The 57,671-nt window shown below is 38.0% G+C and carries 58 protein-coding genes, 2 pseudogenes and 1 riboswitch (2 of these 61 cut by a window edge); of the genes and pseudogenes, 28 read left to right on the top strand and 32 right to left on the bottom strand.

Features of this window, described 5'->3' with window-relative positions; all coding sequences use genetic code 11:
• Together AC6CHS_RS09545 and AC6CHS_RS09540 are read left to right on the top strand one after the other, a co-directional pair.
• Window positions 1–506, top strand: the 3' portion of a protein-coding gene (locus AC6CHS_RS09545) for a TetR/AcrR family transcriptional regulator (protein ID WP_498235794.1). Its footprint begins 34 nt before the window's first position; 506 of the gene's 540 nt are visible here — the last part of the coding sequence; its start codon lies beyond the left edge, outside the window; its stop codon occupies window positions 504–506.
• 327 nt (window positions 507–833) lie between these two features.
• Entirely contained in the window at window positions 834–1,415 is a 582-nt protein-coding gene (locus tag AC6CHS_RS09540; protein ID WP_498235793.1) for a TetR/AcrR family transcriptional regulator, read from the top strand.
• A gap of 94 nt (window positions 1,416–1,509) precedes the next feature.
• Here the strand turns inward: AC6CHS_RS09540 and AC6CHS_RS09535 are convergent, their stop codons facing one another.
• Entirely contained in the window at window positions 1,510–1,638 is a 129-nt protein-coding gene (locus tag AC6CHS_RS09535) for a hypothetical protein (protein ID WP_498235792.1), read from the bottom strand.
• A gap of 479 nt (window positions 1,639–2,117) precedes the next feature.
• Between AC6CHS_RS09535 and AC6CHS_RS09530 the strand changes: the two genes are divergently transcribed.
• The 4 genes and pseudogenes from AC6CHS_RS09530 to AC6CHS_RS09515 all read left to right on the top strand — a co-directional run bounded on the left by AC6CHS_RS09530 (window position 2,118) and on the right by AC6CHS_RS09515 (window position 4,873).
• The gene (locus AC6CHS_RS09530) at window positions 2,118–2,537 is read left to right on the top strand and encodes a hypothetical protein (RefSeq protein WP_498235791.1); all 420 of its coding nucleotides are present in this window, start codon (window positions 2,118–2,120) and stop codon (window positions 2,535–2,537) included.
• A gap of 93 nt (window positions 2,538–2,630) precedes the next feature.
• Window positions 2,631–3,280, top strand: a pseudogene (locus AC6CHS_RS09525) (peroxiredoxin-like family protein).
• A 131-nt stretch (window positions 3,281–3,411) separates the two neighbouring features.
• Window positions 3,412–3,642: a hypothetical protein gene (locus AC6CHS_RS09520; RefSeq protein WP_498235790.1), complete on the top strand. Its 231-nt coding sequence runs from the start codon at window positions 3,412–3,414 to the stop codon at window positions 3,640–3,642.
• 22 nt (window positions 3,643–3,664) lie between these two features.
• The gene (locus AC6CHS_RS09515; protein ID WP_498235789.1) at window positions 3,665–4,873 is read left to right on the top strand and encodes an MFS transporter; all 1,209 of its coding nucleotides are present in this window, start codon (window positions 3,665–3,667) and stop codon (window positions 4,871–4,873) included.
• A 320-nt stretch (window positions 4,874–5,193) separates the two neighbouring features.
• Here AC6CHS_RS09515 and AC6CHS_RS09510 read toward each other — a convergent pair whose 3' ends face one another.
• Entirely contained in the window at window positions 5,194–5,892 is a 699-nt protein-coding gene (locus AC6CHS_RS09510) for a lysozyme inhibitor LprI family protein (protein WP_498235788.1), read from the bottom strand.
• A gap of 220 nt (window positions 5,893–6,112) precedes the next feature.
• Here AC6CHS_RS09510 and AC6CHS_RS09505 point away from each other — a divergent pair, with 220 nt between their 5' ends.
• The 3 genes from AC6CHS_RS09505 to solA (AC6CHS_RS09495) all read left to right on the top strand — a co-directional run bounded on the left by AC6CHS_RS09505 (window position 6,113) and on the right by solA (AC6CHS_RS09495) (window position 9,088).
• Window positions 6,113–6,907: a sulfite exporter TauE/SafE family protein gene (locus AC6CHS_RS09505; protein ID WP_498235787.1), complete on the top strand. Its 795-nt coding sequence runs from the start codon at window positions 6,113–6,115 to the stop codon at window positions 6,905–6,907.
• Between the two features lie 158 nt (window positions 6,908–7,065).
• Entirely contained in the window at window positions 7,066–7,800 is a 735-nt protein-coding gene (locus AC6CHS_RS09500; protein ID WP_498236461.1) for a class I SAM-dependent methyltransferase, read from the top strand.
• Window positions 7,801–7,957: 157 nt separating this feature from the next.
• Window positions 7,958–9,088, top strand: a complete 1,131-nt coding sequence (solA, locus tag AC6CHS_RS09495; RefSeq protein ID WP_498235786.1) for an N-methyl-L-tryptophan oxidase — start codon at window positions 7,958–7,960, stop codon at window positions 9,086–9,088.
• Between the two features lie 311 nt (window positions 9,089–9,399).
• Here solA (AC6CHS_RS09495) and AC6CHS_RS09490 read toward each other — a convergent pair whose 3' ends face one another.
• Together AC6CHS_RS09490 and AC6CHS_RS09485 are read right to left on the bottom strand one after the other, a co-directional pair.
• Window positions 9,400–10,113 carry a GntR family transcriptional regulator gene (locus tag AC6CHS_RS09490; RefSeq protein ID WP_036576612.1) on the bottom strand — a complete coding sequence of 238 codons (714 nt, stop codon included), beginning with the start codon at window positions 10,111–10,113 and terminating at the stop codon, window positions 9,400–9,402.
• 295 nt (window positions 10,114–10,408) lie between these two features.
• Window positions 10,409–12,259 (bottom strand): glucose PTS transporter subunit IIA, encoded by a 1,851-nt coding sequence (locus AC6CHS_RS09485; protein WP_498235785.1) that lies wholly within the window; start codon window positions 12,257–12,259, stop codon window positions 10,409–10,411.
• A gap of 253 nt (window positions 12,260–12,512) precedes the next feature.
• On the opposite strand from AC6CHS_RS09485, the gene AC6CHS_RS09480 reads away from it, so the two are divergent.
• Window positions 12,513–13,712 (top strand): enolase C-terminal domain-like protein, encoded by a 1,200-nt coding sequence (locus AC6CHS_RS09480; RefSeq protein WP_498235784.1) that lies wholly within the window; start codon window positions 12,513–12,515, stop codon window positions 13,710–13,712.
• 162 nt (window positions 13,713–13,874) lie between these two features.
• On the opposite strand, the gene AC6CHS_RS09475 is transcribed toward AC6CHS_RS09480, so the two are convergent.
• Window positions 13,875–14,588 (bottom strand): toxin regulator, encoded by a 714-nt coding sequence (locus tag AC6CHS_RS09475; RefSeq protein ID WP_106897718.1) that lies wholly within the window; start codon window positions 14,586–14,588, stop codon window positions 13,875–13,877.
• 318 nt (window positions 14,589–14,906) lie between these two features.
• Between AC6CHS_RS09475 and solA (AC6CHS_RS09470) the strand changes: the two genes are divergently transcribed.
• On the top strand, window positions 14,907–16,037 hold the full coding sequence (gene solA / locus AC6CHS_RS09470; protein WP_498235783.1) for an N-methyl-L-tryptophan oxidase: 1,131 nt from the start codon (window positions 14,907–14,909) through the stop codon (window positions 16,035–16,037).
• A gap of 482 nt (window positions 16,038–16,519) precedes the next feature.
• Here the strand turns inward: solA (AC6CHS_RS09470) and argH are convergent, their stop codons facing one another.
• Window positions 16,520–17,953 carry an argininosuccinate lyase gene (gene argH, locus AC6CHS_RS09465; protein ID WP_498235782.1) on the bottom strand — a complete coding sequence of 478 codons (1,434 nt, stop codon included), beginning with the start codon at window positions 17,951–17,953 and terminating at the stop codon, window positions 16,520–16,522.
• Between the two features lie 244 nt (window positions 17,954–18,197).
• Between argH and AC6CHS_RS09460 the strand changes: the two genes are divergently transcribed.
• The 4 genes from AC6CHS_RS09460 (at window position 18,198) to AC6CHS_RS09445 (ending at window position 22,841) form a co-directional block, all read left to right on the top strand.
• Entirely contained in the window at window positions 18,198–19,391 is a 1,194-nt protein-coding gene (locus AC6CHS_RS09460; RefSeq protein WP_498236459.1) for an ROK family transcriptional regulator, read from the top strand.
• Window positions 19,392–19,665: 274 nt separating this feature from the next.
• Entirely contained in the window at window positions 19,666–20,967 is a 1,302-nt protein-coding gene (locus AC6CHS_RS09455) for a sugar ABC transporter substrate-binding protein (protein WP_498235781.1), read from the top strand.
• Window positions 20,968–21,027: 60 nt separating this feature from the next.
• On the top strand, window positions 21,028–22,014 hold the full coding sequence (locus AC6CHS_RS09450; RefSeq protein ID WP_106897723.1) for a carbohydrate ABC transporter permease: 987 nt from the start codon (window positions 21,028–21,030) through the stop codon (window positions 22,012–22,014).
• Window positions 22,015–22,031: 17 nt separating this feature from the next.
• On the top strand, window positions 22,032–22,841 hold the full coding sequence (locus AC6CHS_RS09445; protein WP_238590998.1) for a carbohydrate ABC transporter permease: 810 nt from the start codon (window positions 22,032–22,034) through the stop codon (window positions 22,839–22,841).
• Window positions 22,842–22,907: 66 nt separating this feature from the next.
• Here AC6CHS_RS09445 and AC6CHS_RS09440 read toward each other — a convergent pair whose 3' ends face one another.
• The 10 genes from AC6CHS_RS09440 to AC6CHS_RS09395 form a co-directional block, all read right to left on the bottom strand.
• Window positions 22,908–25,412, bottom strand: coding sequence for a PIG-L family deacetylase (locus AC6CHS_RS09440; protein ID WP_498235780.1), 2,505 nt, complete (start codon window positions 25,410–25,412; stop codon window positions 22,908–22,910).
• Between the two features lie 396 nt (window positions 25,413–25,808).
• Window positions 25,809–26,642 (bottom strand): SDR family oxidoreductase, encoded by an 834-nt coding sequence (locus AC6CHS_RS09435; protein WP_498235779.1) that lies wholly within the window; start codon window positions 26,640–26,642, stop codon window positions 25,809–25,811.
• Window positions 26,626–27,717 (bottom strand): mannonate dehydratase, encoded by a 1,092-nt coding sequence (gene uxuA / locus AC6CHS_RS09430; RefSeq protein ID WP_498235778.1) that lies wholly within the window; start codon window positions 27,715–27,717, stop codon window positions 26,626–26,628. Before uxuA ends, AC6CHS_RS09435 begins: the two co-directional genes overlap by 17 nt.
• Window positions 27,714–28,343, bottom strand: coding sequence for a bifunctional 2-keto-4-hydroxyglutarate aldolase/2-keto-3-deoxy-6-phosphogluconate aldolase (locus tag AC6CHS_RS09425; protein ID WP_498235777.1), 630 nt, complete (start codon window positions 28,341–28,343; stop codon window positions 27,714–27,716). Before AC6CHS_RS09425 ends, uxuA begins: the two co-directional genes overlap by 4 nt.
• A 15-nt stretch (window positions 28,344–28,358) precedes the next feature.
• Window positions 28,359–29,378 (bottom strand): zinc-binding alcohol dehydrogenase family protein, encoded by a 1,020-nt coding sequence (locus tag AC6CHS_RS09420; RefSeq protein WP_498235776.1) that lies wholly within the window; start codon window positions 29,376–29,378, stop codon window positions 28,359–28,361.
• Between the two features lie 12 nt (window positions 29,379–29,390).
• Window positions 29,391–30,665 carry a TRAP transporter large permease gene (locus tag AC6CHS_RS09415; protein ID WP_498236457.1) on the bottom strand — a complete coding sequence of 425 codons (1,275 nt, stop codon included), beginning with the start codon at window positions 30,663–30,665 and terminating at the stop codon, window positions 29,391–29,393.
• Window positions 30,665–31,162: a TRAP transporter small permease gene (locus AC6CHS_RS09410; protein ID WP_498235775.1), complete on the bottom strand. Its 498-nt coding sequence runs from the start codon at window positions 31,160–31,162 to the stop codon at window positions 30,665–30,667. The genes AC6CHS_RS09415 and AC6CHS_RS09410 overlap by 1 nt, the downstream gene beginning before the upstream one ends.
• A gap of 129 nt (window positions 31,163–31,291) precedes the next feature.
• A complete protein-coding gene (locus tag AC6CHS_RS09405; RefSeq protein WP_498235774.1) occupies window positions 31,292–32,284 on the bottom strand; it encodes a TRAP transporter substrate-binding protein in 993 nt (330 codons plus the stop codon).
• Between the two features lie 19 nt (window positions 32,285–32,303).
• Window positions 32,304–33,314: an ureidoglycolate dehydrogenase gene (allD, locus tag AC6CHS_RS09400; protein WP_498235773.1), complete on the bottom strand. Its 1,011-nt coding sequence runs from the start codon at window positions 33,312–33,314 to the stop codon at window positions 32,304–32,306.
• A gap of 117 nt (window positions 33,315–33,431) precedes the next feature.
• On the bottom strand, window positions 33,432–34,445 hold the full coding sequence (locus AC6CHS_RS09395; protein ID WP_058949868.1) for a substrate-binding domain-containing protein: 1,014 nt from the start codon (window positions 34,443–34,445) through the stop codon (window positions 33,432–33,434).
• A gap of 268 nt (window positions 34,446–34,713) precedes the next feature.
• Here AC6CHS_RS09395 and AC6CHS_RS09390 point away from each other — a divergent pair, with 268 nt between their 5' ends.
• The gene (locus tag AC6CHS_RS09390) at window positions 34,714–35,676 is read left to right on the top strand and encodes a TRM11 family SAM-dependent methyltransferase (RefSeq protein ID WP_498236456.1); all 963 of its coding nucleotides are present in this window, start codon (window positions 34,714–34,716) and stop codon (window positions 35,674–35,676) included.
• A 494-nt stretch (window positions 35,677–36,170) separates the two neighbouring features.
• Here the strand turns inward: AC6CHS_RS09390 and AC6CHS_RS09385 are convergent, their stop codons facing one another.
• The 11 genes and pseudogenes from AC6CHS_RS09385 to AC6CHS_RS09335 form a co-directional block, all read right to left on the bottom strand.
• Window positions 36,171–36,899 carry an SIS domain-containing protein gene (locus tag AC6CHS_RS09385; RefSeq protein ID WP_498235772.1) on the bottom strand — a complete coding sequence of 243 codons (729 nt, stop codon included), beginning with the start codon at window positions 36,897–36,899 and terminating at the stop codon, window positions 36,171–36,173.
• A complete protein-coding gene (locus tag AC6CHS_RS09380; protein WP_498235771.1) occupies window positions 36,899–37,615 on the bottom strand; it encodes a KDGP aldolase in 717 nt (238 codons plus the stop codon). Before AC6CHS_RS09380 ends, AC6CHS_RS09385 begins: the two co-directional genes overlap by 1 nt.
• 50 nt (window positions 37,616–37,665) lie before the next feature.
• On the bottom strand, window positions 37,666–38,385 hold the full coding sequence (locus AC6CHS_RS09375; protein ID WP_498235770.1) for a creatininase family protein: 720 nt from the start codon (window positions 38,383–38,385) through the stop codon (window positions 37,666–37,668).
• A 69-nt stretch (window positions 38,386–38,454) separates the two neighbouring features.
• Window positions 38,455–39,447 (bottom strand): phosphotriesterase family protein, encoded by a 993-nt coding sequence (locus AC6CHS_RS09370; protein WP_498235769.1) that lies wholly within the window; start codon window positions 39,445–39,447, stop codon window positions 38,455–38,457.
• Window positions 39,448–39,672: 225 nt separating this feature from the next.
• On the bottom strand, window positions 39,673–40,968 hold the full coding sequence (gene ulaA / locus AC6CHS_RS09365) for a PTS ascorbate transporter subunit IIC (protein WP_036575836.1): 1,296 nt from the start codon (window positions 40,966–40,968) through the stop codon (window positions 39,673–39,675).
• A 21-nt stretch (window positions 40,969–40,989) separates the two neighbouring features.
• Entirely contained in the window at window positions 40,990–41,259 is a 270-nt protein-coding gene (locus tag AC6CHS_RS09360) for a PTS sugar transporter subunit IIB (RefSeq protein ID WP_498236454.1), read from the bottom strand.
• Window positions 41,260–41,265: 6 nt separating this feature from the next.
• Window positions 41,266–41,706 (bottom strand): PTS sugar transporter subunit IIA, encoded by a 441-nt coding sequence (locus AC6CHS_RS09355; RefSeq protein ID WP_498235768.1) that lies wholly within the window; start codon window positions 41,704–41,706, stop codon window positions 41,266–41,268.
• Between the two features lie 27 nt (window positions 41,707–41,733).
• Window positions 41,734–43,854 (bottom strand): BglG family transcription antiterminator, encoded by a 2,121-nt coding sequence (locus tag AC6CHS_RS09350; protein ID WP_498235767.1) that lies wholly within the window; start codon window positions 43,852–43,854, stop codon window positions 41,734–41,736.
• Between the two features lie 675 nt (window positions 43,855–44,529).
• Entirely contained in the window at window positions 44,530–45,357 is an 828-nt protein-coding gene (locus tag AC6CHS_RS09345) for an alpha/beta fold hydrolase (RefSeq protein WP_498235766.1), read from the bottom strand.
• Window positions 45,358–45,518: 161 nt separating this feature from the next.
• Window positions 45,519–45,716, bottom strand: a complete 198-nt coding sequence (locus tag AC6CHS_RS09340) for a hypothetical protein (protein ID WP_498235765.1) — start codon at window positions 45,714–45,716, stop codon at window positions 45,519–45,521.
• 118 nt (window positions 45,717–45,834) lie between these two features.
• Window positions 45,835–46,029: pseudogene (locus AC6CHS_RS09335) on the bottom strand (hypothetical protein); the annotation flags it as partial.
• A gap of 49 nt (window positions 46,030–46,078) precedes the next feature.
• Here AC6CHS_RS09335 and AC6CHS_RS09330 point away from each other — a divergent pair.
• The gene (locus tag AC6CHS_RS09330) at window positions 46,079–46,297 is read left to right on the top strand and encodes a hypothetical protein (RefSeq protein WP_498235764.1); all 219 of its coding nucleotides are present in this window, start codon (window positions 46,079–46,081) and stop codon (window positions 46,295–46,297) included.
• Here AC6CHS_RS09330 and AC6CHS_RS09325 read toward each other — a convergent pair.
• The 5 genes from AC6CHS_RS09325 to AC6CHS_RS09305 form a co-directional block, all read right to left on the bottom strand.
• Window positions 46,276–46,746, bottom strand: a complete 471-nt coding sequence (locus AC6CHS_RS09325) for an SRPBCC family protein (RefSeq protein ID WP_498235763.1) — start codon at window positions 46,744–46,746, stop codon at window positions 46,276–46,278. The genes AC6CHS_RS09330 and AC6CHS_RS09325 overlap by 22 nt on opposite strands.
• A gap of 259 nt (window positions 46,747–47,005) precedes the next feature.
• Window positions 47,006–47,698, bottom strand: a complete 693-nt coding sequence (locus tag AC6CHS_RS09320; protein WP_498235762.1) for a response regulator transcription factor — start codon at window positions 47,696–47,698, stop codon at window positions 47,006–47,008.
• The gene (locus tag AC6CHS_RS09315) at window positions 47,695–48,783 is read right to left on the bottom strand and encodes a sensor histidine kinase (protein ID WP_498235761.1); all 1,089 of its coding nucleotides are present in this window, start codon (window positions 48,781–48,783) and stop codon (window positions 47,695–47,697) included. Before AC6CHS_RS09315 ends, AC6CHS_RS09320 begins: the two co-directional genes overlap by 4 nt.
• 150 nt (window positions 48,784–48,933) lie before the next feature.
• Window positions 48,934–49,128 (bottom strand): DUF5957 family protein, encoded by a 195-nt coding sequence (locus AC6CHS_RS09310; RefSeq protein ID WP_498235760.1) that lies wholly within the window; start codon window positions 49,126–49,128, stop codon window positions 48,934–48,936.
• Between the two features lie 7 nt (window positions 49,129–49,135).
• Window positions 49,136–49,537 carry a DUF6220 domain-containing protein gene (locus tag AC6CHS_RS09305; protein ID WP_498236452.1) on the bottom strand — a complete coding sequence of 134 codons (402 nt, stop codon included), beginning with the start codon at window positions 49,535–49,537 and terminating at the stop codon, window positions 49,136–49,138.
• Between the two features lie 229 nt (window positions 49,538–49,766).
• On the opposite strand from AC6CHS_RS09305, the gene AC6CHS_RS09300 reads away from it, so the two are divergent.
• The 11 genes from AC6CHS_RS09300 to AC6CHS_RS09250 form a co-directional block, all read left to right on the top strand.
• Window positions 49,767–50,630 (top strand): AraC family transcriptional regulator, encoded by an 864-nt coding sequence (locus tag AC6CHS_RS09300; protein ID WP_498235759.1) that lies wholly within the window; start codon window positions 49,767–49,769, stop codon window positions 50,628–50,630.
• A gap of 188 nt (window positions 50,631–50,818) precedes the next feature.
• Window positions 50,819–50,920: riboswitch (SAM riboswitch) on the top strand.
• Window positions 50,921–51,027: 107 nt separating this feature from the next.
• Complete coding sequence (locus AC6CHS_RS09295; protein ID WP_498235758.1) at window positions 51,028–51,792, top strand: SDR family NAD(P)-dependent oxidoreductase; 765 nt, start codon at window positions 51,028–51,030, stop codon at window positions 51,790–51,792.
• 52 nt (window positions 51,793–51,844) lie between these two features.
• Complete coding sequence (locus AC6CHS_RS09290; RefSeq protein WP_498235757.1) at window positions 51,845–53,167, top strand: Na+/H+ antiporter NhaC family protein; 1,323 nt, start codon at window positions 51,845–51,847, stop codon at window positions 53,165–53,167.
• A 67-nt stretch (window positions 53,168–53,234) separates the two neighbouring features.
• Complete coding sequence (locus AC6CHS_RS09285; RefSeq protein WP_498235756.1) at window positions 53,235–53,705, top strand: S-ribosylhomocysteine lyase; 471 nt, start codon at window positions 53,235–53,237, stop codon at window positions 53,703–53,705.
• A gap of 1,049 nt (window positions 53,706–54,754) precedes the next feature.
• Complete coding sequence (locus AC6CHS_RS09280) at window positions 54,755–55,261, top strand: Na+/H+ antiporter subunit E (RefSeq protein WP_498235755.1); 507 nt, start codon at window positions 54,755–54,757, stop codon at window positions 55,259–55,261.
• A gap of 69 nt (window positions 55,262–55,330) precedes the next feature.
• Complete coding sequence (locus AC6CHS_RS09275) at window positions 55,331–55,594, top strand: monovalent cation/H+ antiporter complex subunit F (protein ID WP_498235754.1); 264 nt, start codon at window positions 55,331–55,333, stop codon at window positions 55,592–55,594.
• Window positions 55,578–55,922, top strand: a complete 345-nt coding sequence (gene mnhG / locus AC6CHS_RS09270) for a monovalent cation/H(+) antiporter subunit G (protein WP_498235753.1) — start codon at window positions 55,578–55,580, stop codon at window positions 55,920–55,922. Before AC6CHS_RS09275 ends, mnhG begins: the two co-directional genes overlap by 17 nt.
• A 14-nt stretch (window positions 55,923–55,936) precedes the next feature.
• Window positions 55,937–56,182, top strand: a complete 246-nt coding sequence (locus AC6CHS_RS09265; RefSeq protein ID WP_498235752.1) for a Na(+)/H(+) antiporter subunit B — start codon at window positions 55,937–55,939, stop codon at window positions 56,180–56,182.
• Window positions 56,175–56,897 (top strand): hydrogen gas-evolving membrane-bound hydrogenase subunit E, encoded by a 723-nt coding sequence (gene mbhE, locus AC6CHS_RS09260; RefSeq protein WP_498235751.1) that lies wholly within the window; start codon window positions 56,175–56,177, stop codon window positions 56,895–56,897. Before AC6CHS_RS09265 ends, mbhE begins: the two co-directional genes overlap by 8 nt.
• 2 nt (window positions 56,898–56,899) lie before the next feature.
• Window positions 56,900–57,235, top strand: coding sequence for a sodium:proton antiporter (locus AC6CHS_RS09255; RefSeq protein ID WP_498235750.1), 336 nt, complete (start codon window positions 56,900–56,902; stop codon window positions 57,233–57,235).
• Window positions 57,236–57,382: 147 nt separating this feature from the next.
• On the top strand, window positions 57,383–57,671 hold the beginning of the coding sequence (locus AC6CHS_RS09250; protein ID WP_498235749.1) for a complex I subunit 5 family protein. The gene runs 1,178 nt beyond the window's last position; 289 of the gene's 1,467 nt are visible here — the first part of the coding sequence; it begins with the start codon at window positions 57,383–57,385; its stop codon lies beyond the right edge, outside the window.

Here is a 57,671-nt window from a genome sequence, read left to right as displayed (position 1 = left end):
TTACAGAAGATATCATCATAAAGAAAGGTGTACAAAAAACCACTCTCTCAGATATTGCAAAAGAACTTGGCGTTACTCATGCTGCATTGTACAAACACTACAAAAATAAAGAGGACTTATTACAGCAACTTGCACTTAAGTGGTTAGAAACTACTTCCAAAGAATTATTAGAGTGGGAAGCGCCTAAAGGAGCAAGTTCTGCTATAGCACTCCATGATTGGCTATGGCTTCTGGCTACTACAAAGAAAAAACTCTATCATGATGATAAACGAATGTTTCGATTATATACGGATTATTTAGAGCGAACACAAACCCTTGTTAAAGTTCACTTGGAACAGTTAGCAGAAAAAGCGGAATCCATTAGTGGATTAAAAAATTCCGGTCCTCCTATTATTACGGCATTTGTATATTTTCATAATCCATACTTTGCAGACCGTTGGGATGATATGTTTTATCAGGAGAAGTTTGAAGAGGTATGGAAGCTCATTGCTAACAAACTTCCATAAGCGGTATAGGAAGGGAATAGGATGAAGTTCATTTTATAAAATGCCGAGAAATTAACATATAAAAACGAATCTCCTTCCTTCTTGCATGCTTCCCTTACGAAAGAGCTCATTTTTAGACAAAAAATCAATACATTGACAACCTACCTACCAAATGGTAGGATAAATGTGACACATCTAGTTAACACCTATGTTCCCATTCGGGCTTGGCGTATTTTTATCTAGCTGTACTGATGATTCGACGAGTTCGTTCCACTGCAGTACTTTCGCCCTGCAAGTAACAAGGTGATGGATTGTTGGCAAACTACTACAAGGAGGTAAAGCAGAGACATGACAAATTTATCTACCACTCAAGATGACATTTTGGCTTGTGCACGTTCTCTAATCATCACTGGTGGCTACAACAGTTTCAGCTATGCCGATATAGCTGATGTGGTGGGGATTCGTAAAGCGAGTATCCATTACCACTTCCCAAGTAAGATCGATCTTGTACAAAAGCTGGTTTCGCGGTATCGGCAAGAAGCTAAAGAGGGAATGGCGAACATCGAACTACAGGTATCCGAGCCGCTTGAACAGCTTCGGAGCTATACTGGTTATTGGGAAGCCTGCATCACGGATGCGAGCGCTCCCTTTTGTGTCTGCGCATTATTGGCAAGCCAGCTCCCCGTCCTCCCAGAGAAAGTTGGAGCAGAGGTCCAAGAACATTTCCGCTACCTGTCTGAATGGTTGACATCCGTGCTGGAGCGCGGTGCGCGCGAGGGGCAACTTTACCTTGTTAGTACCCCTCGTGAGGAGGCCGAAACGTTCATGGCAACGGTTCACGGCGCGATGCTTTCGGCACGGGCTTTTGGCGATCCGAAGATATTCGGTATTGTGACTGACCAACTCCTGGAACGTCTCACTGCGCGCTAGCCACGATGGCAATGGGTGCAGGCAATGAACGAAATGAAGGGAGTATAACCTGCCCCCTTCCTTGATTTATCGCCTAGCGTGCAGGCTACACTATCTAGGATAGCCCTCTGTATATACCGTTCATTTCGTTTACCAAATCGGCTGAGGACACCTCGCCGCGTTCTTGTTCACTTTGTTGATCTTCCAGCGTAGTCGCGGTTAGGACCACCCATCCCACGATCATTTATTAGAGATCATGAGGCAAACCGCGCTTGCTAAGCCATGAGGTGACAACAAGAGTGTGTAAGTTTTGTTCAGATTGACAAGTGCACCGACATTTATACTTAAGAAAGCTTGCTTTCAACCTCCCTTCTAGTAGATAGTTGTATTGTTCTCGCCGTACTGCCCATGGGAATCTATAGCTTATTCACGTAATGGTTCTCGCTTTTCGCTGGATGAGACATTCGAACTGACAGTTTCTTCACCGTGTAAGTGCGAAAACCGAATGGAGCTAACTTAGAGACCAAATAAACTATTACCGATTCAATTAGAAAGCTTTTAGCCATTAATATCTGGTCACTAGAAGTAAAAAAATACCTTGTCCTTAAGGACTGGAAGGAGACAATTATGTTTGGAATTTCATCATTTGGCTGGGTTCATACGCTCAGCAGTTTACCCGCTATTCCGCTTGCTATATATATGTTTGCTCGCTACGGAAGGATCGTGCCTCGCTCAAGACCAGGTATCATTTACTTTGTTTCAATGCTGATTGGTGCGATTACCGTTTTTCCTATTGCACATCAGTCGGTCAGCTATATCATTGGAACGACAACTATTCTATTGTTGCTAGTCGGTTACGGCATTGGGAGAAATACGCGCTTTGGGCGTGCGGGCAACTACCTTGAAACAATTTCCCTTAGTTTGACGGCGTTTCTGCTAATGCTACCGACTGTTACCGAGATCCTGACCCGTGTTCCAGACGGCAACCCAATAGCTGCCGATGTAAAATCGCCAATTCTATTGGCCGCTCAAGCCATCCTATTCGTTGCTCTCATTGTTGGTTTGACAGTACAAGTCATTCAATTGCGCAGGCAAGACAGGATGGCAGCAAACGTAACACCTACCGAGATGTCTGGCGAATAAAGCACCATTACCTGACATTCAGCATTAAAATTAGCCAGCAAGTCTTTTTAATTTATAACAAGTTCGACTGAGAAAGTTCCAATTAAAAAGGAGATGCAAAACATGTCATTAACTCAAGCTTTAGCGAAAGCCAAAAAGGAATTTATAGCCCATACACCTTTAGATATTCAAACGGAGATGTTTCGTCAAATCCGAGAGCAACAAGAATCTGATATTGCCTATGGACCGCAGGAAGGGCAAAAGGCAAAGGATTTTACACTAAAGAATGCTGTGGGCGAAGAGGTTAACCTATATGAGGAACTATCCAAAGGTCCTGTTGTCCTGACTTTCTACCGAGGTGGATGGTGCCCGTTTTGCAACAGTCAACTTAAAGCCTATGAGAAACTTCTACCGGAAATCGAAGCCCTTGGAGGACGATTGATCGCGATCAGCCCGCAAAGCCCGGATAACACGCTTCCCAGCAGGAGAAAGAGGAGCTGACCTTTCAAGTTCTAAGCGATACACATGGCCTCGTGGCTGCTTTCTATAACGTCCTTTACGACGTCCCGGAATACATTCAGGAAATTATGAAACAAGTTGGTATGGATTTAATGGAATACAATGCTACGAACCGTTGGGTACTACCTATTCCTTCCACCTTTATGATTGACGAATTCGGAATCGTACGTTCTGTTTACGTAAATCCGGACTTTATGCAGCGGTTGGATCCAGAAAATATTTTGCATGAATTAAGAAAGCTGTAATTTGATTGATGTCTTGGCGGAACAGCCATAATCGCTCCCTCCTAGATACAAAAAAGATGGAAAAAGTACTTCCTAAATTTAGTGCACTCCAAATATCAATATATAAAAATTGATGCTTGGGGTGTTTTCATATGGAAAATATAGTGATACATGTATTGGGTATATTGGAACGTCAACAAGCTTTAACAAAAGTAAATGGAGCAAGGAAAGAAATAATAAATTGTGAGGCTGAGATTAATGCTATTAGTAGATTAGTAGCCTCGATTGTTGCTATTATTAATCCACATATATTCATTTTTTGTGAGAGTGAACTGGAGGAAACCTATTTTTTTTCAGTCGTTACAGGACGCAACAAAAATTAACGTTAGGAGAAACGGAGTAAACATGACTTTATTACTTTTGCTTGTTATTTATTTGGCTTTTATTAGTTTAGGATTACCTGATCCCTTATTAGGCGCTGCGTGGCCCGTGATACAAGAAGACATAGGCGCTCCTCTTGAGGCAGCAGGATACCTGTTTATGATCATCTCTGCTGGTACAATCATTTCCAGTTTAGTAAGTGGAAAGGTCATTAAACAATTCGGAACTGCGAAGGTTACCTTTGTCAGCGTCTTATTGACGGCAGGTGCTTTACTTGGATTTTATTTCGCGCCATCGATCATTTGGTTGGTTCTATGCGCTATACCTCTTGGCTTAGGAGCTGGTGCTGTAGATACAGCACTAAACAATTATGTGGCACTACATTATAAGGCACACCATATGAGTTGGTTACATAGTTTTTGGGGTGTGGGCGCAACCTTGGGACCAATCATCATGGCCCAATTTATTACAGGACAACAGGCATGGAGAAATGGTTATCTAACCATTGCCGGCATCCAGTTCGCCTTAGCAGCAGTCCTGTTATTTTCCTTCCCATTATGGAAGAGAGTAGCGCAAAACAGGAACATGGCATTAAATGAGGAAACGGAAGCGATTCATGATGAAACTCAAGAAAATACAAAGCATAAAAAGCCTCTGCAAATAAAAGGAGTGAAACTCGCACTGTTGTCCTTCCTGTTTTATTGCGGGGTGGAAACAACAGTGGGACTTTGGGGAAGTAGTTTTCTTGTGGATGTCAAAGATCTGTCAGCATCCGCTGCTGCCCAATGGGTTTCCCTTTATTGGGGTGGATTAACGGTTGGTAGATTTCTAACCGGTTTTGTTACGTTTAAATTGAGCAACCGTATGCTGATTCGAGTGGGACAAATTATCGCATTAGTTGGTGCTGTCCTTCTTGTGTTGCCCTTTCCAACTACATTCTCACTTGCAGGTTTTATCATGATAGGATTTGGTTTAGCGCCTATTTTTCCATGTATGTTACATGAAACGCCAACACGCTTTGGGAAGACCCATTCCCAGACTATTATGGGATACCAAATGGCGTTAGCATACACAGGCAGCACCTTCCTACCGCCGATCCTTGGTTTAATTGCATCCCATTCAACAATTGCAATCTTCCCGTTTTTCATCGTGATCTATATTGCCGTGATGCTTCTATGCTCAGAGCAGTTGAATACACTACTGCGTAAAAAGGATCTTAGAGCGTCTAGTTGATGGTTGATAGGTGTTTGGGGGCGGCTGTGAGTACGCGCGTTGGAGCTACTGAAAGTCGCGTGTCGGCTGCAGCAATTCGCGTGACAGCTGCCGGAAATCGTGCAGAGCATCGGCTGTGAACTTAGAACATCAGCCGTGAATAAGTGAACATCGCCCGTGAGCCTGAGGTCATCAGTTGTAGGCGGGAGATCATCGGCCGTGAGCAGGAGAACTTCGGCCAAGAATGAAAGTACATCCTCCGAGAATAAGAAATTATCGCCCTTGAACGAGCTAACATCAGCCAAAATAAAGAGCACGCTCAACCGAGAGTGCTCTACTCATTACTTCATATACTCCTCAACCAATTCCGTGCATCGTTCTATCGTAAGGTCGTTAAGGACTGTTGTATATACTAGGTGTTCTGCTGTGCCCCCTTCATATTCTAGGGATGCCTCCTCTGCCTTGTTATCGCGGTGCTTAATCCATTCACGTTGTTCTACTCTCAGTTGCTCCATTTCTTCTGTAGAAAGTTGCTCCATTTCTTCTGTAGAAAGTTGCTCCTCTAGGACTCCATAAATTTCGTTTAATAATCCGTCCCACAGGTCGAATAAATTCCCTTCCACACCTTTTAACTCGATTGTTATGCCATCTGCTGATTCTTCCCGCTGCTCATGTGTTTCAATTTTTGCATCTTTTAATTTCTGGAGGTACTCTTCTTTCTTGCTTACTGTACTCTTAGTCGAGGTATCTTCTTCTGTGGCATCATCATTAGCTGTTTCTACTTTTTCAGTAGTTTCCGCTTCTTCCGTTGTACTTTCCTGCGAGTTGGCTTGATTCGATTCGTCTGCATTTGAACCCGGATCTTTCTCTGCTTCCTCCTCTACAGCCTCTCCATTTTCATTTGCCGTTTGGGTTTCATTCCTATCTTCTGACTCGTTGTCTGTCGTAGCGCTAGACTCGGCAGAAGAATTCTCACATGCAGCTAAAAAGATCAATCCGATTGTTAGCATTCCAATCAAAAAATGACGATTAAAATTCATTAAAATCTACCTTTCTATGTAATCTAGTTCTAAAATAGATTTTAAATTATTTTATACAATTCTGCCAGTTCATGGAATTTATCCAACGATTTTTAGAAGGTAGGAAGGCTTTGGCCAAATGCTAGGTTTTTTCAAAAAAGATTCTTTAAAATCCCCACTCAATTAGCCCCAACTAAGCCATATTGTTTCACCACTATGATAAAATAAAGGTAGATAATGAATGTTATATTTTAAGCTGCAATTTGAGCTACTGGAGTTGTTTTATATGTCTACCACACTCATCCTACTGGTCATTGCCGTTGTTTTCATCGGCTCTTTGATGAGAGCTACGTTTGGTTTTGGGGAAGCTGTAGTAGGAATGCCTCTACTTGCACTATTACCAATAGATTTACATACTTCCATATCGCTGATAGGATTAGCCGGACTTACAGTGGCTTTGCTCGCTGTGTCTACAGGATGGCGTCACATTGATCGACCAGCACTAATTCGATTAGCCATTACTACCCTGCTCGGCATTCCTGCTGGCCTGGTCTTAGTCCTTTATGCTCCTGCCATGGTGATCACGGTTGCACTTGGCATATTTCTTGTTGCATATGGAGCGTATTCACTGGCCAAACCAATGATTACGAAGTCAGCACAACGTCCTTTGTTGGATAGTCCAGCTTGGGCGTTACCGTTCGGTTTTGCTGCGGGAACACTTGGAAGTGCTTATAACTTCAATGGTGTACCCGTTGTTATTTACGGCACAATGCGTCGGTGGAGTCCAGATCGCTTTCGAGGAACATTGCAAGCTCATTTTCTTATTTCTGGGATAATGGTGGTACTAGGCCAAGCACTTGGAGGACTATGGACAATGGATTTATTTACGCTCTTCGGCCTTTCCTTGCCTTTTATCATTGCCGCAACATTTTTAGGTGCGTATTTACATCGGCGTATCCCTAGTCATAAATTCGAGCGTTACGTTTTCATTCTTATCGTTCTGCTTGGAGCTGTGCTGCTGATTAATCCTGCTTGAACATATTAAAAATAGGAGATGGATTCACGATGAAACAGGATAAAGTGAAACTTCAATCAGTGGGGGGTTTCGTTCTTTCCACTGGTTGTTAGTTGAACGAATCGGGGTGTTAGCGTCCGTTTACTCCCACTGTTTTGAAGTGGGAGTTTTACGGACGGTTGCACCGGGATAAATATGACGATCCGAATTTCTTTTCTGCATACGAACAAATGCCACGCTCCTTTCATGGGCTTGAAGGTGCTGGGGAATGGCATATTTTAAAGGAACTATTACCGGACCTTAAGGATAAAACAGTTCTTGATTTAGGCTGTGGTTTCGGCTGGCATTGTCGATATGCACGGGAGCAGAAGGCAAGCTCTGTCACAGGTGTAGATATTTCTGAAAAAATGATTCAACGAGCTCGTGAAATGACAAAAGATCCTTCCATTTCATATATTAAAACGCCTATCGAAGACATTGATTTTTCACGCTCTTCATTTGACGTGGTGATTAGTTCCCTTGCATTTCACTATATTAAGTCATTTAAAACAATTTGTGGAAAGGTTTATGATTCGCTAAAGCCTGGGGGAAGCTTTGTTTTTTCTGTTGAACATCCCATTTTCACTTCTCGAAAAGAACAAGACTGGTATTATGATGAACAAGGGAATCGCCTGCACTGGCCAGTTGATTACTATCAAATGGAAGGCGTGCGTGAAACGTCCTTTTTAAATGAACATGTGACAAAATACCATCGTACCATTTCCACCTATATCAACGACCTAATTGATTCTGGTTTTCTTATAAAGGAAGTGAAGGAATCATATCCTACTGAGGAAATGGCAAAAAAAGACCCTCTGATAGCAGATGAAAATCGGAGACCAATGTTTTTAATCATTTCAGCGAACAAAAAATAAAGAACATCCATAAAAACCACATACAACCCGCTATGGATTTATGTGGTTCTTTTGTTAAGGGATATGAATTTCTTATTAGCCAATAGCTAAATGGCGCTAGATAAAAATTAATTGTGTTCATTATACGTAAGGTAGTCATTATAGGAGGTTAGATGGTATGAACTATGACGTAATCGTAATTGGTGCAGGATCAATGGGCATGGCAGCAGGTTATTATTTATCCAAGAGTGGGAAAAAAACCTTATTATTAGACTCCTATATCCCACCACATAACAAAGGGAGTCATCATGGGGACACGAGAATTATTCGCTATGCCTATGGTGAGGGTGAAGAATATGTTCCATTTATTCTTAGAGCGCAAGAGTTATGGCATGATTTAGAAAAGGCTTCTGGAAAGCAGTTATTCACTCAAACTGGTGTACTTAATGTTGGAAATGCAGAATCCAATTTCATCCAAAATATTACTTCTAGTGCTAAAAAGTATGATTTGCCCCTTGATGTAATGGATGCTAATGGAGTGCAGAATCGTTGGGCTAGCATTACGTTACCTAACGACTTTATTGGTTGCTTTGAACCTACGTCTGGCGTTCTAAAAAGTGAGGAAATTATTAAAGCATACCAAGCACTTGCTGAACAGAATGGTGCTACAATTCTCCCAAATAGTAGAGTAAGAGACATTTCCATTCAAGAAGAAAAAGTAACAATCAAGACAGACAAACAGACTCTTTACTCGGATGCGCTAGTGGTTTCGGCAGGAGCATGGTCAGGTGAACTCCTTTCTATGTTGGATTTGGAGCTTCCACTTACACCTGTGAGGAAAACATTTGCTTGGTTTGACGCTAATGAGACTACCTATAATCATAGCCGTTTTCCAGCCTTTGCATTTGATACACCCCAAGGAATATATTATGGATTCCCGAGTATAGATGGATCCGGTTTAAAAGTAGGCCGTCATGATGGCGGAAATCCTATACACCCGGATGAATCTCCGATAGGATTTGGTGAACTAGCAGAAGATGAAGGAGATTTGGCACAATTTATGAATCAATACATCCCTGATATTTGGCAATTGAAGTATGGTAAAACATGTATGTATACACATACCCCTGATGATAAATTCATTATTGACCTACATCCTAAGCATTCGAATGTTGCGATTGCAGCAGGATTCTCAGGACATGGATTTAAATTCAGCAGTGTAGTTGGACAGGCGTTAAGTAATTTGATCAATTCTGGTAAAAATGATGTAGATATTTCGCAGTTTTCGATTGAGAGGTTTAGAGAATGACTTTTTTGCTAAGCAGGGATAGGAGTTCCTTAGTTTTTTTGTAGGATGCTCGGTTACAAAAACTGTGTTGAAACAGATTCCCAAGATTTCCATTAAGAATAGTTTCAACTCAAGTGTAACTAACAGCTTTAGCCTACACTGAGGATGCTGGATGCATCCTGTCTCTTTTAAAGAAAACCCACCAATTATCATAGGTGGGTTATTTCTCATACATTATCAATTAAAGTCTCTAGTTCAAAATCAGCAACATTTGGAGTAAATAAAGTACTTCTAGTTAAAGTATTATAAAACTCTTATGAAGCCTTTCATACTTATTTCTTCTGCTTTCGTTGTGAATGGTTCTGTTTATTAAATGGGGTAATATAGGTACAAGAATAATCTAGAGCAATGACCTCACTATACTCGTAGACAGTTCCTCCTCTAAGCATACACCTATTTTGAATATTCATGGCTGGAAGGCCTTTTTTACAAGACATCAATTGGGATTGTTCTTTATTAATCAATACTGGTGTATAGGACGTAATATAGTGGGAAATTTCATACCCTTTCCGTTGCACGTACTCCTGTATAGAATTAGAGATATCTTCCTCTTTTAAATTTGGGAACAATTTATAAGGTAATCTGGAATTTTCAATCTGGACAATTTGGTAATTGACATTTCTTATTCTTTGAAACTCCCAAATTTCATCTCCCTTTTCAATTTCGAACATGCGCTGATCTGCTTCTGTTGCTACTTCTTTTTTTAGATAAATTGGCTTAGATGAGATGCGTGAATACGGTGTTGCTGTTATCGAATTATAAATGAGAGGATTTTGGCTAACATTTTTCTGCACGTAAATACCAGAACCTTGAACCACATTAATCACACCAATATCCTGCAGTTTAACAATCGCATCCTGGATAGTATACCTAGATACCTCATAAAATTCCGCTAATTGGCGTTGTGTCGGCAATTTACCGTCCGTATAATAATTTTGATAGATTTTACTTAACACATCATTAATAATAAATTCTTTCTTTTTCATTTCTTAACGCTTCTCTCTAATTTATATTTAATGATTAGCTTCCGTTCAATAGAAAAATCTTAAATGAGGCTAAAAAGCCTTTATTCCCAACACATTTACTATAGGCATTATCATACATTACATATAATATTCTTTCAATAAGGATAAATCTTTAATTTTCTCTCGTTCTTACAACAAAATCAACCTCAGCTCATACTAATTATGAGCCAAGGTCGATAAGTTTATTTTTCACCTAACTATTAAACTGTTATATTCTGACACTATATGATTTATTTAAAACCATTCCATCTACAGTTTAGTTTGGTAGAATATCACCGATCTTCTCTCCTGCAGAATACGATTGTTTTGTCGCTTCAGGAAGTGATTTTACTTTTTCCATATTTGTTACCACGACCATCGTCGTTGTATCAATTTTGTTTTTTTCTAATTCTTCTATATCCATCGTCGCAATCTGTGTCTTCTTGTCAACCACGTCACCCGGCTTCACTAATACTTCGAACGGTTTTCCATCTAAACTAACGGTCTCTATCCCCATATGAATTAAGACTTCTAATCCACTATTGGTTTCAATTCCTATCGCATGTTTGGTTGGAAAGACGGTTTTTATTTTACCGGAAACTGGTGAGAAGATTTCACTCTTACTCGGTTTTATTGCATAACCATCACCAAGTGATTTTGAAGCAAATGCTTCATCTGCTACTTGATCAATGGCAACATAGTTACCTGTTGCTACTGCTGTTAATTCTTCTTCCCTTAATTCTGTTTTTGCTCCTGTTGGTTCCAATTTCTCATTTGATTTAGATAATAAGGTAGCCGCTATATAAGCAACGACAATAGCTATGACAATACCTAAAATAGCAAAGATGAAATATTCACCGATATAAGCTGGTAAACTGAAAATACTAGATAAAATGTAACCGTAAATACGTACACCAAATGCACTAATGAAAGCTGATGCAAGTGCACTCCCTATTGTTGCTGCAAGTAACCCACGCTTATATTTTGTCAGAACACCAAATAGTGCTGGCTCGGTAATTCCTAAAAACGCTGAAAATGATGATGACACAATGATCGATCTTTCATTTTGTGATTTTGCTTTGCGGTACATAGCAAGTGTCGCACCAGCAATGGCCATGTTTGCCATGAACATCATTGGCATTAACATGTCGTAACCTTGGTCGGAAAAATTTTGTAAAGCAATAGGTGTCATTGCATGATGTAAGCCAGTCAAAATAGCTACCGGTCTGATTGTCCCTACAACGACTCCTGCTAAAATAGGTGACACATCAAATAACCAGGCAATTACATCTGCTAGTCCTCGTCCTAAATGAATTCCAATTGGCCCAATCACTATAAACGCAATTAATCCAGCAATAAATAATGAAAAAGTCGGAGTAAACACTGTTCTAAAGACTTTAGGTAATACTTTATCAACCCAACGCTGCACGTAACTTAAAACAAATACAGCAAAAATGATAGGGATTACATTTCCGGCATAATTAAAGACTGGTATCGGTATAAGTCCAAAAATATGAAATGCATCAATATTTCCAGCTGCTGCAGCGTCCGTCATCGTAGGATATTGCATTGCTGCTGCAATGGCTATTGCTAAATATTGATTTGTTTTAAAGATTTTTGCTGCAGATGCTGCTATGAAGAATGGTAAGAACGTAAACACACCACTTGCTAGCATATCCAACACTTGAATCGTCTGACTTTCATCAGATACGACACCTAATGCCACAAACCCAGCTATTAAACCTTTGATCATCCCCGCCCCTGCTATAGCTGGGACAATTGGTCCGAAAACACCTGAAACAATGTCCATAAACATGGTGATCAGACTCTTTTTCTCTCCCTTATTTCCATTGGAGGAAGATTCAGCCCCACTTATTCCTAGCTTACTAGCTAACACTTCAAAATAAGACTCTACTTCTGTTCCGATAATAATTTGGTATTGATTGTTTTGATTCTGCGCCCCCATTACCTCTGGAATACTTTTAATGTTTTCCTCTTCTATAAGAGATTCATCTTTTATCTCAAAGCGTAATCGAGTCATACAATGCCATGCATTACTGATGTTTTCTTTACCACCTAAATAATCAATAATGCTTTTCACTACTTTTTCTTGATTACTTTCGCTCATGTCTCCACCCCTTCGACGAAATATTTGTGCGCGCTTTCAAAGAAAAATATAACACACAATCATCAAACAAAAAAACGTACAAAAATGACATGATAATCAAGTCAAACCCTTGATACGAAAGGATTCTATCAATTTAAAAATATAAATTGGACTGGTTTTTATCGCTTATAGGTGATGATACCAATCCAAATTGACATGGTGTTATTGCTAGTGTTTCAATGAAATAGTAAAAGCTTAGAATAGAGGTGCCTCAATGAGTCCTATATTAATTACCGATGTAAAATGCTACATTACTCGACCTGATAGACATAATTTAATTGTGGTAAAAGTTGAAACAAATAAAGGCGTACACGGATACGGGTGTGCAACTTTTCAACAACGGCCACTTGCAGTTAAAACAATGGTTGACGAATATCTAAAACCTATACTTATTGGCAAAGATGCCAACCATATTGAAGATATTTGGCAGATGATGATGGTTAATAGTTATTGGAGAAACGGACCTGTTATTAATAATGCCATTTCTGGCGTGGATATGGCACTTTGGGACATTAAAGGAAAGCAAGCAAATATGCCTTTATACCAACTCTTCGGTGGAAAATCACGTGATGCCATCGCTTCCTATACGCATGCTGTTGCAGATAGTTTGGATGACCTTTATAAGCAAATTGATACCATTTTAGAAGAAGGATATCAGCATATCCGCTGTCAATTAGGCTTTTATGGTGGTCTAGCAGATCATTTACACACTACCGAAAACCCTAGTGTGGGTTCCTATTTTGATCAAAATAGCTACATGCAGACAACCGTCCACATGTTCAAATCAATTCGTGAAAAATACGGTTTCTCTTTCGAAATTCTACATGATGTTCATGAACGACTTTTCCCAAACCAGGCAATTAATTTCGCCAAGGATGTAGAAGCATACAAACCATATTATATCGAGGACATTTTGCCTCCTGATCAAAATGAATGGCTGGAGCAGTTACGTTCTCAATCAGCTACACCACTCGCAACTGGTGAACTGTTTAATAATCCGATGGAGTGGAAAGAACTCATAACCAACCGCCGTGTCGATTATATGCGTTGTCATGTATCGCAAATTGGTGGTATTACCCCTGCGCTTAAACTTGCTCATTTCTGTAATGCAATGGGAATTAGAATGGCTTGGCATACGCCATCTGATATTACACCTATCGGAATGGCTGTCAATACACACTTAAATATTCATCTTCACAATGCAGCTATCCAAGAAAATATACATGTTAAAGAAACCACAGAATCACTATTTAGTTATGTCCCTAAGCCCAAAAAAGGCTTTCTTTATCCAATTGATAAGCCAGGGATTGGTGTTGATTTTGATGAAGAAAAAGCAGCAGAATATCCAGTGGTATATAGACCACATGAATGGACGCAAAGCAGAATACCTGATGGGACAATTGTTACCCCATAACAAGAAATACCAGACATCCTTTATCTAAAAGGAATCTGGTATTTTTTAGTATGGAGGAACATAAAAAAGCTCACTACCTATTGGTAATGAGCAAATTATAGTCATTCAGTGAAGTTATCAAATAAGAATGCAAGTTCAATCTTAAGCAAAGTATTTTAAACCCTACTGATCAATCTTATCAATTAATATACTTGGAATGGTTATCTCTCCACCCATGGTAGATTCATACGTGTATAATCCAAGTGAAGTTCCCATTATTGTGATCGTGTCATCTTCCAAAACTCTTGACTCTACGATGCTTGCATCATATTCACCAAGTATAACGGTATCATAGTTATCATTAACAGCAAATCTGATCTGTACAACACCATCGCCTTCCATTACCTGGATAACCTTCCCTTTAAATTTCACTTTCTCGGCCATAAAATCATCTGGTGTTCTTGCTAATTGGTCATATGTAATGCCTGTTTCATATCCTTTTTTCGCTTTCTCTTCTGCTTCTTTCTTAGCCTTTGCTTCTTCAGCTTCTTTTGCAGCTTGCTCTTCTGCGGCTTTTTTTTCAGCTTCTGCCTTTTCTTTTGCCTCTTTTTCTTCTTGCTCTTTTATTTTGGCTTGTTGTTCTTTCTCTGTGAGTTCAAACCATGGTTCTGCTTCGGAAACTTTAGCTTGCAACTTTTCAATTTCCGTGTCCTTCTCTTTACGTTCTTTTTCTCCTTCTTCAAGTTGCTTTTGTTGCTCTTCAACCTGTTTCTCTAGCTTTGTGATTTCCTCACTTTTTCCTGAGGCAGCAGCTCCATTTGTAGAAGCAATAATAATAAGTAGTAAAAGTACAATTGCTATAACCCAAACCTTCTTACTTTTAAAATTGATTTTCATTTTTCTTCTTCCCTCTCTTAGTAGTTTGATCTCTAGGTGTGATTTTATTTAAATGAAATAAATCAGGACTATAATCCTAGGACTTAGATCATTATACAATGAAATACTGTATTATAATTAACTATTTCGGAAAATATTTGAAAAAATTAAATCTATACATAATACATATACTTAACAAACAACTAGTGCTCAAACACGGGTAGTTAAGTCAAGGATCTTTTTGTTCGCAAAGGACACTTTAGCTGAATAATAATTTACAGTATAATGTAATAATTCACTCATTATACATAATGGTTTGATTATTGGAGGTTAGATGGTATGAACTATGACGTAACCGTAATTGGTGCAGGTTCAATGGGCATGGCAGCAGGATATTATTTATCCAAGAGTGGGAAAAAAACGTTATTATTAGATTCTTTTAACCCACCACATAACAAAGGGAGTCATCATGGGGACACGAGAATTATTCGCTATGCCTATGGTGAGGGAGAGGAATATGTTCCATTTATTCTTAGAGCGCGCGAGTTATGGCATGACTTAGAAAAGGCTTCTGGAAAGCAGTTATTCACTCAAACTGGTGTACTTAATGCTGGGAATGTCGCATCAAATTTCATCCAAAATATTATGTCTAGTGCTAAAAAGTATGATTTGCCCCTTGATGTAATGGATGCTAATAAAGTGCAGAATCGGTGGGCTAATATTTCGTTACCGAACGACTTTATTGGTTGCTTTGAACCGACATCTGGCGTGCTAAAGAGTGAGGAAATTATTAAAGCATATCAAGCACTTGCTGAACATAATGGTGCTACGATCCTCCCAAACAGTAGAGTAAGAGGCATTTCCATTCAAGATGAAAAAGTAACAATCAAGACAGACGAACAGACCCTTCACTCGAATGCGCTCGTGGTTTCGGCAGGAGCATGGTCAGGTGAACTCATTTCTATGTTGGGTTTGGAGCTTCCACTTACACCTGTTAGGAAAACATTTGCTTGGTTTGACGCTAATGAGACTACCTATAATCATAGCCGTTTTCCAGCCTTTGCATTTGATACACCCAAAGGGATATATTATGGATTCCCGAGTATAGACAGGGCAGGTTTAAAAGTAGGCCGTCATGATGGCGGAAATCCCATCCACCCTGATGAATCTCCGATAGGATTTGGTGAACTAGCAGAAGATGAAGGAGATTTGGTACAATTTATGAACCAATACATCCCTGATATTTGGCAATTGAAGTATGGTAAAACCTGTATGTATACACACACACCCGATGATAAATTCATTATTGACCTCCATCCTAAGCACGCAAATGTTGCGATTGCAGCAGGGTTTTCAGGACATGGGTTTAAATTTAGCAGTGCAGTTGGACAGGCATTGAGTAATTTGATCATTTTCGGTAAGAATGATGTAGATATTTCGCAGTTTTCGATTGGAAGGTTTAGAGAATGACTTTTTTGCTAAAATGTATATAACTTTTAATTAGTTTAGCTGAAACATATTATGAAATACGGAGAAAAGAATAACGTTGATAAATTACAGCTCTAAGTACGCCAAAAATACTGCTACTTTGGTTGACTGTGCCTACTACCAAGTTTGTATTCCACTAACACCAAGTTATCAACCCTAAATATTTAAATCTTTGTTTTAAAGAATTAGGTCTTTTTACAAAAGTTTTTATAGATTGTTAGATAATAATTTTATATACAATAGGTAAAAGGGTCCCTTAACGCTGTCTAAAAAATACGTTACCCCCTTAATAACACTAAATTTGTTTAAAGGGGTAACGTATCTTATGGAAATATTACTTAAAGAACTGTTGTGCCTCCCTCAATTGGAATAGTATTACGGTGAATAAATACAGCGTCATAACATGTAAGAATGCTTACTTTTCGGTTTAATACAGTTACTAAAGTGCCAAAATCACTTTAAATTCACGGTGCTGAACTAAACTCCCCCAAACAAACTTCCTCTTTCCTCCGCTGTATCATATCTAAAACAACCTTAGAATTTGTTCCACCTGTTACTTTTCTTCTTTCAATAAAATGTTTGGGATCAATGATAAACTGCCAATCTTTATCTTCTAATGTAATATTCTCTAGCCATTCGTTTACTTTAGATAACGGAATTTCATAGAGTTCTTTATTTTCTCTATCTGACTGTTTTGCTATTGTGCTTGCTTTTTTATGTGCGGTCCTAAAGGGGATATTATAGTCTCGAGCTAGTACGTCTGCTAGTTCAGTTATCGTAATTAAATTTTCTCTAGCTTGTTGATAAGCACGTTCTTCATTAAAATCTAATGTAAGGATAACAGCCTTCATTAAGCTTATAACTCTCGTAGCCTTTTCGTATCCAGTATACAAATGAGGTTGCAAATCATCCTCCGTGTCGTTTATATCTCCGTATGGGGTGTTATGAATCATATGGATTACAGCTAATCCTTCAGCTGCAGCACTGCTGGCAATGGCACGGGAGTGTTCGATGGAAACCGGGTTTCTTTTTTGTGGCATAATGCTACTTACCTGTACGTATGCATTAGAGACTTTTAACAATCCAACTTCCTTTGAAGCCATTCGTAAAAACTCCTGGATCCACCTCCCCATATTGGTCATAAGGCTTATTAATACCTGGGCTGCTTCAATTAAATAATCTCCTGTACCAATTGCATCATAGGAGTTCTCTATTAATCCATCAAATTCTAGCAACTCTGCCATTCGTTCTCTATTTATTGGAAAACCTGTCGTAGTGATGGCAGCTGCCCCCATGGGTGATTGATTTACAGTCTGATATGCGTGTTGCAACCTTGTTATATCTCTGGATAAATTATCGTATATTGCAACTAAGTAATGTCCGAATGTAGTTGGCTGAGCTGGTTGGGTGTGGGTGTGGGCTGGCATAATGGATTCTACATGCTGTTCAGCTTGATATAGAATAACCTGTCTTAATCTTTCTACATGTTCAATAGTCTCCTTCAAGTAGTTACGGATCACAATGCGATACATTGCTTCTCCCATATCGTTTCTACTTTTTGCGATATGCATTTTACCTGCTAGTTCATCACCAATATGTTCTCCAATTTTGGATTCTACTAGAAAAAATAAATCTTCGTATTGCGCTGAATACGTTAAATCCTCTTTTTCAAGGTTTTCAACCAATTTTATTCCCTCTAATATTTTAGTACATTCCTCTTTGGTAATAATTTTTTGTTCAGTTAGCATGATAGTATGTGCTTTATGTATTTTAAACATCGCTTCGAATAAGTAGTCTTTTTGGTCTTGAAAGAGGGGTTTTAATAAATGTTCAACATACGTTTTCCCTGGAAATTCAATTCCTTCCGTCGATTCAAATTCGCTTTTTAAATTATCCATCCAAGCAACACCTCATCACTTTTAAAAAGATTTTAGTTTGTAAGACTTACTTACAAACATTTCCCCATCATTGTATATAAAAGCCCTTACATTGTAAAGAACTAATTATTTAGAAAAATTTATAAATTATAAATGTAAGCGTTGACATAAAATAACCTTACTAGTAATATATATTTTAATTAATAAGTAATCTTTACTAACTTATTAGAAATGAATTGTTAACTAACTTAGAGGGGAGGGAAAAATCATAATTAATCGTAACATCCAAGCAAGTTTACCTAACATAAAAAACCTAAACAAAAGAAAAATCTTACATTACATTCAAAGAAATCAAGGAAGCTCACGGTCTGACATTTCTAAAGCTCTTAATATTAGTAAACCAACTGTATCTAATTTTGTTGATGAGCTCATAGCAGAAGAATGGGTTAGAGAGAAAGAAAGTGAGAAAGGAAGTTCCTCAGGTGGCAGAAAACCATACCAGTTATTCTTTAATGAAAATGCATATTATCTTATTGGTGTAGATATAGGAGGCACCTCAGTAGAGATAGCCATTATGAATTTGGCTGGAGTGATTGAAAACAAAATGTCTATTGAAACGCAACGGCATGTAGGTAGCCAACTTATCCCTCTTATAGCTGACACGATTAAAAGCATGATTAAAAATAGCAAGCTTACGTATGAACAAATATTTGGAGTAGGTGTCGGCGTTCCAGGGATCACGGATGTAGATAACGGAGTAGTAATTGATGCTCCTAGTGTTGAATGGGAAAATGTCCCCTTACGTAACCAACTTGAAGAAATCCTTCCCTTTCCCGTTTACCTTGACAATGACGTGAATATTGCCGCTCTAGGCGAATTATGGAAGGGAGTAGGAGAGACGAATAGCAACTTTTTGATGATAACACTAGGAACTGGTGTCGGATGCGGCATCATTATTAATGGCCAGCTTTATCGAGGTTCATCCTATGCTGCAGGTGAGATAGGTTATATGGTTACAGATAAGAAAACAGCCGAAAAAAATTATGAACACACGTTTACCGGGTACGGTTTTTTAGATAACCATGTTGGTGGTCCTTCCATTAAAAGAAGAATGAAGAATTATTCTAGCGAAGCAGGTAATAGTGAAACTTGGTCAGCAAAAAAGGTATTCCAATCTGCAAAAAGTGGAGATGAAACTGCTCTAGAAGCTCTTAATGAGCCTTTATCTCATTTGTCTTTTGCACTAATTAACGTGATTTCTTTATTTAACCCAGAACGGATTGTTTTAGGTGGTAGGATTTCAAAATCTATGGATCAATTTTTACCATCTATATCTGCAACAATTGATAAACACATACCAATACAAACAGAAATTGAAACAACAAGCGTTACGGATGTTTCATTGTTAGGAGCCGGTTATTTGTTGCTAATGGAACACGAGTCTATATTGAGAATTTAATTATGACCCACTATATGTGCAAAAGAACCCCATGGTTACAGTAGAACCTTTCGCCACGATCAACCTCTAAGTGTATAAAAAAGGAGTACCAAATGGCACTCCAATTGCCTTTAAACTTCATGGGTAAAAGAACAGCAAGATTATTACCAACCTGCTTATTCACTACAGAAAACTACAAATTTATTACATTCACCCAACAACTTATCTATGGGCTAAAAGTTCAAGATAACGAGAGTAAAACAGAGAGATTCTAAATTTCAAGGGAGGCTATTTAATGTTAAAGAAATGGAAATTTGCACTGTTGGGAATTCTTATTTTGCTTATACTGGCTGCTTGTTCCGGTGATGATGAAGAAACTTCTGGAAGTGGATCAGAAGGTGGTGACGAGATTACGTTAGAGTACTGGCAATACGCCTTTGATTCTAAAGTTAACTTAATGGACGAATTAATAAAGGAATTTGAACAGGATAATCCTGGGATTAAAATTGAACAAACCACCTTTCCTTACGATCAATACAATGAGCAAGTAGCTGCTCAAGTACCTGCTGGAAGAGGACCAGATGTCATAAACTTATTTTATGGCTGGGTACCTTCATACGTAGACGCAGGTTATTTACAACCACTACCACAGGACGCTTTCCCACATGAGGAAATAGAAGATGAATTTTTCCCATTGGTAGATGCTACAAAAATTGACGAAGAGTATTGGACAATTCCTACAGCGGTAAGAACATTAGCCTTGTTCTACAATAAAGACCTTTTTGAAGAAGCTGGTCTAGATCCTGAATCTCCTCCAGAAACTTGGGATGAACTTCAAGATTATGCAGTGCAACTAACAGAAAAGGATGATAATGGCGTTTTAATAAAATCTGGTATGGCTTGGCAACCTGATCAGCAAGGTCATCATTGGCTCAGAGATGGCTTAACTTATCAAGCTGGAGGAAAGGTTTTGAGTGATGACCGCAGAGAGGTAGTTTGGGATGAAGGCTCAGAAGGTTTTGAGGCATTTGAATACTGGTTGAGTTTTCCTGGGGAACTTGGGACATCTGAGCAAGGATTTTATACCGATGATGTAACAGCTTTTGTTACAGAAAATGCCGCAATGAATATTGATGGATCCTTTAGAGTGGGTACACTTCAAAGTGATGCTCCTGATTTGAATTACGGTATTGCACCACTTCCAGCACTAGATGAGCAATCAACAAATGCGTCGTTCTGGACTAACGGTATAACTGCTGGTGTAGAGGGTGAAAAACTGGACGCCTCTGTTAAATTTCTTGAATTTTTAACTAGTGATGATGTAATGGAGAGATGGTTGGAGGCTACAGGCGAGTTACCTGCAAAAGAAGCAGTTGCGACACAGGACAAATTTGCGAATGACGAAATATATGGTCCATTTATTGAGTCATTACCGTATGCCAACGCCCATTTCTTCGTCGATGAAACGAGAGAGAGAGACCTTGTAATTGACGCAGCTAATAAAGTCTTATTAGATGGAGCGGATCCTAAAGAAGCCTTTAATGAATTAGTTGAATCCACCCAGGAACTTTATGATGAGTATTGGAGTGATAAATAATTCATTCTAGGGGATTAAAGGTTAATACCTTTGATCCCTATTTACAAAAGGAGGTGCACTATGGGGCAAGTAAACCCTTCACCAGATTATGAAAAACAGAAAAAAAGAAAGCCAGAAGGCAAACCAAAGCACAAACCAACCTTACTTTATAAATTAAGGAATAACTATAAGCATCAAAAGTATATTTTCATTTTTACTTGTTTACTGCTTCCACTCATCTTCTATATAGGCATACGAATTTTGCCTACTTTGTTTACTTTTAATGTGGGATTTAGGGAGTGGAATCTTCTATCTACAGGAGAGCGGCCCTTTGTTGGTCTTTCAAACTTTGTGACTTTATTTCAGGATGAAGTATTTCTTAAATCTCTATTAAACACGTTTGTATATATAGTGATAGGAGTTGTTGGACAATTAACGATTGGTATTATTGTTGCCCTTTTGCTGCATAAGATCAAACGCTTTGTTGGTTTGTTTAGAGTTATATACTTTATTCCATATGTAACAAGTATTGTTGCCATTAGTTGGGTTTTTCAATGGCTTTTCATGAGCAATGGATTTATAAATGATTTATTGATGAACTTAGGTTTCTCACAACAACCTTTCTTAAATTCACCAGACCAGGCGATTTTCGTAATATCAGCAGCTATGATCTGGCAGTCTATTGGGTTTCAAATGGTTTTATTTTTGGCTGGGTTATCAAATATCCCAGAAATGTTATATGAAGCGTCTGATATTGATGGAGCAACTCCATGGCAGAAGTTTTGGCATGTGACAGTACCTCTACTTAACCCAACCATTGTATTCTCATCAATAATTGGGATGATAACTTTCATTCAAGTTTCTTTTACCCAAGTTGTAAACATGAGTATGGATGGTAGCGGTGGACCACTAAATTCTACAGTTTCAGTTGTTGTTTACATTTATCAACTTGCCTTCCGACAATATGACATGGGAATGGCGTCCGCTGCAACTGTAATATTGTTCCTATTTATTATGTTCTTGACCATTTTCCAAATGAAAGTTCTTACAAAGAAATTTGATTATTAATAAGGGAGGCGGAAAAATTGAAACCGGGGAAATTTTTACCTTACTTAATTCTGATTATAGGCGCAATAGTAATGATTTTTCCATTTATTTGGATGCTATCCACTTCCTTAAAAGCCCCAATGGACATATTTAATCTGAATATCATTCCTGATAGTCCTACCTTAGCTAATTATATTCAGATCCTAGAAGAGAGTATGTTTATCAAGTGGTTCTTAAATAGCATTATCATTGCAGTAATTACTACAATTAGCGTAATATTCTTTGATACACTTGTCGGTTACATTATAGCTAAATTTGATTTTTTTGGAAAGAAACTATTATTTATACTAATACTCAGCACCTTAATGGTTCCAGTAGAAATGCTAATTATTCCATGGTATATGATGAGCTCGGAATTAGGCTGGACAGATTCATATTGGGGCATTCTGTTTCCGGGTTTAATGACTGGATTTGGAGTATTTTTGATGAAGCAGTTTATGGAACAGATCCCTGAGGATCTATTAAATGCTGCCCGTATTGACGGCATGAATGAGTTTTCCATATTCTTTAAAATAGCTGTCCCTCAAGTTTGGCCAGCAATATCTGCGTTGGGTATATTTTCATTTCTAAGTAATTGGAACGCTTTTCTCTGGCCTTTAATTGTAACAGAGTCCTCTAGTATGCGAACATTACCAGTTGGATTGTCGTACTTTTCTTCAGGTGAAGCTGAATCACAATGGCATTTAATCATGACTGGAGCGACAATTTCCGTAATTCCTTTAATTTTAGTTTTTATCTTTTTACAGCGACACATCATTAAAGGAATTGTTCTAACTGGGATGAAATAATCAAGCGATTCCACTTAAAAAAGAGCATCTCCCCGGTATTGTTAACCTGGAAGATGCCTTTTTTCGTTACTCTGCCCCGTAGCTTATTAGGTTTGTGAATATTCGGTATGCTCCAGGTACTTGATTATCAATTTGGCGGTAAAATACTAGATTCGTATACGTATACGTGCCTTCTCCATAATCTGCTGACAATATCCCACTAGTAAAAGGGTCTTCATTTGGGTCAGCCATGCTGACAAAGGTTTCAAATCGGTCATCCCAGTTCATAGGGAAGTAAAGACCTCTTTCTTGAACCCAATTATCCCAATCGCTATTTGTTATATTGTTCGGGTAGTTGAAAAATTCATGATCTGGTTGCGTCACCGTTACATCAGCAGCCTCATCTGTAACGCGCCACTCAATAGATGGACTTCCTATTTCTAATGAATAAGGAGCCGTGTTATCAGGATCCCAGTTATCTCCTGGTTTGTGATATTGAACGACAAAATGTCCTCCATTTTCCACATATTCAAGTAACCTTTCGTTATTTTGAACAAGATCTTCTCGAGATAGGTATGCTCTAATCCCTGAAACAATCGTATCGTATTGTGACAAATCCCCTGACGTTAGATCTTCTTCCGTCAGTTTAGTCACATCAATACCAGCTTCAAACAAATAATCTGCTAATTCGTCAAAACCACTTTCAATATAGCCCACTTTAAGATTATCTGGTTTTAACAATTCAAATGCCACCGTATTTACAGTCGATGGATATTGATAATATGAGTCATTAATATGGTCATATTTTATTTCTTGAACGGTAGTGTTATATGTCTTTCCTTCTGCATTTGCAACCACATCGAAGGAATAGTCACCATCTTCTATATCCGATGGTGGGTTTATATAGAAAACAACCTCTTCTTCTTCAAACCGTTCTGTGAATGCCACTTGCTTTTCTGCAGCGTCACTTGACCATCCCTCAGGCAAGTTTAAAGAAACTTGGGCATCTTTTTCGCCATCAAAATAGTTTTTCACCTTTACAGAGATAGGAATATCTTCTTGGATATCTGCTGTATTAATTGTTAATTTATCTGGACCCGCCTGCAAACTAAGGTCTGGAAGAACAGCAACGGTATTATCCAACTCCTGTACTTTAGTGGTGGTTGTACCTTTTTCTTTAAAAGTAATTTGTGTTTGTAATATAGGTCTATCATAAGGCTGGTAATATTGTTGATCGTCAGGTACTGTCACTGTGAAAACAACTGTACCGGTTTGACCGGGATCTAAGTGTTTAAAGCTTTGACTTTTTTCAGATACCCAACTCTCTGGAGTGATTAGGGAGGTTTCGACATGTTTTAATTTTTTATTTCCTTCATTGGAAACTCTCATCGTTACTTGGGTTTCTTCACCTTGTGTTAAAACATTCGAATCAATTTCCGTGTTGATATGAAGACTGGAAGAGACAAAGCTTACTTCTTGTAATTGCTCTTTTTTGAGCTCAAGCTTGTGAATTAAATCGTTTTTTATGTTCTCATCCATATTAGTGCGTTGCGTCATTTTTAATACTTTTTCTACCTTTTTAAGTGCTTTATGGGTGTCAGGAAGTATTTCTTCTCTATTTGGATAAAGTTCTATAATCCTTTCTAGATCCTGCTGCAATTTTTCTAGGTGTTTACTTAATCCCCGGTTTGGTACTTTTTCTGCCCAGTCAGCCAAATTATATGGTATACCAGAAAAGAACTTACCTGCTTCATGATCTACTGATGATGTAATGAGCTCCAAGTGAGTTTGCCTAGGCTCAGCTGGTAAATCTCTTCCCATACCTTGACTCTTATGCATATACCTTGATTCTTCTCCAAGTTGTGGATATGTCATCCCATAAACAGGGTCATAATCACCTATTTCAATAGAGGTTGTTGCAGTTTCTTCAGAGTCGGCAGGCAAATATAATTTCTTTACTTGCCAAACGTCCAACCCCTCTTCAAGCTGTTCGGGGTAAACAGAAGGATCAGCTGCATCTTCAAATGCCTTATGAGTCAGTTCTGTGATTGCTCTATGATGACCGTGCTGACTTTCAACATCTTGAAAGGAAGGCATAACAATATCTGGTTTATAGGTACGGATTAAACGAATGAATCGTTCATATGTCAGATCTTCTCCCCACTTTTCCAATGTTTCTTCGGGCGACTTGGAAAAGCCGAAGTCATAAATCGGGTCTGAGGTGGTCTCACTCAAGTGGTATGCTTTTACTCCGGTTATTTCTGATGCTTCGATCATTTCATTTGAGCGAATAATACCTAGCCCGTTCCCTAATTCAGTTCCTATCTCATTTTGCCCTCCTTCGCCTCGGTTTGCTATCATACTAGAAGTCTGTACACCTAAACCTCGAGACAGGTAGGCAAGAAAATCACTACGTTCATCATCAGGGTGTGCCCCAGTATTCAGGAAGCTAACTGTTGTACTTAGCGGTTTAAGTGCATTCCATAAGTCAACATCGGCTTCGTCTTGATTCTCATTCGCTAGTGAACTTTGCATAGGTAATAGAGAAAGAACTAAAGCGAGCGACAAAAACACCATGAAAAGCTTTCTCATAAATGAAACCCCTTTCATTTTTTTAGTTTACAAAGTAATTATTGACTTTATTCTCCCACCCTTCACAATAATTTTGGTTAGTTAGTAAAGTTTATTTACTAAATATTCGAAAATTACTTTGTGACAGAATATTAACACTGCTTAACTAAATTAGTAAATATTAAAAAAGAACTAATTATGAGGATATTGTAGTTAGAAAGCGATGGGAATATTGGAGTGGAAGTTTGTCTCTTTCAGAAATCACAATCAAAACAAGCTGGCTCAAACTCAGTAACACACCGAGCTCAAACCAGCCATTCAACTTCAAAATAAACCTTTAAATCTATGGATCTCCTGACCTGCCCAGTCAGCGACCTTTATTATTATTTGATCCCCTATTGTTGAACCATGATCCTATTATACTCCGGAATAAGCCATAAATCCGCCGTCTACAGGAACCGTTACACCTGTTACAAAGCCAGAGTATTCAGGATCTACTAACCATAAAAGTGTACCAATTAGGTCGTTAGGATCGCCGAATTTTTCCATTGGTGTTCCGGTAATGATTTTTTCAGCTCTTGCTGTATGGTTGCCCTCTTTATCCAGTAAAAGATCTCGGTTTTGCGTAGTAAGGAAGAACCCTGGAGCTATTGCATTTACTCTTAACCCTGTGTTGGCAAAATGAACGGATAGCCACATCGTAAAGTTATTAATGGCAGCTTTTGCTGCAGAGTATGCAGGCACTTTTGTCATCGGTGCATATGCGCTCATGGAAGAGATATTAATTATGCTGGATCCTTGTTGCTCAATCAGTGCTTCCCCAAATACCTTGGCAGCTAAAAAGCTTCCTTTAAAATTACGGTCAAATACGCTAGTAAACCCTTCATCTTTTAAGTCAAAGAAAGATTTTTTTGCATCTTGGCTATGCTTCTCTTCTGAGGTAATCGCGTCCTCATGGTTGCCCCCAGCTCCGTTGATTAAGATATCAATCTTTCCGAATTTATTCAGAATTTCTTGCTTCGCCTCTAATAATGCATCCTCTTCCAATACGTTAGCACCAATTGCGATTGCTTCTCCATTGGCTTTGTTGATTTCGTCTGCTACCTTTTGGCCATTTTCTAACGTTCTGTTTAAAATGGCTACTTTAACCTTTTGTCTGCCTAATTCCTTTGCCATTGCAGAACAGAGGACACCACTTCCACCTGTAATGACTGCTACCTTACCTGCAAGATTCTCATGTACTGGAAACATAGTTGGCCTCCTCCTTCTTGACTGATTGGAATGCATCCCATAGCCCATTCAAATACATTATTCCTAATGCTCTATCATATAGCCCGTACCCTGGTCTGGAAACTTCATTCCAAATATGTCTACCATGGTCTGGCCGAATATAGCCATCATAGTTGATGTCACTTAGCTGCTTCATAATATTTTTAATATCAATATTGCCATCTGAAGATAAATGAGATGTCTCAATAAAGTTTCCATTCTCAAAAATCTTTACGTTACGGACATGTAGAAATGGCGATCTCTCTGCAACATCCTTAATAATTTCTACCGTATCATTTTCCCGATTTGCTCCTAGTGCACCTGAACAAAATGTTAGCGTGTTCGATGGTGAATCAGATAGAGAATATAAACGGTTTATATCCGCATCATTTTTCATGATTCGTGGTAGGTTAAACACAGACCATGGTGGATCATCCGGGTGAATCGCCAGTTTTACTCCATGGCTTTCCGCTACGGGTAATACTTCATCTAAAAAGTAGGCAAGATTATCCCATAGATCATCTTCTGTCACAGACTCATACTCTTCCAAAAGTTCCTCTATTTTAGCTAGCCTTTCTGGTTCCCATCCTGGCAGGGTTAAATCACTAGAATTAATAACATCATTAGCCATCGTTTGTAAGTTGATATTTTCCACAATCATTTTCTCAAAAAACAAAGCAGTTGATCCATCAGGTAATGGCTCTTTCATGTTTGTTCTAACCCAATCAAATACAGGCATGAAATTATAGCAAATAACCTTCACTCCATGCTTGGCTAAATTTTTAATTGTTTCTTTATAGTTAGCAATATAGCGATCTCTGTCTGCATTCCCTATTTTTATCGATTCGTGGATGTTCACACTTTCTACTACTTCTGCATGAAAGCCATGGGATTGAATATATTTCACTTCTTCTTCAATCGCTTCTTCCTCCCATACATCACCAGCCGGTACTTTATGGAGTGCCCACACAATTCCCTTTACTCCTGGGATTTGTCTAATATCCTCTAAAGAGACCGTATCATTGTCCCTTCCAAACCAGCGAAAGGTAATATTCATCCCGTCACCCTCCTAAGTATGTTTGTATAGTCTTGAGCTAAAGCAGTAACACCTTCTGCCCCGTTCATTCGATAAGCTTTTGTAAGATCACTGCCAATCCCGGCAGCAATAGCCCCTGCTTGTATCCAATCCTTCATATTTTCTAGATTAATTCCACCTGTTGGCATAACGTCCACCTGTGGAATAGGCCCTTTAATCGATTTAATAAAGCTTGGGTCAAACCCATTAGCAGGAAATAGTTTCACAATGGTGCAACCATATTCTAGTGCTGAAACAATTTCTTTTACCGTCATACAACCAGGCATATAAAGAACATTGTAGCGATTACACAACTTTGCTATTTCTGAATCAAAATGAGGACTTACTACGAATTGCGCTCCATGCAAAATGGCGTCACGGGCAGTTTGCACATCTAATACCGTACCAGCTCCAATAGTAGCCTCTGAAGAATGAAGCGCTTCAAAAGCTTTGCCAACAAAAGGGGTTGTGTACGTTAATTCAATGTGTGTAATGCCACCTTTTATAGCTGCTTCAGCAATAGACTGTGCTTCTTCAGCACTATTTCCCCTGATTACGGCCACTAATTTGGATGCTTGTAGTTTTGCGATCATTTCTGTCAGTGCCATGCTCATCCTCCTTGCTTAGTCAAAAGCTATGACTGCTTTTCTTACTAATTGTGGATTTTCTTCTATGAATTTGAACGCTTCTTCTACTTCGTGAAGTTGAAATTTGTGCGTAATCAAGCCATTATGCGTCAACTTTCTATCATTCATTAAATCTATTACATAAGGGAACTGGCCTGTCTGCAATCTTGAACCCACAATTGTGAGCTCTTTTTTTGTAATAGGCATTGCCGGAATAGAGGATGGCCTTGTATCAAAGCCAAGTGTTACAACATAGCCAGAAGGGGATGCAACTTCGACACTTAATTCAAATGTTTGTGGTGTACCAACTGCATCAATTACAACGTTTGCTCCTTCACCTGCCGTAATTTCCTCGATTTTTGTGGCTACACTAATTTCAATAGGGTTGATCGTATAATCTGCGCCATTCTCCTTTGCAAAATCTAATCTTTCCTGCGTGATATCCGAAATAATAACCGTAGCGCCACGTAGCTTGGCCATTTTTAACACCGTAATTCCAATTGGCCCTGCTCCTTGAATAAAAACTGTGTGGCCCTCTTGGACATTCCCTCTCCAGGTGGCCTGTGCACCAATCGTATAAGGCTCTGCCATTACGGCCTCGTCCCAATCGATTGTTGGGTCAATTTTATGAACTTGTTTCTCAGGTAGTACGGCGAATTCTCTCATACCACCGTCTTCATGCACCCCAAAGGCAGATAGCTCTTTACATACATTGGGACGTCCATTTTTACATGCGAAGCATTCACCGCAATAACGGATCGGTTCTACAACAACACGATCACCAACTGCTACAGTTGATACTTGGGAGCCTACTTCCACGATTTCTCCAGTTACTTCATGACCTACTATTCTAGGATACGTGGCCATTGGATTTGTGCCATGGTAGATATGCATGTCTGATCCGCATATCCCTACCCTTTTAATCTTTAATAGAACTTGACTTTCGTTTTCAATTTGTGGTTTATCTACATTTGTTATCTCGATTTTACGTGCTTCGGGCATTAATACTGCTTTCAAGTCAATCCACCTCTATTCAAAAAGATTTGGTAAAAATAACGTTATTTGTGGGACAAATGCGACAAGTAATAGCACGAGAAGGGCAATACCAAAGAATGGAACGAGCTCTCTTACCACTTTCCCCATGGTGACTCTACCAATTTGGGATGCAACAAAGAGACATACACCAACAGGCGGTGTCATTAAGCCAATTACTAATGTTAAAACCATCACTACACCAAATTGAATTGGGTCCATTCCAATTTGCGTTGCAACCGGTAATAATACTGGAAATAAGATTACAAGTGCTGCAATGGTTTCCATAAATGTTCCCACGAATAATAGTAGTAAGATAATCAGTAATATAACGACGACGGAGTTAGTTGAAAATCCTAAAATGGAATCTGCTATTAGTTGGGGGATTTGCTCTCTTGTCATAATCCAACCAAATAAGTTAGCAAAACCTACTAATAACATGATAGAAGCCGCGCTTACCATTGACTTTAAGATGATTACTGGTAAATCTTTCACTTTCAACTCCTTATACACTAACAATCCGACCACAACTGCATAAAGAACTGCAATAATAGATGCTTCTGTTGGTGTGAAATAACCACCTAGAATTCCATACAAAATAATGATTGTCATAAACAGGGCCCAAAAAGCTCCACTAAAACTCGTCCAAATTTCTTTTAAAGTACTTCTTTTTCCTTTTGGATAACCTCTTTTTACGGAGATCAAGTAGGTTGGGATCATCAATCCGAGGCCTAGTAACAGACCTGGTATAATACCTGCTGCAAACAAATCACCGATGGAAAGTGCTGCTAGCGTACCGACCATGATCATTGGTAGAGACGGCGGGATAATGGGACCAACAACGGATGAAGATGCTGTAACTGCCGCAGAGAATCCTGCGCCATACCCTTGTTTTTTCATAGACGGAATCATAACAGAACCAATACTTGCTGTATCAGCTAATGCCGTACCAGAAATCCCGGAAAACCCCATCGATGCCCCAACATTCGCTAGGCCAAGTCCTCCACGAATATGTCCTAATATGCTATTTGCAAAATGTATAATCCTATCCGTAATACCTCCTGCGTTCATTAAATTACCAGCAAGAATAAAGCCTGGTATACAGAGGAGTGTAAAGGAATTTAAACCACCAAACATACGTTGAGGTATAATCGTTAATGGAATATCCCCTATAACTAAATAAAGAAGAGAGGCTAACCCTAAGCTGAAGGCAACAGGGATCCCTAGGAAGATTAAGACTATAAATGATCCAAATAATAATGCTGCCATAATTATTCCTCCTCGTAACCCTGTTCAAAGTTATATTGATTCTTTAACAGGCGGATGATTTGAATGGTAGAAAAGTATGCCAAAAACACACCCAAAATGACAAACCCTGCATGTATATACGACATCGGGAAGTTCATCGTGGCAGATAATTGATTTGCACCAATTTCGGTGAATGTGAGGCCTTCCATCACTAAAACCACACTCAAAGCTAAAATAAGTAAATAGATGACAATCTCGTAATATTTACGGATTTTTAGTGGTATTCTTTTTAAAATAACGTCAACGTTTATATATTCTCCTTTTAACAACCCTAGTGGAGCACCAAAGCATATTGTAAAGATGAAGAGATATCGCGTTAATTCTTCTGTCCATACTGCGTTATATGGCAAATATCTAGCCATAATTTGGACAACCACTGCACTAATAACGCCTATAAAACTAACGATTGTTAGAAATCCGAGTAATCGCTCAATAAGCTTGGTCATTTCCTCCTGCACCATCCCTTCATAAAAAAAGCCACCTCTTTTTTATATCCCTTTGTCAATAAAGCAATAAGAGCTGCCCGCCCTACCTTCTCAAGGTAAAGAAGGCCAGCCCTTCATTTTTTGATTGGGTCCGTCTATTAATGTCTACTCAACTTCTAAAATCCGATTATATAGATCTAGCTGTTCATCTGATAACGATTTTTCTACAGCTGGGATCATAACCTCTCTAAAGGCATCTTGATCAACATCAACAAATTCCATGCCATTGTCAGTTAATTCGCCTTCAATCTGTTCGATTTCTTCTTGGTAAAGCTCTTCTCCGATCTTCTGTGCCTCTTCGGCTGCCTCAAGAACTGCATCTCGTTGTTCATCATTCAACGCTTCAAGCTGCTCATTTCCTACTAATACATAAATCCATGAATGGACATGCTCCGTTCTATTTACATATTGCTGTACTTCAGAAAGTCCACCGCTTTGGATTAAATCAACAGGGTTCTCTTGACCATCAATAACCCCTTGCTGAATTCCTGTGAAAACTTCATTAAAGTCCATTACTTGAGGGTTTGCTCCTGCAGCTTCCCATGTATCTAAAAATAATGGAACGTTTGGTACACGCATACTAAAGCCACTTAAGTCAGCAGGAGATTCGATTGGTTCATTAGAAGTTAGGTTTCTCGGTGCACGTGTATGATAGTAAAGTGGAGTCAGCCCTGCTTCTTCTTTAATCTGATCTTCAATTTCCTGCCCAATCTCTCCTTCTACCACTGAAGTAACGTGATCTAAATCTCTAAAAGCATACGGTGCTGCCAATAGCGCGGCTTTTGGTGCCCAGTTTTGTAGAGTTTCCCCTGAAATAACTAAATCTGCTGTGCCCGCCTGAATGGAATTAATCGTATCTGTTTCGCCACCTAATGAATTATTCGGATAAATCTCTATTTCAATCTCACCATTGGTCTTTTCGTTTACTAGACTTGCAAATTCTTCGGCTGTTTTATGCCAAATATGGTTTTCATCAGATAAATGGCCTAATTTCCACTCGATGGTATCCCCATTTCCACCACTAGCCTCATCTGACCCACATGCTGCTAGAAACAATACAATTGCAGATAATATGATCGTTAATTTCATCTTCTTCATGATAACTCTCTCCCTTTTTTTAATTTGCTAGATACTCATAAACAGATGCAGCAATCGTAACCCCTTCTTTTCGATTCTTTTCCTCGTTAAGCTGTTCAATTTCTCCTGGGATAAGAACCTTATCAAATCCTTCTGCAGGACTTGCGTTATGCAGTTCATCAATCATTTGGTCCATATTTTCTAGAAAACTATCTTTATCCGTAAAATAGGATGGATTGATCACACAGAAATAATGCCCTAAATGTCGGTACTTATCTAAATCCCCGTACATTTTATTAACGTGTGGACCAAAAGCAGCACCCGCTAATAATCCAGAAAAGATATCAACAATTAAGGAAAGGCCATAGCCTTTAGGCCCGCCAAATGGGCTTAGTGCTTCTACTTTGGAAGGATCTGTGACCGTATTCCCCTCAGCATCAACACCCCAGCCTGCTGGGATATCTTTGCCTTCTTCTTTAAATTGTAAAATCTTCCCTAGCGCTACTGTAGAAGTTGCCATATCTAGTATGAACGGCTTTTTCTTTTTTGCTGGAACTCCATAGGCTATCGGGTTTGTACCTAAGAAAGGCTTCTTCCCACCAAATGGAACAACAATTTTATCGGTATGTGTCATCGCAATCCCAATCAACTGTTCCTCAGCTGCCCTGTTTACAAAATAGCTTAAGGCCCCACAATGGCTACTGTTCATTGCTGTAACCATTCCAACCCCATTTTCTTTTGCGGATTCAATCGCTACTTCCATTGCCTTATCTGCAATGACATGTCCAAACCCATTATCACCATCTACGATAGCAGTAACCGGCCCCGTTTTGTTGACTGAAATGTTCGGAACTTTATTCAATCCACCTTCATTTAGTCTATTAATATAGTGTTCTGTTCTTAAGACACCATGAGAACTCACACCTCTTAGATCTGCATGGATTAAGATGCTAGCTACTTTTTCTGCATGGTCATTCTCTAAGCCTGCCTGTTCCAATTTAGCTACTACCAGACGTTTAACTTCTTCTGCTTGTACTGTTACTGTGCTCATCGATGCCTCCTAATCCAGATTACGGTTATAACCTTATATTTTTGTATTTCCTTTCCAAACCTTATTCGAGCGAAAGCCTATTACTATAATTGCAATCGCTTGCAAAAACAAGTAAGTTTACCTCTTTATCTGTTCGCTTTCTATGTGTGTAATAGGTGTAAATCTTCTTAATTCATATTCTTGTTTCCGTTCTTCTTCCTGAATCTCTTTCAGTAAACAACTTGCTGCTTCAACACCTATTTCTACAGTTGGTTGTTTTATTATCGTGATAGGTGGGTTCAATAAATCCAAATAAACAGAGAAATCAATCGTGATCACATTTATATCACTCGGTATTATTAAGCGCTTACTTTTTAGGAATTTTAGTAACTCTATTAAGGAAACATCATTCACTGTAAAGAACCCTTTAGGCAAATCATTATTTCTATATAACGTTTTTAGATGCTCGGAGACTTTTTGGCTATTCCCTTCTACAATCCAATCTTCTTTGAGTTGAATACCTCTCCTGGCTAAAGCTTTCCTAAATCCTTCTAGTCGTTCTTCACGTGGTGTCATGTTTTTCTTTAGAGGCGGTAATACAATACCTGCTTCTTGTACTCCATTTTGATAAAAGGTCTCTACAGCAATTTCTGCTGCTGCATCATTATCTAACAAAAAGGTTGGATATATATTTCCATCTACCTTTCTATCTATGAAAACGACCGGGAATTGCAATTCCTTTAAATACTGATAGTAATCAAAATTGCCTGTAGTCGGAAAAATGATTAAACCATCTACTTGCTTAGCTAATAAAATATCAATGTACTTTCTTTCTTTTGCTGAATTGTCGTCTGCATTACAAACAATGAGTTGAAAATTGTTTCGCTCACATTCATCTTCTATAGCACGAATAACTTCCGTGGTGAAAGAATGTAAAATATTTGCGACGATAACACCGATCGTCCGAGTCTTCTTTTGTTTCAGACTTTTAGCGGTAAAGTTCGGCACATACTGGAGCTCTTCGATGGCATTCTTAATCCGTTCTTTTGTAGGCTCCGACATATATGTAAAACGATTATTTATATATTGTGATACCGTACTTTTAGAAATTCCTGCTAACTTTGCAACATCAGCCATCGTAGATTTTTTCATAAATGCCCCCTCCGTGCATGTGGTAAACCGGTTTAGTAAATCGGTTTAAGTAAATTATATTTGAAACCCCTTACAATTTCAACCCCTTTTATCTGAAACTTCTATTTTATTTGCTAATCAGATCGGTAACTTTCATGCATTCGCAACCGTGCGGAGCGACATCTTTACATAACCTATTACTTTTTTCGTTATAATGAGTTATATAAGATATAATAGATTGAATGGTAATGGATTGATTATTGATCGAAGAAGGGCTAATACACAAATTATGACAATACTTAACTCGCAAACATCTGAATACATATACACGTGCACACATGGTCTCGAAGAAAGATCTCTCTGTGCATTAGAGCAAAGGGCTCTCTTTGGCGAAGAAGCCGATAGCCTGATAAAAAGTACAAGAAACATCGATCCAAGCAGGAGTCCATTTATAAAGGGGAGGCTCTCGATTCTTTTCTCTGGCAAATCTGTTCAGGAAATCGCTAAACAGGTTCACCAACTCGAGCTTAGTGACCAAACCTTTAAGGTACTCTACATAAAAATAAATGACCTTACCAATGAACAGAAAATAGAATTTGCAGAACAGCGGATTATAGAAAAAGAGATTGGATGGAATATCGTCGGAAAAGCGAAGATGAAAAATCCTGATATCCTTTTCGGCATTGTACCGTTTAAAGGACAGTGGTACTTTGGGACATACCAGGAAAGCGAGTCTGTCTGGCTACGTCATATGAAGAAACCTCAAGAATACTCGACTGCCATAAGCACACGTTTAGCCAGAGCTGTTGTGAATATAGCAGTTCCAGACCCATCAGGTGTCCGGGTAATCGATCCGTGTTGCGGAATAGGTACAGTACTTGTTGAAGCACTCTCCATGGGTATTAACATCGTTGGTTCTGACCGCAACCCATTAGTAGTAAAGGGATCCAGGGAAAATATCAGTTACTTTAACTACGACGGACGAGTGGAAGTACAAGATATTGCCGAAGTAGAAGGCCATTATGATGTGGCGATCATTGATATGCCTTACAATATTGCATCCCTAGCTACACCAGAAGAGCAGTTCACTATTATCAAGCACGCTAGAAGAATAGCTGATAGAGTCGTGATTCTTACAATCGAAGATATGGATGAAGTGATTTTGAGGGCAGGTTTTACAATAGTCGATCGATGCGCTGCTCATAAGGGACTAAAGGAGCTTTTCTCACGGCAGGTAATTGTTTGTGAATAGCGGACATAGATGGTTAGGGAGATTGTTACAGCAGTGGCATGTGCTGGAATGTCTCTCATTCCTTTATTTTTGGGATGATTAAATATTCTGTTCCAGCAACGATTACGTCTTCTATTCTTATTATCGCAATCTTATCTTCCTCTTTTGAAAGTGGGATCGGGTCCAACCTGTTTTCTTATACCATAATACCAATTATGCTAGGGATCATTGGTTTTGTTGTAGCGAATCTAGTGATAAGTAGGGTAGTAAAAAGGGATTTTTAAGTCTGAGGAGGATATTAAGTGCGGTCGTAACTGATTAGAATAATATAATTATTTCTCAGTTTTCAATTTAGAGGTTTAAGTTAGCAATTTAAAGCTACCCAGGTGAGTTTTTACTTATTAAGTAGAATTAGAGCATATTCGTCATCCATCACTCTAATTCTACTTAATTACTCAATCAAACTTCTTTATGTGTTTTTTCACACATAAAATGTTGTTACTCTAATGAGTCATCTAAAGCTTTACCCGATCCTTATATTTATCGATTAATAACTGATTATGTTCATCTGCACCTTCTATGTTACCACTTAGAAAGACTGGTGGTTCAAAGTTATTGTCTGCCATTTGTTTAATAGATTCTGCAAAAATCGCATTTAATATAGTAGACCCAATTACCGTAGAGCTAGGAGAAAAGTTAACATCTACTTTGTCATGAGATAAGAGTGCATCTCCAACCGGAGCATGATTGTCAATTACTAGATCCACAGCATCGAATAAGTGCAGTTCACTAGTATGCCGCGAAGGTTGGCTAGAAGAATATGAAATTGAAGTTATACCAATAACAAATGCCCCTTTACTTTTAGCAATTTTTGCTACGTCTACTGGCACCGGATTTCTTCCTGACGTAGAGATAACGATAATGAGATCACTGTTTCGAATATCCTGAGATTCCATAAATGTTTTTGCATAGTCATTCTTTCTTTCAAAAGCAGAAGAACGAACAGCACCTTCATGAAGCATTAAAGGTTCATGTAAAATAGGGTGAATTGGAACTAAACCACCTGCACGATAATAGACTTCTTCTGTTAAAATATGTGAATGGCCGCACCCAAATAAATGGACAACCCCACCATCTTGTATGACTTCCGCAACTTTTTTTGCAGCAAGAGACATTCCTTCCAGTTCTTCTTTTTCTACAATGGCGAGTAAATCCGCAATTTTACTGAAATATTTATCAATCATTATAATCCCTCCACTTCTGCTAGAATCTCCGATACTTTGGCTGGAATTGTAGCTCCAGTCCTTTTGTCAATCGTTGATCCAAAGATATGTGGCATAAAGAAATCAATATCGATATCTTTAATTGCTGTAAAAATCGCTTTTATGTTGTTTACATCGATTCCACCTGCAGGTTCAACACCGCGAATCCCTTCTGCAGCAGCCACTCTCGTTAGATATACTAATTCTTCTAAGTGTTGCGTACCCTTAATTGGCATCATTTTTATACTCTCAATCCCATATCCTCTTGCTACTTCAATAAATTCCTCGACTTGCATTACTTGTTGTGAAACAGCTAATTTAATCTTCCCTACTTCTCCTGTTGGTTGAATAAGTGCATTGACTAATTGAGCTGGAGCACCTTTTCTATCAAGATAGCGTCTCGCATAGGATGCCGTTTCAAATGGCTGGTTGATATGGCCTGGGCTTGAGGCAACCGCTATGTCTAAGACCTTTTTCCAATTAGCAGGATTTCCACCACCACCGAGGCCGATACTCACCGTATTCGTAATAGATTTTAATTCCTCTACCTTCTTTACAGCCGCGTCGACAGTATCAAATTTATCTGATACAATGCCTGGTACTACACAACCTGATCCAGCTTCTATTATTGCCTCAGCATTCTCTCGGTCATTCGCTAAAAAATTGAATAGAAATTTATCATAAAGTTTTTCTTTCATGGCGTGTCACACCTTTACTATTTCATACTAATTCCATATGTTACCTAATATTATTTTAGGTCTTTCATGATTTTGACCATATTCTCCAAAGCTGTATTAATAATATGTTCGCCTTTTTGTTTCGTAGCTAGGCTTGCATCTCCTAATACAGCTGTTTCTGTAAAATCCTCCCAGGGTGTAGGAGTGAAATCTGCATGCTGAGGAATAGTTGGTATATCTGTAAGTGCTTTTTCCATGTTTACCAATTCAGGTGCAAGGTAAAGCATGAACGATGTTTCAATTTCACATGCGTGGAAGTAAGTATTGTGAGTTGAGCTTTTTTCTCTTACTTCTGCTGCAGCATTGTTCATACCAGGATAAAAGAAATAAAGCACCCGCATTTCTGGGCACGATTCATACAATACACGTGCCGCTTCTTTTAATGCCGTTTGATTCCCTAAATGGCCATTTACCATAACAAATGTTTTGAAGCCTTGTTTATATAGACTTTCTCCAATATCAACGAGAAAAACAATCATGGAATTGTTTTTTATATTAATACTTCCAGGAAAATTGCGTAGACTCCATACTTGTCCATAAGGTAAAGTTGGTAATACAAGAGCCTTTGTTCGTTCCGCCAATTTGTGGGATAGCCGCTCCGCAAGAAAATTATCCGTTCCGAGTGGTAAATGAGGTCCATGTGCCTCCACCGCACCAACTGGTAAGATAGCAACTTTTGATTGATTAATTTTTTCTTTTACGTCAAACGAATTTTCATATTGGAATTCCATTTTATCACCATCCAATTTATTAATAACTTTCCAAAGTTGAAATGTAAGACTGTTACAATGCCTTCCAACCTATTTTTTAAATGTGAAGCAACGTGCAGGGTTATAGATGAAAAACTTATTAATTAACTTTGCACCATCGAAGCCATTTTGATTTGCTTCATCAATGAATCGTGGAACCCATTTGCCAATAATATATTCCAAGCCTAATCCATGGTCATAATGTTTATAGTAAGACTTTCTTGCTGTGTCACCACTTACTAAAATCTGATCCTCATATCCCTTTTTAACAAGTTCTAGGATACAATGAATTCGGGTGCTTTCTGGTGCATATTTTATTTTCGAAATGCCATCAAAAGATAGTAATGCACCAGTTTGGGCTACTTTCTCATGATAATAAGAATCGGGGTTCCGATCCATATGGCCGAAACTAATATATTCTAAATTTATACCTTCACTCTTTAGTAATTCAATTTGTTCAAGCCCCATTGTTCCTGCTTCTGTATGAGAGTGCAAAGGCGCCTTTGTTTCATGGTGTGCTCTTGCTACCGCGCGTAATGTTTTTTCCTCTAATGGTGTTATCCTGTTATAGCCGGTACCAAATTTCACCTGTCCTCCACGTATAGTCGTTCCTTCAAGTCCCTCTTCCACTTCACGGATTACGAAATCAGCTAGCTCGTTAATTGATTTTGCCTCTATCCATTCAGAATACCTATCATAGTCACCTGTTAGTCTTTTAACATGTTCAGGGATTGGGGCATCCCATAGAAAACTCTTGTTAAATCCTGCAGTCCCAATAATCGTAACGCCCGTTTCTTCTGCAATCTCTTTAACTGCTTGCACGTCACGCCCATAGTCCACTGCCGTGGCATCAACAATCGCCTGTCCGCCGAGATTTTTGAAATCTTGGACGTCCAGTTTGGATTTTTCTCTATCATCTAAAAGCAGATCGCCTTTCTCTTGTTCAACCCAATATGGTGGACGACATACAATATGTTCGTGTGAATAAGTAAAACCTAATTTTGATGGCTCTATATCGCCATGAAATGTTCTAATAAAACTCATTGAAATCACCCCTGATGTAATTTATTAAATAAAGTGAAACTTCAATCAGTGGGGGTTTTCATTCTTCCCCCACTGATTGTTAGTTGAATGAATCGGGGTGTTAGCGTCCGTTTTCTCCCACTAAAAACTTACGGTTTCACCTCATGTTTTGAAGTGGGAGTCTTACGGACGGTTGCACCGGGATAAACTTGAAAAAGGGGACATACATCCCCTAACTCTCTTATTCTAGAAAAATAATTGCGCTAAAAATCGGATGATTGGACCTAAGATGAACATGTCGGAATCTGCTGCCCACATTGCTGTATCTGGTACTGTACCAGGTAAAAGCATTTTCACCATTACAAATTGTCCCCATGCCACGACAGTTGAGGTAATAAAACCACCCATGATCGCACCTCTTACCCCACCTGTGGCATTTCCAAATACCCCTGCAGTAGCAGAGTGGAAGAATAGCACGATCATCGTTGGTACAAACACATAGCTAACTGTATTCCCTAATATCACCAACCAAATTATTGCCCCAACAAATGATCCCAAGAATCCTAGGATTACTGCGTTTGGTGCAAAAGGGAAGACAACTGGGCTATCTAGGGCTGGTTTCGCACCAGGTACAATTTTCGTTGCAATTCCCTTAAAGGCAGGAACCATCTCCCCAATGAACATACGCACACCTAGTAGTACAACTGCAATACCAGCAGCAAATGTGAATGACTGTATAATAGAGTAAACAATAAAGTTTTGATCTCCAGCAGCATCTACTAGCGCCTGAGCCCCTGGTGTGTCCTTAAAGGAAATAATTATTGCTCCAACTAAGAATAATAAACCCATTGTCAATGCGGTAATAACGTTCGAATCTCTGAGAAATTCTAACCCTTTTGGTAGTTTTATTTTCTCAGAATCATTTTCTTTATTACCTAAATACTTACCAGCCAAAGCAGCTAATAGGGATACAGAGGCTGATGTATGTCCGAGTGCGATATTATCATTTCCCATGATCTTCCTCATAAAAGGCTGAGTTATAGCAGGCTGAAGTGTCCAATATAACCCCATAAACACGGCTAAGAATATAACGAGTTTACCGAAGGAAACATCTCCAGCAGTTTGAACAACAATTCCAGCAAAAATGGTGGTTGTCCAGAACATCATATGACCAGTTAAATAAATATATTTAAATCTAGTAAACCTAGCTAGTAAAACGTTAATAACAAATCCTAACGTCATTGCTAAAGTAACTGCACTACCATACTTAGCGTTAAAAGCTTCTTGGCCCATGAAATCACCAAGCGGCTCTGCCGAAAGGTTAAAAACTTCTTTCCACAACGGTTCAAAAACAGTCAACGCTCCTGTGATTACGGTGGAACCAGCACTTATGATTAAGAAACCAATAATGGCTTTAAACGTACCGCTAATTACCTGACTCGCCGTTTTTTTCTGTAGTAGTAATCCTAATAGAACGATGAAACCTAGTAGAATCGCTGCTTGCCCAAAAATATTCGTTGCAACCCAAAAAATAGCATCCATTTACATTTCCCCCCCGTTAATTTAACTTTCGATGTTCTCATCTATTGCATTGTTTATTTCTTCCATATCAAAATAGTTATTAACTATAAAGACTTTTGCGCTATGCTCCACAAGGCTTTCTGCTAATTCATTACTTGTAATGATATAATCCGCCTGCATTGTTGAAGCAGTCGAAACATCCATATGCTCCACCTCCGCACTAATTCCTTTATCTCCTAATGCTTGTTCAACATTCATTTTCAAGATTAAGCTTGTTCCCTGACCTAGTCCGCAAACAGTAAGTACTTTCATCATCGCTTATCGCTCCATTTCTAAAATGTTTTTTATTTCTTCATAAGTCGTTGCCGAAGTTAATTTTTCAACATTGGCAGAGTCATTGAGTAGCCCAGTTAATTTTCGTAGTAAGGTGATATGTTCCTCACTCGAAGATGCCCCTAACCCAAACACAAGTCGTACCGGATCGTTTGAAGAATGACCAAACACCACAGGTTCCTTTAATTGCACAAATGAAACAGAAGCCTCATTTACCCCATCCTCTGGTCGTGCATGTGGAATGGCAATACTGGGCGCTAGTACAAAGTAAGGTCCGTTTTTTTGATAGGAAAACTTCATCGCTTCAATGTATGATTTTTCTACAAGTCCAGCTTGCCTCAGTAAGTCTCCCGCAATTTCAATAGCATCTTCTGCATCCGCTGCGTCTACACCAACTGATACAATGTCTTTTTCTAAAAATCTCATCTCTTTCACTCACCTATCCCTTGCTGTTTAATTAATCTCCGTTGAATATGTCTGTATGAATTTATTTACTTCACGTCTATCCGTTGTTTGCAGCATATATTCCATAGTCGCTTTATCAGAAAATAGTTTCGTTAGCTGCGCTAATGCCTTTAAATGCTGTTCGTTATCCCGTGAAGCCAAAACAACTATAATTTGTACAGGTTTCCCTAATATGTCAACAGCTTCTTCCAAATGGAGCATGCTCATCCCCGTTTTTATTACCCCATCATCTGGATTCGCATGGGGGAGGGCAAAATGGTGGGATATAACAATATAAGGACCAGACCTCTTAACATTTTTAATCATTTCTATAATATAACTCTCTTGGATATATCCTTGTGTCAACAAAGGTTCAGCGGCAACCTTTATTGCCTTCTCCCAGCCTTCTACTTGCTTCTTCATCAAAATTCTTTCAGGTGGTAAAAGTTCATTTAAGTTCGGTTTCTTATTTTCATTTTCTACATTAAGAGGTGCTTGGAAATACCTTCGAAGCTCCTTAGATAAGGATTCATTATCCTCGATAGTAGCGTATCTTTGAACAATATCCAGGACTGTTTCTACAGAGTAAACTTGTTTTCTTGATGTACGATCAAACAAACTGTTTACTTTTTTCAATAGCTGCTCTTTGTCTTTATTATCCAATACAGGATTCACAACAAAGACCGGGATTCCTCTTTCGGTAAGCTGGATGGTCGACACAATAAAGTCGACATTTAGATCCATTTTTTCATACTCTCTTAAGGAGGTTACCCCTACCGTTTCTACATCAGTGAAAAGCCCCTCAAGTTGACTTTCTAATAACCTCGATGTACCCAGTCCATTCGTACAAACAATAAGCATTCTCTTCCTAGTTTGTTCGAGCATCACCCCTTCCTTACGAAGCCATCCTCCAAAGTGAATTGTAATATATGCAATTTCGTTTTCATTAATGGGTTCACCAATCAAATCTTCAAAATGATGGACTACTTTCTTTGTTAGATGAAACACCTCAAAATAATTTTGGCTAACCGAATCCCGTAAAACATTTTCTACTTCAATTCCGTATTTAATCCGGTAGTACGCAGGCTTTAAGTGTAGTAGCAAATTCTGGATCATTTGCTCTGGCTCTTGAAATTCAATTGCAGCATGTAACTGAAAAGAGGAGACCATCTTTTCAACAACCTGAAGAAGTGCTTTCATTTCCTCGCTTTCCATTTTTGGCCTAAAGTTATAATTAACCTTTGCACTAAGGAGGTACTTGGCAAAATAATAAATTTCATCAGACGGCATCTCCGTATTTAACGAGTCGGATAAGTAGTTACAAAGGGACTTAACGCCTGCGTATTCATCAGTCGTTTTTATTACTTCCTTCTCAACTAAATCTACCTCAACAAATTTCCCTTGCTCTATTCGCTTTAAGAAAAAGTGAAACCAAACGACAATATTATTAAAAACTTCATCAGTAAACTCCACCCTAAAACGCTGCTCATGCTTCTGTAATAATTGCCTTAGGAGATGCACCAATGAAAGATCAAAGCTTAAATATGGTCTAAAAGCCTGGTCTTCTATGTTGAGAGAAGAATTTTGTAAATTATACAAAATGCTGTACCAGCTTTCTTTTGGTGTAACTAAAGATAGATAATAGATCAACAGCCTTCTGATATCGTTTTCATTTCCTTTTATCGAGTACCCAGTCTTGCGATCAGAATAAAAATATAACTGGTTCGTTTTCATTTCTTCTTTAAGCTTCTTAATATCATCTAGGACTGTATTTCGACTCACTTCAAAAATTTGTCTAATATCCTCTAAAAAGTAAGCCTTTTTCTCCCCAACAACATGTATATAAATCCAAGCCCTTCTTTCTACAGGAGAGAATTCGTAGTACGTCGCTCTTGATGAAGAATGTTTGGCAGTAATATCTTTTTTAGTTTGTTCATCGATATATATGCCTTGCCCTCTCACTTGCTTGATCTCTTCTAATTGATGGTCATTAAGCCAATTATTTATTTTGTCAAGGTCACTATAAATTGTGCGTCGTGATACATTTAACAAGGTTGCAAGTTCTTGAATGGTAATGTATGAATCTTGAATCAATAACTGATTTAATACTGCCATACTACGTTGATCCATCTTTATCCCCCTAATCAATAGTTCATAAGTAGTATGTTCTATACCTATATTGTATGAAAATATAGCCGACATAATAAGACCAAATGAACCACATCGTATTGTGCAAAGTTGTACTGAAGATCGAGTAACCTAATGAATCTACCGAGTAATATAAAGTGAAACTTCAATCAGTGGGAGGTTTCGTCCTTCCCCCACTCATTGTTAGTTGAACGAATCGGGGTCTTAGCGTCGGTTTACTCCCATTTAAACATCACGGTTTTCACTTCATGTTTAGAAGTGAGAGTCTTACGGACGGTTCCACCGGGATAAATAAGTTGGGACCGAATGGCAAATAGACCATTCCTCGTCCCATAGATTAAGTAATATACAATACTAATTATATTTGATTAATTGAAATCAAAATGTGATCTTTTGGTGAAATACCGTTATAGGGAGGAACTCTGAAATGGACGGCGTGTTGGTACTATTTCGAAACAAGTGTTGCTGATTTTAATCGTAATAAATTTTATTAACTTAGTGAAAGGAAGTTACAGCAGATTTAGGAAGTTTGTATGATTCTAAGCACATTCTAAATAAGATCGTTATTACGTTTTTCTTCCCACAAAAAAAACACCCATCTAGAGTGTTTTTACCTTTATCATAGTTAATTTATGGCCTTCTCAGGCGAACGCTCCATCACTCATTTCCCTCTAAAAATTTAATAATATGCCCTAATACCACAGCGGGCGCTTCCTCTTGTACCAAGTGACCCGCAAGTGGGATTGGTTTGAATTGGGAGCCTATTATCTTTTCGTGCAAGGTATATCCCTTCTCGATTGGTACCCACTCATCCTCTTCTCCCCATAATAATAAAGTTGGGGTGCTAATTTCGCTATACAGATGTTCAACTTCATCTGTGTAGGTTTGATTTGCTTGGGCAATCTGTCTATAAAATGCAGGTTGACCCTTCTCGTCTAACCAGTATTGAATGATCCCCTCTTTTGTTTCCTCGCTCATTTTACTGTATTGTGCCCCTTCAATATAAGCTGATATGATGGACTTATGTATAAAAGAAGGTACTCCTTTAAATGCCTCTTCATGTACATTCACATGGGAAAAGAAGGAAGAACCCCATGGTCCAATAGCAACTGGATCCATTAATATTATTTTGTTGAATGGAACTTTATTTAATAAATGTGTCCTCAAAACGGTTGTCCCACCAAAGTCATGCCCAATAATAGTTGGAGCGTCTAACTCCCAATATTTAAGCAGTTCCGTTAGAATTTCATTTTGAACACCTAATGAAACATCCTGCCCCTCTTTTTTTTCGGATTGGCCATACCCTAAAAGATCGTAATAATATACCGTGTACCACTCACTCAAGGCAGGAACAATATGTCTCCAGTTGAATGATGACCACGGTGTTCCATGTACTAATACGAGTGGGGGACCTTGCCCAGCCACATCAAAACGAACCGTACCATATGAGGAATCAAATCGTTTTGTTAGTTCCCATTTAGTCATGTTGTTACCTCCTAAGCTGGATAATATTCCTTAAATTATTTACAATGTGCTAACCCTTTATTCAAGGTTTCTCCCCCACAAACTTTACCACATTCCAATATTTCAGGACAAAATAATGGTCTAACAGGAGCGTCAGTTCCCTAGTCTGCAAAACAGAGTTATTAAAGACGATTCTCTAAAGATTCGATTGTCAGTTTAAGCGCCGTTACGCGACGTCCATTTATCGTTTTTTGTGAGCTTCCTTCTTTTGCATTTTCTATTTGTTTCTCGATTGATGGCATGACACGTTCTAGTATCTCTTTAGAAGTAATAATGATTTCTTTGTCATAAAGTGAAACTTCATTCAGTGGGTGTTTCATTCTTCCCCCACTGATTGTTAGTTGAACGAATCGGGGTGTTAGCGTCCGTTTATTCCTATTTATACATCACTGTTTCACTTCATGTTGTGAAGTGGGTATTACGGACGCTTGCACCGGGATAAATAAACTTTTCCCCATACCATATGCCTTTGAGGCTTTCTAAACCGATTTTTACTGCGTTGCGTCTTTTTTTGACAACAGTCGTATTTGAACCTTTTTCAGTCATGCTTTTATAAGCATTGGAAAGTTTATTAAAAGTTGACTCCAAGGATTTAATAGACATATCTTGAATATCTTGGCTAACAGGATCCACATGCAACACACCTTTCTTTTTCAGCAATTTATTTGTTAATTATTTTATTATGGATGAATTGCCTATTAATGTCATTGACATTATAGCTGTTGTGTTTCTCTATTTAATTGAAAAAGTATTAACAAGGGGGCCTGTAGCTTCTGTAAAACCACTTATCAGTCTACATGAAATTCCCACAATAAAAAAACGACCAACCGTAGTTGATCGTCATATTTATGGTGCATTCGATTACCAAAAATACCATAATCATTCAAACTTTTCTTTGTAGTATTCACGTAACTCAGGGCCATTTTCTTCCCATTCTATTGGATGACCATGGATTAATTGACCAAGAGCATCCAAGCATCTATGCCAACCTGCTGCTGCATATTTCGCCATTTCTCGATCGTCAAATGTATGACTGAACGTCATGGTGCAGACTTGATCTGCCTCCTGTATGCTTATTTCTAAAAGGTCCTCCATTTCCTTAAAACAAAAGGAATACGGAGGGTGGAATTCGGTAATCACCGCTTCATAGGTTGATCCTTCCCCATCATCAAACTTTATCTTTCCACCAACCTTTAGATCCATATCGCCAGTAGCAAATGGATACCACTGGGTGAAGTATTGGGGATCTGTTATAAATGGAAACACTTTTTCAGGAGCAACTGGATAGTGACGTTCAAAAACTAAAACAGATCTTCCTTCTTTTTCATGGAGACTGCCATCGTTATGCATACGTTCCCTCCTCTCACCTAAAATTTTTACTAACCGATTCGTTCAGGAATTGTCACCATGTATCCCTCATATCTTGTTACTTTCTTTATATTACCATACCGTTCCTTAACCTGTATTTACCAATTTCCGTGCTTACAAGGGTTGTTTAAATTAATGGCTGGAAGACCTAATGATAGGTCATAGATGAATTAATCTAGCTAATATATCCCCATAAAAACACTACTCCCCTCCCTAAGAAGCAGTGTTTTTACACCAACAACTACCTATCCTCTTTAAAACGATACCCCACTCCCCAAATTGTTTCAATAAAGTTTGGGTTGGATGGGTCTTCCTCTATTTTTTCTCTGATTTTACGAATATGCACTGTAACGGTTGTAATGTCTCCAACAGAATCAAATCCCCATATGCGGTCGAATAGGTGTTCTTTCGTAAATACTCTGTTTGGATTTTCTGCCAGAAATAGTAATAAATCAAATTCTTTTGCTGTGAATTTTTCTTCCACATTCTGAATAAAGACCTCTCGTGAATCTCGATTGATAATCAACCCTTTAATTTGTAACACTTCATGCTCTTTTTCACGGTTAATTAAGCGTTCATACCTTGAAATATGTGCTTTCACTCTTGCAACTAATTCATTCGGGTTAAAAGGTTTTACAATATAGTCATCTGCACCTCGGTCAAACCCTCTAATCTTATCAATATCTTCCTTTCTAGCTGTTACCATTAAAATAGGGATATCCATTTTTTCCCTTAATTCCTTACATAGATCAAATCCATTTAATCCTGGTAACATTAAATCTAGCAAAATCAGGTCATAATGATTTGAATTTGCCAGTTGTAGTCCTTCCTCACCTGTTGATGCAATATCACTATCAAAACCATTAACCTCTAAATAATCCCTTTCTAATTCTGCTATATCCATTTCATCTTCAATTATTAATATTTTCTTCATTCCTTCACCTTTTTTAATTTGAAATATATGCTGGTACCTTCGCCCAAAGTACTTTCAGACCAGATCTTTCCACCGTGACCTTCTATGATCTTCTTGGCAATGGATAACCCGAGGCCACTCCCACCTGTTGATGAATTTCTAGAAGCATCTGCTCGATAAAAGCTTTCAAAAATGTGAGGTAGATCTTCCTTGCTAATTCCTCCACCATTATCTCTTATTTCAACCATTACCTCCTTCGGAAAAGAAGTAAGATTAATCTTCATGTCCTTTTTTTCTTTATCCATGTAGTTCAAACTATTTTGCACAATATTTGTTACGACTCGATACAATTTATCACGATCTGCTTTCACAATATAAGCATTTTCATTGTCGTAGGTAAGTATCGCTCTCCCGTGTTCCTTTTCTAGCTTAAAAGATAATTCTTCAATAAAATCAGCAAACAGTAACCTCAAATCCACTTCCTCAAACTGAAAAGAAATTTGTTGTAAGTCTAATTTGGAATATAGGAACAGCTCATCAATTAGACTATCTATCTCGGATGCATTCTTATAAAGTCTGTCCATATACCGATTTAATTTTTCCGGAGTATTCGCCACCCCATCTTGTATGCCCTGAACATAACCTTTAATAGAAGTTAGCGGTGTTTTTAAATCATGAGAAATACTAGCTATAAGCTCTTGTCGGTTCTGTTCAAATTGTGATTGCATTACTTCTGCTTCTTTTAGCTTTTTTCTCATCTCTTCAAAAGTGTTAGATAATTGACCGATCTCATCTTTTGAATCTGATACAATTTCGAAGTCTAAATTTCCTTGACTAATTTCCTTTGCTGCATTAGATAGTTTTTTAATAGGGTTTAAAATGCTTTTGGAAACAAAATACGTGAGGAGGCCGTTGGTTAAAATCAAAATACCAATCAACGCACTGAAACGCAACGCTTCAAAGGAACCAAAATTTTCTGCGTTCGTGTCGCCATTAAAAATATAAAAAAATAAGTAATCGGATATTACAAGAAGCAACAATAAAGATACCACCGGAATAACTATCATTCCTAGATTAGAAAGGATTAATCTCATCTTAATCGACATGCGCTCCACACCTTCTTCATTTACAGTTTTCCCTTATCTTTATTATGATACAAATGAGCGCGTGATAAAAGAAAAAGCCGCCAAGTTTCCCTTGACAGCTTAACTATGGTGCAAGGACTTATGTTTGTTCCACTAGTCACTCCTCTTTCTTTACTTTTTTAACGTTTTTTGATCGATGATTGGTACTAAAATGGCACAAAGGAAAGACGTATAATAGGACAAATATTTAATCCCAAATGGTTCATCAAATAGTGTCATTCCTACAATTCCAATAAAACTAGAAAGTGCCACGCCTAATATAAATCCGCCAACCACACCAACAATAATAGCCAAAAATATTCTCATGTTACTATCATCCTTTCTGAATGTTTTTCTTGCTGATAAGCTTCCAAGAGCTAAATAAAATCCCAATAGATATTGCAAATAATAGAATTGCTACAACAGGGTGCATAGCTCCGAGCCACGGTATAGTTCTTGTAATGTTTGCTGTAAAATACATAAAGAACATCAATCCGGTTAGTGCAAGCAGTTGTCCATAAACCCGCTTTGGAACGGCACCTAGGAATGCAAAAATAAGCATTAAGATTGGTATCATAAACCCAAACTGATGAACGAACTCCACATGATTCTGCCAGTTAACTGGGTTCACGAAAGTAGCCATGCCGCCCCAGAATAGTTGAATGAAAATACAAATTACAAAGATTATTGCTAAACCAAAATAAGTGAAACGTCCAATATGATTTTTAGTGCTCATTTGTTTCAATTTGTGACCTCCTTTGTTTTGCTATATGTGTATCTTAAGGTGCAATTCTTGATTTCCTCTTAGGGAATTCTTAAATTTTTCTTAAATAAAAAGACAGCCACTTTATATGGCTGCAGCAGATCCATGCTTTCCAAGTTTAAAAACCGATATTTATTACATTAAACAAGTCGAGTATTTAAAATATTACTTTGCTATCATTTAGACAGAAAGGAGGGATAACGTGTTAAAGGAACTAAACCAAGTCATTGAATATATTGAAGAACGGTTAACAGAAGATCTGTCGCTTGAAACTATTTCTGAATATGCCGGGGTTTCCGATTATCACTTTCGGAAAATATTTTTTTACCTATCCGGAATGACACTAAATGAGTATATAAAAAACAGAAGGCTTTCCGAAGCAAATAAGGATTTGTTACGAGGAGAAAAAGTAACAGATGTTGCTTTCAAATATGGATATCAGTCAGTGGACGGCTTTACGAGAGCATTTAAAAAGTGGAATGGTTTTCTACCCTCAGAAGTAATGAAAAGAGGAGTAAGCAAAACGTTTCCGAAGTTCACATTTGTCATAACAGTACAAGGAGGAACTACAATGGAATTTAGAATAGAAGATAAGCCAACATTTAATTTAGTTGGTGTAAGTAAACGTGTGCCGATGCAATTTGAAGGGGTTAATAACGCGATTGTGGAGCTTGCGAAGAGCATTACGGACGAACAAAAAGAGGAGATGCATTCCCTGCAAAATTTAGAACCCTATGAAATCGTGAATGCTTCCTATGATGCGGACGCTCAATTTTTAAAAGAGGAAGGCGATTTAACGCACTTGATCGGTGTATTAACAACGGAAGATAACGTCAGTGATCAATTAGATAAAGTAACTGTTGATGCCTGTACGTGGGCGATTTTCCCTAATGAAGGACCGTTCCCATCAACACTGCAAGAGACCATGGCAAAGACCTATTCAGAATGGCTCCCCTCTTCCGATTATGAAGTGATCCCTGCTCCTAGCTTTTCGTTTACTAAAATGGATGAACAGAAAGCGGATTACGCGTATAGTGAAGTATGGATCCCTGTGAGGAAAAGATAAACGCGAGGACTAATAATGAATAAAGAGCAACGCTGACAAATGGGCGTTGCTCTTTTTTTAAAAAACCAAGACCTCCTAAATACTACAAAGCGAAACATCATCTCTCTATTTATTAATTATCAAAAAAATCGCTTGACGGTTATTTCATTTTCCTGTATCTTTAATCTACAAATTACATATTGCGATTTTTCTTATCCAGAGAGGTGGAGGGACTGGCCCTACGATACCTCGGCAGCAGCTCTTTAAGAGTAATGTGCCAATTCCAGAAGCGTAACGCTTGAAGATAAGAAGAGTATTTTAACGTTGACGTTTTAAAGTCTCTTCTTTGCTATAGAAGAGGCTTTTTTGTTTGCATTAATAAAGTACAGCAGGCCAACAAGAAAGGAGTGCGTTTTCTATGTATACGATGGATTTGACCGATAAAGTGGCTATTGTCACTGGCGGTGCCAATGGAATTGGTAAAGCGATTGTGGATGCATTTTTAGATTGCGGTGCAAAGGTTGCTGTTGTGGATATGGCTGAAACCCACGATGAAACAACAGCTAATACGTTTCATGTGCAGGCCGATGTCTCCAATCCACAGCACGTAACCAAGGTGGTTGAATCGGTTATTGCCCATTTCGGCAGAGTTGACATTTTAGTCAATAATGCGGGAATTTCCACTATGGACTATTTTGTAGATATAAAAGAGCAAGATTGGGATAAAACAATCGATGTGAATGCAAAAGGAGTGTACCTTTGCATGCAAGCTGTTGCGAAACAACTACAAAGTCAAGGCCACGGTGGAAAAATTATTAACATCGCCTCACAAGCTGGAAAAAACGGCTATCAATTAATGGGTAGCTATGTTGCTTCAAAACACGCGGTACTAGGGATGACAAAAGTGGCTGCACTAGAACTAGCCAAAGACAATATTAATGTCAATGCCGTTTGCCCAGGTATTGTAGAAACAACGATGAAACAATCAGAAAGAGTGATTGGTGGAAACTTACGCGGTCTTCAGGCTGAAGATATTAAACAAGAAGATGATTCACAAGTTCCATTAGGAAGAACTGCTGTACCAGCTGACATCGCGAATGTCGTTGTTTTTCTTGCGTCAACGTACTCAGACTACATGACTGGCCAAGGAATTAATGTTACGGGTGGGATGACAATGAACTAATCTTTTGTTACATGCTTACCCACTAAAAACCAAATCGAAGGAGGATATTTTGATGGCTAATGCGAAAAAAGGAAATGCATTTGCACTACTTCCGTTGCTTATCTTTGTATTACTATTTATTGGCACTGGCGTTATTTCTGGAGACTTCTCCAATATGCCATTAAACGTTGCGATTATTATTGCATCGGCTTTTGCTCTTGCCATGAACAGAAAAGAAAAATTATCTAGCAAAATTGATATATTTACGAAAGGGGCAGGACATCCCAATATTATCTTAATGGCTGTTATTTTTGTAATGGCTGGGGCATTCGCTCAAACAGCTAGGGACATGGGTGCTGTAGATTCCACCGTAAACTTGGGATTATCCGTTATTCCTCCTAATCTATTAATGGTTGGACTCTTTATTGTAGGTTGCTTCATCTCTGTTTCAATGGGCACATCCATGGGTACAGTGGCTGCGCTAGCACCAATTGGAATTGGAATCGCGGAACAAACAGGCATACCAATGGCGCTTGCGATGGGAACCGTCATAGGTGGTGCAATGTTTGGTGATAATCTATCGATGATTTCCGATACAACCATTGCAGCTGTCCGGACCCAGAAAACAAAAATGAGTGATAAATTTAAAACCAACTTTTTCATTGTCCTACCTGGAGCAATCGTAACAGCTATTCTTTTATGGATCGTTACCGCTGGAGCTAGAATTGATACCATTGGCGATTATTCGTATGATTTAGTGAAGGTTTTACCTTATATAGCGGTACTAATTGCTGCGTTAGCTGGTGTTAATGTGTTAGTCGTATTAATAGGCGGAATCGTGTTTGCTGGGATCATTGGCTTAGTCGACGGTTCCTATACATTGAGTGGATTTGTGCAAGCTGTTTCACAGGGAATCCTGAACATGGAGGATATCGCCATCGTTGCCTTATTAATTGGTGGTATGATTGGAATTATCCAACATAACGGCGGGATTCAGTGGTTATTAAACTTTGTAACGAGTAGAATTAAAACGAAAAAAGGTGCGGAGCTTGGAATTGCAGGTTTAGTAAGTGCAACCGACATCGCAACTGCCAACAACACCATTTCTATTATTGTGACAGGTCCTTTAGCAAAAAATATTTCCGATGAATACGATATCGACCCTAGAAAAACAGCAAGTATTCTCGATATTTTTGCTGGCGGTTGGCAAGGTATCGTTCCATACGGTGGGCAAATGCTTGCCGCTGCAGGATTAGCAGCTATTTCACCAATTAGCATCTTGCCATATTCCTTCTACCCGATTGCAATCCTTCTATGTGGGATTGTTGCCATTCTAATTGGCTTCCCTAGATATAAGGAAAAGAAAGCCGCTAATGGTGATAAAAAAACAGCTTAACGAAACTTCTAGTCTAGCAAAAAGCATACAAATCCAGGAAAAAATAAAAAATCAGGGGTGGAATAACATGGTTAAAAAAATGAACGTAGAAAGCTTTAATCTTGATCACACAAAGGTGAGAGCACCTTATATTCGTCTAGCAGGAACGACTACTGGGGCAAACGGTGACGTTGTTCACAAGTACGATCTTCGCCTAAAACAACCAAATCAGGAGTATATGGAAATGCCTGCGCTCCATTCACTTGAACATCTAATGGCTGAGAATATCCGCAACCATCACAGTAGTGTCATTGATTTAGGCCCAATGGGATGTCAAACAGGCTTTTACTTATCGGTTATAAATCATGATAACTACGACGAAGTATTAGATGCTGTGGAAGCAACGTTAAAAGATATTCTAGAAGCAACAGAAGTTCCAGCATGTAATGAAGTACAATGTGGTTGGGCAGCAAGTCATAGTCTAGAAGGTGCAAAAGCATTAGCACAAGAGTTTCTCGCTAAACGATCAGAATGGGCATTCGTATTTGGTGAAAAATAAGGATGGAAAAGGTGAACAGTAATTGGGCTGTTCACCTTTTTATTATTGTATCTGGGGATATATCATACTTAATTAAAGGCACTTTGGTACTAGACTAGGAAAATACTAACCACCAAAATTAGGAGTCAGTAAAACGTTCATTTAATGAAACGAGTGAATGCGTAGTATCGTTGTACTGTGCAACAATTACTTTTTTTGTTTTGTCGTCTTCTTATTACATATATGTTAAAACAAGGCTCCATACATCATATAGATTCATATCTGTATCGGATGAAAATTGAAAAGAAAGTGGTTAAAGTGATCTATATCACGGATATTTGTTGACTACTCTCAATAGAAATACTTCTATAATAATAAATATATTTCCCTTTTTAATACCCGTTTAATGGCTTCCTATTAGATGTTGAATGTACACATTAATGAGAGTGTAAATACCTTTCAGGTGTAATAGTCTTCAGAACCAAAAAATGTTCAAGCTCCCATCAAATTACTTCTAACTTTAGATTATTTTCTGTCCAAACATTTTCGATTAGGTTCCATCTTCCTTCAATTTCATCAAACAAATTTGCTTGTTATTCATTTTCATGCAACATACAGAAGCTATCAGTTAATGTAATAACTAATGTTTCCCCTGAACAGACTTTTCATAAAATAGTGTTCCATGGTCACCATTTGAATTATTACGAAAGGCACCTATTACATTATTAAACCCAACATTTTCAGTAGCTCGCAGCAATTGTTCCAGTGAGATTTTCTGCTATTTGTTCAGTTCTCGTGTATTAATAAACCTACAAGACGCACTGGTTATCTGCCTTTTGCCATTCCCTATATGCTCTACGTATTCATTTTTTGCCGAATATTCAACATGCCTACAGTTGTAGGTGTCCCAAAAACGAAAATACCGCATTGGATTTCTCCTTATCCTTAGAATTTAAATATTTTAATAATAATAACTCATCCTATGGTAATAATAAGAACTACTAAATTTGTTTTCCATTGATTACAACTGTGGTAGCCAATTTTACTAAATTTAAAGGGAGGTACATCATTTGAACAAAAAATTATTAACATTTATTATAACTTTGGCATTATGGTTTGTTTTTGCTGGCCGCGTTAATATCGAGGTATTCTTGTTGGGTTCTATAATTTGTTCTATTATATCGCTTATGTTAGCAGGTAATGTCCATAGATCAGTACAAATGAGATATGCGGCTAAAGAAATTTTTTTAAAAATATATTACATATTTATGGTAATTAGTGCTTATATATATGATGTATTTTTATCTGCAGTCAGAGTATCCAGACATGCATTTGAAATTAAACCTTCATTTTCTCCCCGAATCGTTAGTATAAAAACACCTCTTAAAGATTCAAACAGTATTGCAATTTTAGCCTATTTTATAACATTCACTCAAGGGTCTCTGGCTATGGATTTCGACCATATAAATAAACAATATTTTATTCACTGGATCGATGTTCACAGTGAAGATGAAGAAGAAACAAAGAAAGCACGTATCCGTAAGCATCATAATTTGATTGCGAAAATAGTTAATTGATTCAACCTTTTAACTTGCTTTTTTAAGTACATGATTATTATTTTTTTATTCAATTGGAGTGTGATAGTAGTGCTCTATTTAATACTAGCAATTGTCTTATCTGCTATTTTAACTTTCTACAGAGTCATTAAAGGCCCCAGTCTGCCTGACAGACTAGTTGCCATGAATTGTATAGGTGTCATGTTTTTACTGATTTTAGTTTTATTAAGTTATTATTTTGAAAGAAAAATTTTTATTGATGTGGCTTTGGTTTATGGGGTTTCCTTATTTATCATCGTTTTAATAATGGCTAAATATTTAGGGAAATCATGGAAAGGTGGAGTTGGTGATTGATTTCATTCCTAGTGTAAGACAACTATTTGTTTTTGTATTTTTTATAACTGGTATATATTTTTTGTTCAGTACTACTGTGGGATTGCTTCGTTTTCCTAATTTGTATACCCGATTACATGCCGGATCTAAGTGTCTGATGGCCGGAGTTATTTCAGTTTTCATGGGATGTATCGTACTCGAAGGCATTAGTTTTGCTTCATTAAAACTAATGCTCATTATGCTTTTTTTATTCATTACGAATCCGATAGCCATTCATGTCATTGCCAGCTTTGATAATAATTATAATCTTATATCCAAAACATTTACAAAAAAAGATTTAGATAAGTGATTGGAGGTACAGTCGTGATAGATATCATATTTTACCTGTTATTACTATTTTTAATAATTACCGCATTTTTTATGGTATTTACTAAAGATCTATCAAATTCCGTTATTACTCTTCCCCTATTCGGTGCAATTCTGGTAATTATTTTTGTGATACTCCAGGCTCCTGGTGTTGCTCTCGCTGGAGCAATAATGACTGCTGGCTTAACGACTGCTTTTTTTGTAATTACTATAAATAAAACGGAGTATGGAAGAAATGAGTAGACTAAATGAAAGGTTTAAAAAGCTTTATAAAATAGGCCTTGTTATAACGTTCGCTGTTTTTTTATTATTCTTATTTTATGACATACATAATCTTGATAGCGATAGTAAAAGATATTTATCAGAACACTATATTTCTGAAGGTGTACAGGAAACCGGAGCGACAAATTTAGTTGCATCTGTCCTATATGATTACCGAGCTTTTGATACTTTGGGTGAAGCAACGATGATTTTAACTGCTGCTACTATTTTAGCTTTTCTGGTTCCTATAACTAAAGCAACAATGGTTGGTACAACATTTAAAAGTATTGTTAATCAAACAGTGAAATTGATTATCCCATATTTAGCCGTTTTAGGAGCGTACTTAATATTATTTGGTCATATTAGTCCTGGCGGTGGCTTTGTTGGAGGAGTTGTTCTGTCTATCATCCCCATTCTACTGACAATAACCTATAGTGTTGCATTCTCCGAATATATATTCAAGCCTGACCAAAAAAAGTTAGTAGAAGATATAGGAGCTATAGGTTTTGTTTTACTGGGATTACTAGGCATACTCACCGGGAGCAATTTTTTTGCCAGCGGACAAGCCTATTTCAGAACCGGAAATGCTGGAGAAGTGTTTAGTGCCGGGTTAATACCTTACATCAATTTAATGATTGGGTTAAAAGTAGGAGCTGGTCTGGCCATCATTTTTAATAGTTTAATTAAGGAGAAATAATAGTGGAAATACCATATGCTGTCGTAATCATTTTGTTCTGTCTAGGAATGTATACGATCATTACCAAAAAAAATTTAATAAAGATTGTTATTGGGGTTACTATTGTAGAATCTTCTTTAATTTTATTATTAATGCTCGTAGGTTATAAACCGGATGGAACTGCTCCTATTTTAGACAAAGGATATGAAATTGTAGTCGATCCTATCCCTCAGGCACTAGCCCTAACTACCATTGTTATCGGGGGAAGTGTTACAGCTGTCATGCTGGCGATGGTAATTAAGATACATAAAAGATATAGAACGTTAAACATTGATGAGATTCGAAAATTGAGAGGATAATTTTTATTTTTGCACGTTAAAAAAATTTTTAGCGAAGAAGCAGATTCGACGTATTGAAAATTTTTACGTTCTAAGTATAAGCGCAACTAGGCTATCGCACTTCGCCAAAGGCTAGGCGTTAACCAAGTTTTCTTTAGGAGGTTAATAATGGAAGCTGTTGTTTGGGTTATTATTTTACCTTTATTAACCGCATTTTTTCTTAGTATTTCAAAGTTATATTTTAAAAAGTTTTTTTTCCTTTTGGTAACCGGTAGTGCGATCATTTATCTTTTTTTATTAATTTTAGTTATTACTAATAATTATCCGCCAAAAGTTTACAGTATTGGTGATTGGGGGCTTTTGGGAATAAATTTAATGGTGGATCCTTTTTCTGCCATGTTTTTGTTAATGATAGCGATATTATTTTTACCTTTTATTATTTTTTCCATGAAATATA

The sequence above is a fragment of the Oceanobacillus sp. GQ8 genome, assembly GCF_059758495.1.
Note: the sequence above shows the minus strand (reverse complement) of the source record. Positions and strands in the feature narration are given on the sequence as shown.

Excerpts from the sequence above, each read along its gene's own strand:
- AC6CHS_RS09540 (WP_498235793.1), top strand. The coding sequence starts at position 834 with ATGACAAATTTATCTACCACTCAAGATGACATTTTGGCTTGTGCACGT.
- AC6CHS_RS09535 (WP_498235792.1), bottom strand. The coding sequence starts at position 1,638 with ATGATCGTGGGATGGGTGGTCCTAACCGCGACTACGCTGGAAGATCAA.
- AC6CHS_RS09520 (WP_498235790.1), top strand. The coding sequence starts at position 3,412 with ATGGAAAATATAGTGATACATGTATTGGGTATATTGGAACGTCAACAA.
- AC6CHS_RS09515 (WP_498235789.1), top strand. The coding sequence starts at position 3,665 with ATGACTTTATTACTTTTGCTTGTTATTTATTTGGCTTTTATTAGTTTA.
- AC6CHS_RS09510 (WP_498235788.1), bottom strand. The coding sequence starts at position 5,892 with ATGAATTTTAATCGTCATTTTTTGATTGGAATGCTAACAATCGGATTG.
- AC6CHS_RS09505 (WP_498235787.1), top strand. The coding sequence starts at position 6,113 with ATGTTATATTTTAAGCTGCAATTTGAGCTACTGGAGTTGTTTTATATG.
- solA (WP_498235786.1), top strand. The coding sequence starts at position 7,958 with ATGAACTATGACGTAATCGTAATTGGTGCAGGATCAATGGGCATGGCA.
- AC6CHS_RS09490 (WP_036576612.1), bottom strand. The coding sequence starts at position 10,113 with ATGAAAAAGAAAGAATTTATTATTAATGATGTGTTAAGTAAAATCTAT.
- AC6CHS_RS09485 (WP_498235785.1), bottom strand. The coding sequence starts at position 12,259 with ATGAGCGAAAGTAATCAAGAAAAAGTAGTGAAAAGCATTATTGATTAT.
- AC6CHS_RS09480 (WP_498235784.1), top strand. The coding sequence starts at position 12,513 with ATGAGTCCTATATTAATTACCGATGTAAAATGCTACATTACTCGACCT.
- AC6CHS_RS09475 (WP_106897718.1), bottom strand. The coding sequence starts at position 14,588 with ATGAAAATCAATTTTAAAAGTAAGAAGGTTTGGGTTATAGCAATTGTA.
- solA (WP_498235783.1), top strand. The coding sequence starts at position 14,907 with ATGAACTATGACGTAACCGTAATTGGTGCAGGTTCAATGGGCATGGCA.
- argH (WP_498235782.1), bottom strand. The coding sequence starts at position 17,953 with ATGGATAATTTAAAAAGCGAATTTGAATCGACGGAAGGAATTGAATTT.
- AC6CHS_RS09455 (WP_498235781.1), top strand. The coding sequence starts at position 19,666 with ATGTTAAAGAAATGGAAATTTGCACTGTTGGGAATTCTTATTTTGCTT.
- AC6CHS_RS09450 (WP_106897723.1), top strand. The coding sequence starts at position 21,028 with ATGGGGCAAGTAAACCCTTCACCAGATTATGAAAAACAGAAAAAAAGA.
- AC6CHS_RS09440 (WP_498235780.1), bottom strand. The coding sequence starts at position 25,412 with ATGAGAAAGCTTTTCATGGTGTTTTTGTCGCTCGCTTTAGTTCTTTCT.
- AC6CHS_RS09435 (WP_498235779.1), bottom strand. The coding sequence starts at position 26,642 with ATGTTTCCAGTACATGAGAATCTTGCAGGTAAGGTAGCAGTCATTACA.
- uxuA (WP_498235778.1), bottom strand. The coding sequence starts at position 27,717 with ATGAATATTACCTTTCGCTGGTTTGGAAGGGACAATGATACGGTCTCT.
- AC6CHS_RS09425 (WP_498235777.1), bottom strand. The coding sequence starts at position 28,343 with ATGGCACTGACAGAAATGATCGCAAAACTACAAGCATCCAAATTAGTG.
- AC6CHS_RS09410 (WP_498235775.1), bottom strand. The coding sequence starts at position 31,162 with ATGGTGCAGGAGGAAATGACCAAGCTTATTGAGCGATTACTCGGATTT.
- AC6CHS_RS09405 (WP_498235774.1), bottom strand. The coding sequence starts at position 32,284 with ATGAAGAAGATGAAATTAACGATCATATTATCTGCAATTGTATTGTTT.
- allD (WP_498235773.1), bottom strand. The coding sequence starts at position 33,314 with ATGAGCACAGTAACAGTACAAGCAGAAGAAGTTAAACGTCTGGTAGTA.
- AC6CHS_RS09395 (WP_058949868.1), bottom strand. The coding sequence starts at position 34,445 with ATGAAAAAATCTACGATGGCTGATGTTGCAAAGTTAGCAGGAATTTCT.
- AC6CHS_RS09390 (WP_498236456.1), top strand. The coding sequence starts at position 34,714 with ATGACAATACTTAACTCGCAAACATCTGAATACATATACACGTGCACA.
- AC6CHS_RS09385 (WP_498235772.1), bottom strand. The coding sequence starts at position 36,899 with ATGATTGATAAATATTTCAGTAAAATTGCGGATTTACTCGCCATTGTA.
- AC6CHS_RS09380 (WP_498235771.1), bottom strand. The coding sequence starts at position 37,615 with ATGAAAGAAAAACTTTATGATAAATTTCTATTCAATTTTTTAGCGAAT.
- AC6CHS_RS09375 (WP_498235770.1), bottom strand. The coding sequence starts at position 38,385 with ATGGAATTCCAATATGAAAATTCGTTTGACGTAAAAGAAAAAATTAAT.
- AC6CHS_RS09370 (WP_498235769.1), bottom strand. The coding sequence starts at position 39,447 with ATGAGTTTTATTAGAACATTTCATGGCGATATAGAGCCATCAAAATTA.
- ulaA (WP_036575836.1), bottom strand. The coding sequence starts at position 40,968 with ATGGATGCTATTTTTTGGGTTGCAACGAATATTTTTGGGCAAGCAGCG.
- AC6CHS_RS09360 (WP_498236454.1), bottom strand. The coding sequence starts at position 41,259 with ATGAAAGTACTTACTGTTTGCGGACTAGGTCAGGGAACAAGCTTAATC.
- AC6CHS_RS09355 (WP_498235768.1), bottom strand. The coding sequence starts at position 41,706 with ATGAGATTTTTAGAAAAAGACATTGTATCAGTTGGTGTAGACGCAGCG.
- AC6CHS_RS09350 (WP_498235767.1), bottom strand. The coding sequence starts at position 43,854 with ATGGATCAACGTAGTATGGCAGTATTAAATCAGTTATTGATTCAAGAT.
- AC6CHS_RS09345 (WP_498235766.1), bottom strand. The coding sequence starts at position 45,357 with ATGACTAAATGGGAACTAACAAAACGATTTGATTCCTCATATGGTACG.
- AC6CHS_RS09340 (WP_498235765.1), bottom strand. The coding sequence starts at position 45,716 with ATGAAACACCCACTGAATGAAGTTTCACTTTATGACAAAGAAATCATT.
- AC6CHS_RS09330 (WP_498235764.1), top strand. The coding sequence starts at position 46,079 with ATGGATGAATTGCCTATTAATGTCATTGACATTATAGCTGTTGTGTTT.
- AC6CHS_RS09325 (WP_498235763.1), bottom strand. The coding sequence starts at position 46,746 with ATGCATAACGATGGCAGTCTCCATGAAAAAGAAGGAAGATCTGTTTTA.
- AC6CHS_RS09320 (WP_498235762.1), bottom strand. The coding sequence starts at position 47,698 with ATGAAGAAAATATTAATAATTGAAGATGAAATGGATATAGCAGAATTA.
- AC6CHS_RS09315 (WP_498235761.1), bottom strand. The coding sequence starts at position 48,783 with ATGTCGATTAAGATGAGATTAATCCTTTCTAATCTAGGAATGATAGTT.
- AC6CHS_RS09310 (WP_498235760.1), bottom strand. The coding sequence starts at position 49,128 with ATGAGAATATTTTTGGCTATTATTGTTGGTGTGGTTGGCGGATTTATA.
- AC6CHS_RS09305 (WP_498236452.1), bottom strand. The coding sequence starts at position 49,537 with ATGAGCACTAAAAATCATATTGGACGTTTCACTTATTTTGGTTTAGCA.
- AC6CHS_RS09295 (WP_498235758.1), top strand. The coding sequence starts at position 51,028 with ATGTATACGATGGATTTGACCGATAAAGTGGCTATTGTCACTGGCGGT.
- AC6CHS_RS09290 (WP_498235757.1), top strand. The coding sequence starts at position 51,845 with ATGGCTAATGCGAAAAAAGGAAATGCATTTGCACTACTTCCGTTGCTT.
- AC6CHS_RS09285 (WP_498235756.1), top strand. The coding sequence starts at position 53,235 with ATGGTTAAAAAAATGAACGTAGAAAGCTTTAATCTTGATCACACAAAG.
- mbhE (WP_498235751.1), top strand. The coding sequence starts at position 56,175 with ATGAGTAGACTAAATGAAAGGTTTAAAAAGCTTTATAAAATAGGCCTT.